The 56,803-nt window shown below is 57.3% G+C and carries 52 protein-coding genes (2 of these 52 cut by a window edge); 26 read left to right on the forward strand and 26 right to left on the reverse strand.

Translation table 11 applies throughout. The annotated features are described in order from the left end of the window. A protein-coding gene (locus tag C3Z11_RS02755; protein WP_158700903.1) for a TolC family protein crosses the window boundary here: on the forward strand, positions 1 to 1,222 show its 3' portion. 368 nt of this gene lie to the left of the window's left edge; only the last 1,222 of its 1,590 coding nucleotides appear in the window; the start codon falls outside the window, past its left edge; it ends in the stop codon at positions 1,220 to 1,222. A gap of 245 nt (positions 1,223 to 1,467) precedes the next feature. Beyond that, entirely contained in the window at positions 1,468 to 3,771 is a 2,304-nt protein-coding gene (locus C3Z11_RS02765) for a bifunctional metallophosphatase/5'-nucleotidase (RefSeq protein ID WP_106476063.1), read from the forward strand. 359 nt (positions 3,772 to 4,130) lie between these two features. On the opposite strand, the gene C3Z11_RS02770 is transcribed toward C3Z11_RS02765, so the two are convergent. Then, the gene (locus tag C3Z11_RS02770) at positions 4,131 to 6,773 is read right to left on the reverse strand and encodes an ExeM/NucH family extracellular endonuclease (RefSeq protein ID WP_158700904.1); all 2,643 of its coding nucleotides are present in this window, start codon (positions 6,771 to 6,773) and stop codon (positions 4,131 to 4,133) included. Between the two features lie 268 nt (positions 6,774 to 7,041). Between C3Z11_RS02770 and C3Z11_RS02775 the strand changes: the two genes are divergently transcribed. Both C3Z11_RS02775 and C3Z11_RS02780 read left to right on the forward strand, forming a co-directional pair. After that, entirely contained in the window at positions 7,042 to 7,857 is an 816-nt protein-coding gene (locus tag C3Z11_RS02775; protein ID WP_106476066.1) for an amidohydrolase family protein, read from the forward strand. A gap of 157 nt (positions 7,858 to 8,014) precedes the next feature. After that, a complete protein-coding gene (locus C3Z11_RS02780; protein WP_262927196.1) occupies positions 8,015 to 9,091 on the forward strand; it encodes an AbrB family transcriptional regulator in 1,077 nt (358 codons plus the stop codon). 12 nt (positions 9,092 to 9,103) lie between these two features. On the opposite strand, the gene C3Z11_RS02785 is transcribed toward C3Z11_RS02780, so the two are convergent. Both C3Z11_RS02785 and C3Z11_RS02790 read right to left on the reverse strand, forming a co-directional pair. Beyond that, complete coding sequence (locus C3Z11_RS02785) at positions 9,104 to 10,006, reverse strand: PhzF family phenazine biosynthesis protein (protein ID WP_106476070.1); 903 nt, start codon at positions 10,004 to 10,006, stop codon at positions 9,104 to 9,106. 200 nt (positions 10,007 to 10,206) lie between these two features. Then, complete coding sequence (locus tag C3Z11_RS02790) at positions 10,207 to 10,422, reverse strand: YegP family protein (RefSeq protein WP_106476072.1); 216 nt, start codon at positions 10,420 to 10,422, stop codon at positions 10,207 to 10,209. Positions 10,423 to 10,609: 187 nt separating this feature from the next. Between C3Z11_RS02790 and C3Z11_RS02795 the strand changes: the two genes are divergently transcribed. Beyond that, on the forward strand, positions 10,610 to 11,017 hold the full coding sequence (locus C3Z11_RS02795; protein ID WP_106476074.1) for an NUDIX hydrolase: 408 nt from the start codon (positions 10,610 to 10,612) through the stop codon (positions 11,015 to 11,017). Between the two features lie 37 nt (positions 11,018 to 11,054). Here C3Z11_RS02795 and C3Z11_RS02800 read toward each other — a convergent pair whose 3' ends face one another. Further along, positions 11,055 to 11,666 (reverse strand): NAD(P)-dependent oxidoreductase, encoded by a 612-nt coding sequence (locus C3Z11_RS02800; RefSeq protein ID WP_106476076.1) that lies wholly within the window; start codon positions 11,664 to 11,666, stop codon positions 11,055 to 11,057. A gap of 149 nt (positions 11,667 to 11,815) precedes the next feature. Beyond that, positions 11,816 to 12,190: a diacylglycerol kinase gene (locus C3Z11_RS02805; protein WP_106476078.1), complete on the reverse strand. Its 375-nt coding sequence runs from the start codon at positions 12,188 to 12,190 to the stop codon at positions 11,816 to 11,818. 192 nt (positions 12,191 to 12,382) lie between these two features. Between C3Z11_RS02805 and C3Z11_RS02810 the strand changes: the two genes are divergently transcribed. Next, positions 12,383 to 13,360: an MDR family oxidoreductase gene (locus tag C3Z11_RS02810; RefSeq protein WP_106476080.1), complete on the forward strand. Its 978-nt coding sequence runs from the start codon at positions 12,383 to 12,385 to the stop codon at positions 13,358 to 13,360. 84 nt (positions 13,361 to 13,444) lie between these two features. Here C3Z11_RS02810 and C3Z11_RS02815 read toward each other — a convergent pair whose 3' ends face one another. The 4 genes from C3Z11_RS02815 to C3Z11_RS02830 all read right to left on the reverse strand — a co-directional run bounded on the left by C3Z11_RS02815 (position 13,445) and on the right by C3Z11_RS02830 (position 19,062). Then, positions 13,445 to 14,257: an undecaprenyl-diphosphate phosphatase gene (locus C3Z11_RS02815; protein WP_106476081.1), complete on the reverse strand. Its 813-nt coding sequence runs from the start codon at positions 14,255 to 14,257 to the stop codon at positions 13,445 to 13,447. A 230-nt stretch (positions 14,258 to 14,487) separates the two neighbouring features. After that, the gene (locus C3Z11_RS02820; RefSeq protein ID WP_106476083.1) at positions 14,488 to 15,399 is read right to left on the reverse strand and encodes a LysR substrate-binding domain-containing protein; all 912 of its coding nucleotides are present in this window, start codon (positions 15,397 to 15,399) and stop codon (positions 14,488 to 14,490) included. 58 nt (positions 15,400 to 15,457) lie between these two features. Then, positions 15,458 to 17,488 (reverse strand): CocE/NonD family hydrolase, encoded by a 2,031-nt coding sequence (locus C3Z11_RS02825; protein WP_262927197.1) that lies wholly within the window; start codon positions 17,486 to 17,488, stop codon positions 15,458 to 15,460. Then, positions 17,485 to 19,062 carry a BCCT family transporter gene (locus C3Z11_RS02830; RefSeq protein ID WP_106476085.1) on the reverse strand — a complete coding sequence of 526 codons (1,578 nt, stop codon included), beginning with the start codon at positions 19,060 to 19,062 and terminating at the stop codon, positions 17,485 to 17,487. Before C3Z11_RS02830 ends, C3Z11_RS02825 begins: the two co-directional genes overlap by 4 nt. A 241-nt stretch (positions 19,063 to 19,303) precedes the next feature. On the opposite strand from C3Z11_RS02830, the gene C3Z11_RS02835 reads away from it, so the two are divergent. Beyond that, complete coding sequence (locus C3Z11_RS02835) at positions 19,304 to 20,146, forward strand: MBL fold metallo-hydrolase (RefSeq protein ID WP_106476087.1); 843 nt, start codon at positions 19,304 to 19,306, stop codon at positions 20,144 to 20,146. Positions 20,147 to 20,232: 86 nt separating this feature from the next. After that, on the forward strand, positions 20,233 to 20,862 hold the full coding sequence (locus C3Z11_RS02840; RefSeq protein WP_106476089.1) for an SH3 domain-containing protein: 630 nt from the start codon (positions 20,233 to 20,235) through the stop codon (positions 20,860 to 20,862). 128 nt (positions 20,863 to 20,990) lie between these two features. Here C3Z11_RS02840 and C3Z11_RS02845 read toward each other — a convergent pair whose 3' ends face one another. Further along, positions 20,991 to 21,611, reverse strand: a complete 621-nt coding sequence (locus C3Z11_RS02845) for a hypothetical protein (RefSeq protein ID WP_158700905.1) — start codon at positions 21,609 to 21,611, stop codon at positions 20,991 to 20,993. Between the two features lie 391 nt (positions 21,612 to 22,002). Between C3Z11_RS02845 and C3Z11_RS02850 the strand changes: the two genes are divergently transcribed. After that, complete coding sequence (locus tag C3Z11_RS02850) at positions 22,003 to 23,607, forward strand: BCCT family transporter (RefSeq protein WP_106476093.1); 1,605 nt, start codon at positions 22,003 to 22,005, stop codon at positions 23,605 to 23,607. A gap of 150 nt (positions 23,608 to 23,757) precedes the next feature. Here the strand turns inward: C3Z11_RS02850 and dacB are convergent, their stop codons facing one another. The 3 genes from dacB to trmB all read right to left on the reverse strand — a co-directional run bounded on the left by dacB (position 23,758) and on the right by trmB (position 26,411). After that, positions 23,758 to 25,251: a D-alanyl-D-alanine carboxypeptidase/D-alanyl-D-alanine endopeptidase gene (dacB, locus tag C3Z11_RS02855; RefSeq protein WP_262927198.1), complete on the reverse strand. Its 1,494-nt coding sequence runs from the start codon at positions 25,249 to 25,251 to the stop codon at positions 23,758 to 23,760. A 43-nt stretch (positions 25,252 to 25,294) separates the two neighbouring features. Next, positions 25,295 to 25,633 (reverse strand): DMT family transporter, encoded by a 339-nt coding sequence (locus C3Z11_RS02860; RefSeq protein ID WP_106476097.1) that lies wholly within the window; start codon positions 25,631 to 25,633, stop codon positions 25,295 to 25,297. Between the two features lie 82 nt (positions 25,634 to 25,715). After that, positions 25,716 to 26,411, reverse strand: a complete 696-nt coding sequence (gene trmB / locus C3Z11_RS02865; protein ID WP_106476099.1) for a tRNA (guanine(46)-N(7))-methyltransferase TrmB — start codon at positions 26,409 to 26,411, stop codon at positions 25,716 to 25,718. A 61-nt stretch (positions 26,412 to 26,472) separates the two neighbouring features. Here trmB and C3Z11_RS02870 point away from each other — a divergent pair, with 61 nt between their 5' ends. From C3Z11_RS02870 to C3Z11_RS02885, 4 genes are all read left to right on the forward strand, one after another. Further along, a complete protein-coding gene (locus tag C3Z11_RS02870) occupies positions 26,473 to 27,078 on the forward strand; it encodes a DedA family protein (protein ID WP_106476101.1) in 606 nt (201 codons plus the stop codon). A gap of 258 nt (positions 27,079 to 27,336) precedes the next feature. After that, complete coding sequence (locus tag C3Z11_RS02875) at positions 27,337 to 29,214, forward strand: beta-ketoacyl synthase (protein ID WP_106476927.1); 1,878 nt, start codon at positions 27,337 to 27,339, stop codon at positions 29,212 to 29,214. 226 nt (positions 29,215 to 29,440) lie between these two features. After that, positions 29,441 to 29,920, forward strand: a complete 480-nt coding sequence (coaD, locus tag C3Z11_RS02880; protein WP_106476103.1) for a pantetheine-phosphate adenylyltransferase — start codon at positions 29,441 to 29,443, stop codon at positions 29,918 to 29,920. 54 nt (positions 29,921 to 29,974) lie between these two features. Further along, positions 29,975 to 30,223 carry a YfhL family 4Fe-4S dicluster ferredoxin gene (locus C3Z11_RS02885; protein ID WP_106476105.1) on the forward strand — a complete coding sequence of 83 codons (249 nt, stop codon included), beginning with the start codon at positions 29,975 to 29,977 and terminating at the stop codon, positions 30,221 to 30,223. A gap of 80 nt (positions 30,224 to 30,303) precedes the next feature. Here C3Z11_RS02885 and C3Z11_RS02890 read toward each other — a convergent pair whose 3' ends face one another. Continuing rightward, positions 30,304 to 31,695, reverse strand: a complete 1,392-nt coding sequence (locus tag C3Z11_RS02890) for an alginate export family protein (RefSeq protein WP_158700906.1) — start codon at positions 31,693 to 31,695, stop codon at positions 30,304 to 30,306. 326 nt (positions 31,696 to 32,021) lie between these two features. Between C3Z11_RS02890 and C3Z11_RS02895 the strand changes: the two genes are divergently transcribed. The 3 genes from C3Z11_RS02895 to C3Z11_RS02905 all read left to right on the forward strand — a co-directional run bounded on the left by C3Z11_RS02895 (position 32,022) and on the right by C3Z11_RS02905 (position 36,341). Continuing rightward, the gene (locus C3Z11_RS02895; protein WP_106476928.1) at positions 32,022 to 33,338 is read left to right on the forward strand and encodes an MATE family efflux transporter; all 1,317 of its coding nucleotides are present in this window, start codon (positions 32,022 to 32,024) and stop codon (positions 33,336 to 33,338) included. A 115-nt stretch (positions 33,339 to 33,453) separates the two neighbouring features. Beyond that, positions 33,454 to 33,831 carry an MASE3 domain-containing protein gene (locus C3Z11_RS02900; RefSeq protein WP_106476109.1) on the forward strand — a complete coding sequence of 126 codons (378 nt, stop codon included), beginning with the start codon at positions 33,454 to 33,456 and terminating at the stop codon, positions 33,829 to 33,831. Beyond that, a complete protein-coding gene (locus C3Z11_RS02905) occupies positions 33,822 to 36,341 on the forward strand; it encodes a diguanylate cyclase (RefSeq protein WP_158700907.1) in 2,520 nt (839 codons plus the stop codon). The genes C3Z11_RS02900 and C3Z11_RS02905 overlap by 10 nt, the downstream gene beginning before the upstream one ends. A gap of 97 nt (positions 36,342 to 36,438) precedes the next feature. Here the strand turns inward: C3Z11_RS02905 and C3Z11_RS02910 are convergent, their stop codons facing one another. Continuing rightward, complete coding sequence (locus tag C3Z11_RS02910; protein WP_106476113.1) at positions 36,439 to 36,756, reverse strand: hypothetical protein; 318 nt, start codon at positions 36,754 to 36,756, stop codon at positions 36,439 to 36,441. Positions 36,757 to 37,076: 320 nt separating this feature from the next. Between C3Z11_RS02910 and C3Z11_RS02915 the strand changes: the two genes are divergently transcribed. From C3Z11_RS02915 to C3Z11_RS02925, 3 genes are all read left to right on the forward strand, one after another. After that, positions 37,077 to 37,589, forward strand: a complete 513-nt coding sequence (locus tag C3Z11_RS02915) for a CinA family protein (RefSeq protein WP_106476115.1) — start codon at positions 37,077 to 37,079, stop codon at positions 37,587 to 37,589. A gap of 260 nt (positions 37,590 to 37,849) precedes the next feature. Continuing rightward, on the forward strand, positions 37,850 to 38,947 hold the full coding sequence (locus C3Z11_RS02920) for an ion transporter (RefSeq protein WP_262927199.1): 1,098 nt from the start codon (positions 37,850 to 37,852) through the stop codon (positions 38,945 to 38,947). Between the two features lie 145 nt (positions 38,948 to 39,092). After that, positions 39,093 to 40,199, forward strand: coding sequence for a 5-methyltetrahydropteroyltriglutamate--homocysteine S-methyltransferase (locus C3Z11_RS02925; RefSeq protein WP_106476117.1), 1,107 nt, complete (start codon positions 39,093 to 39,095; stop codon positions 40,197 to 40,199). A gap of 64 nt (positions 40,200 to 40,263) precedes the next feature. On the opposite strand, the gene C3Z11_RS02930 is transcribed toward C3Z11_RS02925, so the two are convergent. The 3 genes from C3Z11_RS02930 to C3Z11_RS02940 are packed head-to-tail and all read right to left on the reverse strand — an operon-like array spanning position 40,264 to position 43,584. Beyond that, the gene (locus tag C3Z11_RS02930) at positions 40,264 to 41,286 is read right to left on the reverse strand and encodes a hypothetical protein (protein WP_106476118.1); all 1,023 of its coding nucleotides are present in this window, start codon (positions 41,284 to 41,286) and stop codon (positions 40,264 to 40,266) included. 50 nt (positions 41,287 to 41,336) lie between these two features. Beyond that, entirely contained in the window at positions 41,337 to 42,161 is an 825-nt protein-coding gene (locus tag C3Z11_RS02935) for an SDR family oxidoreductase (protein ID WP_106476120.1), read from the reverse strand. Positions 42,162 to 42,189: 28 nt separating this feature from the next. Further along, complete coding sequence (locus C3Z11_RS02940; RefSeq protein ID WP_106476122.1) at positions 42,190 to 43,584, reverse strand: aminotransferase-like domain-containing protein; 1,395 nt, start codon at positions 43,582 to 43,584, stop codon at positions 42,190 to 42,192. 117 nt (positions 43,585 to 43,701) lie between these two features. On the opposite strand from C3Z11_RS02940, the gene C3Z11_RS02945 reads away from it, so the two are divergent. The 3 genes from C3Z11_RS02945 to C3Z11_RS02955 all read left to right on the forward strand — a co-directional run bounded on the left by C3Z11_RS02945 (position 43,702) and on the right by C3Z11_RS02955 (position 46,132). Beyond that, positions 43,702 to 44,418 (forward strand): alanyl-tRNA editing protein, encoded by a 717-nt coding sequence (locus tag C3Z11_RS02945; protein ID WP_106476124.1) that lies wholly within the window; start codon positions 43,702 to 43,704, stop codon positions 44,416 to 44,418. Further along, positions 44,415 to 45,020 (forward strand): LysE family translocator, encoded by a 606-nt coding sequence (locus C3Z11_RS02950; protein ID WP_106476126.1) that lies wholly within the window; start codon positions 44,415 to 44,417, stop codon positions 45,018 to 45,020. Before C3Z11_RS02945 ends, C3Z11_RS02950 begins: the two co-directional genes overlap by 4 nt. 122 nt (positions 45,021 to 45,142) lie before the next feature. Further along, positions 45,143 to 46,132, forward strand: coding sequence for a threo-3-hydroxy-L-aspartate ammonia-lyase (locus C3Z11_RS02955; RefSeq protein ID WP_106476128.1), 990 nt, complete (start codon positions 45,143 to 45,145; stop codon positions 46,130 to 46,132). Positions 46,133 to 46,339: 207 nt separating this feature from the next. Here the strand turns inward: C3Z11_RS02955 and C3Z11_RS02960 are convergent, their stop codons facing one another. Continuing rightward, positions 46,340 to 46,684, reverse strand: coding sequence for a con-10 family general stress protein (locus C3Z11_RS02960; RefSeq protein ID WP_106476130.1), 345 nt, complete (start codon positions 46,682 to 46,684; stop codon positions 46,340 to 46,342). Positions 46,685 to 46,856: 172 nt separating this feature from the next. Then, entirely contained in the window at positions 46,857 to 47,228 is a 372-nt protein-coding gene (locus tag C3Z11_RS17240) for a con-10 family general stress protein (protein WP_106476132.1), read from the reverse strand. 523 nt (positions 47,229 to 47,751) lie between these two features. Between C3Z11_RS17240 and C3Z11_RS02970 the strand changes: the two genes are divergently transcribed. Continuing rightward, complete coding sequence (locus C3Z11_RS02970; RefSeq protein ID WP_106476134.1) at positions 47,752 to 48,360, forward strand: glutathione S-transferase family protein; 609 nt, start codon at positions 47,752 to 47,754, stop codon at positions 48,358 to 48,360. Between the two features lie 167 nt (positions 48,361 to 48,527). Further along, on the forward strand, positions 48,528 to 49,754 hold the full coding sequence (locus C3Z11_RS02975) for an EAL and HDOD domain-containing protein (protein WP_106476136.1): 1,227 nt from the start codon (positions 48,528 to 48,530) through the stop codon (positions 49,752 to 49,754). A 298-nt stretch (positions 49,755 to 50,052) separates the two neighbouring features. Here C3Z11_RS02975 and C3Z11_RS02980 read toward each other — a convergent pair whose 3' ends face one another. Genes C3Z11_RS02980 through trpB form a run of 3 tightly spaced genes read right to left on the reverse strand, consistent with a single transcriptional unit; the run spans position 50,053 to position 52,486 of the window. Continuing rightward, on the reverse strand, positions 50,053 to 50,397 hold the full coding sequence (locus C3Z11_RS02980; RefSeq protein WP_106476138.1) for an I78 family peptidase inhibitor: 345 nt from the start codon (positions 50,395 to 50,397) through the stop codon (positions 50,053 to 50,055). A gap of 47 nt (positions 50,398 to 50,444) precedes the next feature. After that, positions 50,445 to 51,260: a tryptophan synthase subunit alpha gene (trpA, locus tag C3Z11_RS02985; RefSeq protein WP_106476140.1), complete on the reverse strand. Its 816-nt coding sequence runs from the start codon at positions 51,258 to 51,260 to the stop codon at positions 50,445 to 50,447. A 20-nt stretch (positions 51,261 to 51,280) separates the two neighbouring features. Next, complete coding sequence (gene trpB, locus C3Z11_RS02990; protein ID WP_106476142.1) at positions 51,281 to 52,486, reverse strand: tryptophan synthase subunit beta; 1,206 nt, start codon at positions 52,484 to 52,486, stop codon at positions 51,281 to 51,283. 111 nt (positions 52,487 to 52,597) lie between these two features. Between trpB and C3Z11_RS02995 the strand changes: the two genes are divergently transcribed. Next, positions 52,598 to 53,500, forward strand: a complete 903-nt coding sequence (locus C3Z11_RS02995) for a LysR family transcriptional regulator (RefSeq protein ID WP_106476144.1) — start codon at positions 52,598 to 52,600, stop codon at positions 53,498 to 53,500. Positions 53,501 to 53,515: 15 nt separating this feature from the next. Here the strand turns inward: C3Z11_RS02995 and C3Z11_RS03000 are convergent, their stop codons facing one another. Further along, positions 53,516 to 55,150, reverse strand: a complete 1,635-nt coding sequence (locus C3Z11_RS03000) for an amidase (RefSeq protein ID WP_106476146.1) — start codon at positions 55,148 to 55,150, stop codon at positions 53,516 to 53,518. A 147-nt stretch (positions 55,151 to 55,297) separates the two neighbouring features. On the opposite strand from C3Z11_RS03000, the gene C3Z11_RS03005 reads away from it, so the two are divergent. Further along, positions 55,298 to 56,194 (forward strand): NAD(P)-dependent oxidoreductase, encoded by an 897-nt coding sequence (locus C3Z11_RS03005; RefSeq protein WP_106476148.1) that lies wholly within the window; start codon positions 55,298 to 55,300, stop codon positions 56,192 to 56,194. Positions 56,195 to 56,218: 24 nt separating this feature from the next. On the opposite strand, the gene C3Z11_RS03010 is transcribed toward C3Z11_RS03005, so the two are convergent. Both C3Z11_RS03010 and C3Z11_RS03015 read right to left on the reverse strand, forming a co-directional pair. After that, on the reverse strand, positions 56,219 to 56,485 hold the full coding sequence (locus tag C3Z11_RS03010) for a hypothetical protein (RefSeq protein ID WP_106476150.1): 267 nt from the start codon (positions 56,483 to 56,485) through the stop codon (positions 56,219 to 56,221). 4 nt (positions 56,486 to 56,489) lie between these two features. Then, positions 56,490 to 56,803, reverse strand: partial view of a formate dehydrogenase accessory sulfurtransferase FdhD gene (locus C3Z11_RS03015; protein WP_106476930.1) — the final stretch only. It continues 472 nt past the right edge of the window; only the last 314 of its 786 coding nucleotides appear in the window; its start codon lies off the right edge, out of view — the gene reads right to left on this strand; it ends in the stop codon at positions 56,490 to 56,492.

A 56,803-nucleotide genomic window follows, 5' to 3' on the forward strand; every position in this document is an offset into this window, starting at 1 on the left:
GTTAAAGCCAAGCCTGGATGTCAGCTACGCCTATTCCTATACGGAAACGGATAACTACTACTCGGACAATGCGGCCTACGACCCGAGCCAGACCAGCCTGGACCCGTTGACCGGCGAAACTATAACGCCCTATGACGAATATGACGCCCGTTACCGAGGGCGGACCCAGGACAGCTATTGGCAGGCGCGTCTCAGCCAGCCGCTATTCAGCGTCGAACGCTGGCGCAACGTCGGCAAGGCAAACGCCCAGCGTGACGCCGCTCAATTGCAGGTCGACGTCGCCGAGCATGAACTTGCCCTCCAGACGGCTGAAGCCTACATGAACGCCTTTTTTGCCACTCAGCAGACGCGCTTGCTCGATGCCAAGCGTGAATCGCTTGAACTACAGATCAAGCAGGCCTCGCGTGCCTATGAACTTGGCATCGGCGACCGTATCGACATGTTGGCGGCACAGTCGCGACTCGATCAGGCTGCGGCTGATCGCGCCGTCGCCGATAACCAGCGTGCGGACGCCCTTTCGGTACTGGAGCGCCTGACGGGCATGCGCCTCGACTTCAACGGTTTCACACTGCATGAACTGGCCAAGGCCGAACTGCCCGAGCCGGTAGCGTTCAGCACGCTTGAGTCCCATATCAACGATAACCGGCAGGTCATTCTCGCTCAGCAACAACTGGAAGTTGCCCGCGCTGAGCACGGCGTACGCCAAGGTGAATATTATCCTGAGGTCAACATGAGCCTGACCTACGGTAACCGTCACAGCAATGATGTCTTTCGAGAAAGCGAGGATGTCGTAGCGGCCGTACAGGCCAGCATGAATCTCTATCAGGGTGGCTATACCAGTGCCAACGTACGCCAGGCCGAACTTCTAGAAGATGCGCAGACGTTCGCAGTCAGCCATCAACGCAAGATGGCGTGGCAGGAGCTACGTCGGCGCCATCGCAACATCACGGGTGATCTAGCGCAGTTACAGGCCTTGAAACAGTCGATTCGTTCCAGTGAGCTTTATCTTGAAGCAGCGGATAAAGGTGCCGCACTCGGCTTGCGCGACCTGGTTGATGTGCTTGATGCACGCGCCGACCTGTTCGATCAGCGCATCCAGTATGTCGATGCCTTCCGCCGTTTGATTATTGATCGCCTCGCCATGCAAGTGGCCATTGGCGCACTTTCAACCGCTGATCTCGACCTCACCATGACGCTGATCCAAGCGATTACTACACATTGATAGCCATGACCCAAGCCGAGTAACGCCTTCCGAGGCGCGTCATCCCGACCGGATGGCGCAGCAGCGCAAGGCATAAACTCAACGTTACATAGCGCTGCATTTTTAAACGTAACGAGACGGTTGCGTCACACCATCGCCACGCCGCCGTCATTATCCTTGGCCTAGAGTAGTTAAGCAGCCTTTCATATAGGGCAAGTGCCCCACGCTGCAGCAATAACGCCAACAACACTACCCAGGAATCGTTCATGGCCTATCGTCTCCAGCTTCTGCACGCCTCCGACATGGAAGGCGGCGGCACCGACCTGCTCAATGCCCCCGACTTTGTTGCCGTCACCGACTATCTGGAGGATCAGGAAGCCAACTCGATCTTTCTCTCATCAGGTGACCTGCTGCTCTCTGGTCCTTATCAGTCAGCTGCGGGCACCGATGAGATGCAACCGGCATTGCAGCGCGCCAACGAGCAACTTTACGGTTTAGAGGAAGGCAGCCTCTCCGGCCTGGAAGCCGGCACGGGACGCGTCGATATCACCCTGGCCAACCTGCTCGACACCGAGGCAGTGACGTTTGGCAATCATGAGTTCGACCAGGGCACCAGCTTCCTCGAAAGCCTGCTCGCCCCGGATGTCTCTGGCACTGATCTGGCCGACATCGCCTGGACCGGTACTCAATTCCCCTATCTGTCCAGCAACCTCGACTTCTCGACCGACAGTGCGCTCGGCCCGCTGGCGACCGAACAGACGACGCTCTCCCCCGATGCGTTTCAGGCCGACCCTGAAGCGCTGGTCAGCGACTATGCCGATGATGGCGACATTGACGTCAGCAAGATCGCACCTTCCACAGTGATTGAGGAAGGCGGCGAGCGCATCGGCGTGATCGGCGTGACGACACAGGTGCTCGAAAGCATCTCCAGCCCCGGCGACGTCACGGTCGAAGGCAACGGCGAGGACGACATGGCAGCGTTGGCCGCAATCATCCAGCCGCAGATCGATGCGATGGAAAGTGATGGCATCAACAAGATCATCATTTCCTCGCATCTTCAGCAAATTCAGCTGGAAGAAGAACTGGCGACGCTGCTTGACGGTGCCGACATCATCATCGCCGGTGGTTCCCATAATCTTCTGGCCGATCAAGAGGATCTCGATCGCGACCTGCTCCAATCCGGTGAGAGTGCCCCCTACGCCAGCTACCCGATCCTGACCGAGGACGCCGCCGGCGATGACGTGGCGATCATCAATACCCCTAGCGGGTGGAATTACGTAGGCCAGCTGACCGTCGAGTTCGACGACGAAGGCCGTCTCGACCCCGCCTCGATCGATCCGACCACGTCCGGCGTCTACGCCGCGAACGATGAACAGGTCGAGGCGCTGTGGGGCGATCTCGACAGCGCCTTCGCCGAAGGCACCAAAGGCGCCATCGCCCAGGAGCTGGTCGACGCGGTCCAGACCGTGGTCGAGGCGCAGGACAGCAATGTGCTGGGGCTGACCGATGTCTACCTTGAAGGCCGGCGGGAAGAGGTGCGCACCGAGGAGACCAACCTCGGCGACCTGAGCGCCGACGCCAACCTGTGGTATGCCCAGCAGGTCGATGACAGCGTGCAGGTGTCGTTCAAAAATGGCGGCGGGATTCGCGAGGCTATCGGCGAGGTCAATGCCGTCGGCAGCGAGACCAGCCTGGAGCCGCCCGCAGATGGCGAAGTATCACAGCTCGATGCCGGCTCCGCGCTGCGCTTCAATAACGACCTGTCCCTATTGACCTTGACGCGCGCCGAGCTGGTCGAGGTACTCGAACACGCCGTGGCCGCCTCGGAAGAAGATCAGACGCCCGGTCAGTTCGCTCAAGTCGCTGGCATCAGCTACAGCTTCGACTGGGATCAGGAGGCTGGCAACCGCATCCAGAGCGCGGCGATTGTCGATGAGGCCGGCGAAGTTACTGACGTGCTGGTACGCGACGGCGAACTGGTCGGCAACGCCTCTGACGAAGTGCGCGTCGTCACCTTGGGCTTCATGGCCGACGGCGGTGACGGCTATCCGCTCGCCGATGTGGTCGCGGACAATGCCGAACGCGTTGATCGTGTCGATCTCGTTGATGCCGGCATCGAGGATGGCGCGTTCATCTTCGCGGATACCGGCACCGAACAGGACGCCTTCGCCGAATATCTTGGCGCTTTTTATAGCGACGATCCCTACAGCGAGGCGGACACGCCGGTTGAAGAAGACGAGCGTATCCAGAACCTGGCCTATCGCGACGATACGGTACTGGCAAGCGTTGATGATCAGAACGAACAGCCCGACGACAGCGGCTGGACGTTCGATGTCGATTTAAGCATCGATATCGACATCAACGGTGAGAGCATCGACACCGCTTCGCTGGTCCAGACGTTTGAACAGCAGTTCGAGCAGCTGTTCACCGCCTGGGCGCCAGATAGCGATCCCACGGCCACGCTCGATCAGGCCTTCGACCAGGTCTTCGATAACGCCTTCTCGTTTCTGAATCTGGATACGGAGCTTTTGGGCATCACCCCGACGACAACGCTCGATACATTCGCCTGAGCCAGGCGTGCATTGAGCACTGACCCAGCGCCTGCCGGCTCGACCGGCAGGCGCTTTTTTTTGCGGATTGCCTGCCATTTCATTTAACTACTCAAAGAAGAAAATGGTTACAAACCTGTCGTCAAACCGTCATCACCACAGCGCTAATGTAGCACTACGGCAGGACGCAACAGGGAGTGCCTCCTGACCGTTCAGACTGAATATGCAGAGAATAATGAAGGATAGCGAACGCAAGGAAGCGAAAACATAAAAGCGACAGGATGCCGCTCAAAATAACGACCCAAGGACGGGCCGGAGAATAATGATCCAGGGAAGGACAGCGCCCGCCGGGGAACCGGCGGGCGTTTTTATGTTACCTGCTAGAAGGTGGCGAGTTCGCTTGTCATTTCGCTGGTCGGGTTCAAACCGACGATCACCGGATCGTGATCAGAGCTGCGGTACGGCGTCGGCGCATAGAGCGTGTCCTGTGCCTCGGTATCGTCGCTCCACACGTTATAGTCGAGCGCTGTCGCTTCGTCGGCATTGATGTGCCAAGTGGTGGTGCCGGTCACCTGATCGGCAAGCGTTTCACTGGCCAGCGCGTGGTCGAGCGAGCCCCACTGACCATCATATGCATAGGAATAGTCGTCATCGAGCAGCGTAAAGCCTTCATCTTGCAGCGTGGTGACGGGATCTTCCATCGCATAGCTATTGAGATCGCCAAGGATCAGCACGTCGCTATCGCCGCTGCCGGTCGGGTCTGAAGCGATCCAGTCGCTAAGCTGCTCGGCCGCCTCGACACGGGTGGGCGTATTATTGCCCTGGCCATCTCCTGTAGCCTCCTCGCCTTCGATCACACTGCCTTTGGACTTGAAGTGGTTGACCACTACCGAGAAGGTGCCTCCCGTGTCTTTATCAAGGAAAGTTTGCATCATCGGGGCGCGGTTGGCGTAGGAGAACGCGCCTTCGGCGGTGGTCGCTGCGGCCACCACCAGGTCGACTGCCTCGCTGTTGTAGATAATGCCGACGGTGATGGCATCACTACCGGGCACGGCAATGGCGCTCTGTTCATCTTGAGGATCGACGCGCGGTACGGCATAGGCCCAAGTCACGCCGTCGTCGGCTTCGGCGTTGAGCGCATCGACCAGGCTGGCGATCGCGCTATCACTGTCATAGCCGTTGTTCTGCAGCTCCATCAGCCCGACGACTTCAGCACCGGTGCCGTTGATCGCACTGACGATTTTGTCCTGCTGGCGAATGAATTCAGCCTCCGACTCGGCGCCGCGCGGCGCCTGCTCGACACCGCCGGGGGTGAGGAAGGTGTTACCGTCCTGGTCAAGGGTGGTGAAATAGTTGAGGACGTTGAAGGAGGCTACCTCCAGCGACGGCGTGCCGTTTGCGCTCAGCTCCTCCTGGTCAGGTGCGGCCTCGCGAGGATTGGTCGCTTCGAAATCGACGCCCTCAGTGGTCTGAATGCGATAATCGTCATAGCTGTAATCGAGAATGCCCTCGACTGCGTCAACGCTGTCGCCGCCGCGCAGCGGATTCTCCGCCGACAGTGGCTCGCCATCGCGTCCGAAGATGACCGGATACGGATTCGATTCGGTGCTGGCATCATCAAGAATAATCGTGCGCTCGGCCATTTCTTCCTGCTGGGCCGCGTAGCCCTCTTCGCTGGGCGCGTTGTTTTCCGTGTACTGCTCAATGCGCCCACCCGAGGAGAGCGTCACCTGACCGTACTGGCCGAGTTGATAGAGTTCAGTCACGCTCAGGCCGTTGCCGTCCGCGGCATCGACGACAACGCGCATGCCCTCGAAAGGTTCGAGCTGATTATCCGCGTAAGGCAGCGAAATGCGCTGGCTACTGGGCAGCGCCACGCCACTTTCTACAATGTCGATCTGCGCCCCCGCAGTGCTGAGCTGCGTTTTGCCGTTGTACTCGCTGACCTCGCCGCTCAGTTCGACCCGATCGCCCGCACTCAATGCGGCAAGCTGCGCCTCACTGTCACTCCCGGTATAGACGAAGATGCCTTCAGAGGTCAGCGAATTGTCGTCGATTCCATCGTCGGCCTGCTGGAGAAAGAAGCCATCCATACCTGGCGCAACCATCGTGACGATGGCGTTGACCTTGACCGTCTCGCCCGCCAGCGGGCTGCTGTCGCCGCTGCCTTGGATGGTGTGTATGGCTGTGAGCTCGGCCGGTACCTCATTGCCTCCCTCATCGCCTTCTTCGCCACTGCCGTCATCAATGTCGCCATTGGCATCGCCGGTCTGCGCGCCAGAATAGCCGAGCCCATCGATCGTCCCTTGTGAAAAGCTCTGCCACTGGCTGGGCTCAAAACTGTCGCTGCCCTGTGTAACACCTTCATCACGGCGCAGCGTGACGTTTTCACCGAAGCTTTCGGCACTACCTACCTCACCCAGCGTATCGACCGTTTCACCGTTCGGCCCGGTCAGCACCAGCGCATCGTCACCGTTGAAGTTGGTCACGCCGGAGACGAGATCGGCCCGTGCCAGTAGCGCGTCACTGGCCTGGCTGTGCGCAATCACCAGCGTTTCGCCAGCGCCCAGCGTGCCGTACTCGCTCAGGTCGAGCGTAGTGTTGGCTGAGGTATTGGCGTTACTGTAAAGCGCCACCTGATAGCCCGCGAGAGATAATGCCTCGCTACCGGTATTGGTCAGCTCAAGAGCCTTGTCGTAGCTCGCGCCTTCCACATACTCGGAGAAGATCAGCCCCCCCTCTATCTCGGGCGCCTCCGGTACTTCGGGTTCTTCCGGCATCTCAGGCTCCGCAGGAGACTGAGGACTGCCATCAAACAGTTCATCAAGTCGCGCGCTGATACGTTCAAACAGCTCAGATACGCCGGCGGGTTCATTGCCGTGCAGCACCTGCACGACTGCCTGGTAAAGCGTATTGAGCTTGAAGTGCAGCGCTTCATCGATAGCGCTGATGAAGCCATTTTTGTCTGTCAGTGCCTCAAGGTCGCCTTGCTTGAATTCCTTGCTTACTGTCGTTGTTCTCATTTTCCTTCTCCATGGTGAACCGTGACAATCGCCGTGCATGACGTCATGTCATGTCGGTGCAATGACCACAACATGCGGTTCAAGCGTCACCGGAAAACGTGTCAGGAAAATTAAAATTAGTAGAAATTAATGGAAGAAGGCACTTTTATTGGTGCAGGTCATGATTCACACGTAATGATGCCGCTATCCCTTCGTCTATACGCCAGCCTAGCGCCAAACGACTGAGTGCTTTACCGTATAGTGAAGTCTTCTCAATGAGATGCTCGTCATGTCAAATACCGCCACGCAATCGATTCCCGCAGCCGCCTCATCGACCAGCGACACGCTTTTCGACGCGCATTTCCATATCATCGATCCTCGCTTTCCCCTCGCCTCTGGCCAGGATTACTCGCCGCCGACATTTACGGCCCACGACTATCATCGCCGGGTCGCGCCGCTGGGCATCGCTGGCGGCGCGGTCGTCTCCGGCTCGTTTCAAGGTTTTGATCAGCGCTATCTATGCGATGCCCTCGACCGGCTCGGTGCAGGCTACGTGGGCGTAACGCAACTGCCTCCGGAGGTCAGCGATGAGGAGATTCGTGCATTGAACCAACGCGGCGTACGCGCCGTACGTTTCAATCTGCGGCGTGGAGGCTCGGCAGGACTCGAGGTGCTTGAAGAGATGGCGTTACGCGTGCATGCACTGGCCGGCTGGCATGTTGAACTTTACGCCGATGCGCGTGAGTTGAGTGCTCATCTCCCTGTGCTCAAACGCCTGCCTCAACTCGTGATCGATCATCTGGGCCTGTCACGCGAAGGGCTACCCACGCTGTGCACGCTGGTCGAGCATGGCGCCAAGGTCAAGGCCAGCGGCTTCGGGCGTGTATCTCTCGACGTACCGCAGGCGCTGGCAACTATTGCCGACATTGCGCCCAGCGCACTGATGTTTGGCTCCGATCTGCCTTCGACGCGTGCCCCGCGCCCGTTCAACACTCAGGACATTACGCTGATCCATAACACGCTGGGTGAGCGTAACGCGCGGCTGGCGCTGCATGATAATGCCGTTGCACTCTATCGTCCCCACCGGCTGCCACCGGTCGCCTAAGCCCTCTGGGCCTGAGCCTTGGCGCTTACGTCTGGACTGCCGTGACGCCCAGCCCTGAGCCAAACGGGGTCAATGCCAATTTCATTGTCTGATGCCATCGTCACCCGGCGATGCGTTTCAGACCGTTATTTTATCGCTTCGCTGGAGAGCACCTGCCGTGCCTGTTGCCCGACCTTCGCCTGTATTTTTTGACAACCTGCCTCGCTGGCTAGCGCTGATTGTGAGTTGCGCTGTCATGAGCCAGTTACTGAAGTGGTTACATATGCCAGCAGGGGCATTCATCGGGCCGATGGCAGTGGCGATCGTGTTCGGGGTACGTGTTGGTGGGCTGCGCCTGCCTAAGCGGCTGTTCAAGCTCGGCCAGGGTGTGGTCGGCTGTTTGATTGCGCAAACGATGACCGTGGCAGTCATGCTCAAGATTCTCGATGGCTGGCCTGTCATGCTGCTCGCCACTGCTATCACCCTGTTGCTGAGCTTGATCGTCGGCATCATTTTAGTGCGCTATGGCGGGCTACCCGGCACGACGGCCGCCTGGGGCACCACGCCAGGCGCGGCGGCAGCGATGGTCGCCATGGCAGAGGAAGCCGATGCTGACCCGAGAATCGTCGCGGCGATGCAGTATGTCCGTGTCGTCTGCGTCGTGCTGGTCGGGGCGCTGGTCAGTCACTGGCTGGGTAGCGGCGCGTCCGGTACCGAGCAGCAAAGTGAAGCATTAACATTCGATCTCACGACATTAGGATCATTTCTAGCGACGCTGGCCATCATCGCTTCCGGGGTGTGGCTGATTGATCGGCGCATGCCGGCGGGTGCCCTGCTTGGGCCGATGATCATCGGCACTCTTCTGCACGTCAGCGGGCTGGTCGAGATCGTCCTGCCGCATGTCATGCTGGAGATCGCCTACGGTGTGATCGGCTGCTATGTGGGGCTGCGTTTCGACCGGGAGACAGTGCATTACGTACTACGTGCATTGAAATGGATGCTGCTTGCATCAATGATGCTGATCGCGATGTGCGCGCTCTCCGCCTGGCTGCTTGAATCGCTGATGGATACCCATTTTCTCAGCGCTTATCTGGCAACCAGTCCGGGCGGGCTGGATTCGATGACGATCATCGCCATCGATACCCATGCCGACGTCGGACTGGTGGTGGCGCTGCAGGCGCTGCGCCTGTTTACCGTGGTACTGGTGGGGCCGGCAATGGCACGCTTTATTGCCCGCTTCGCGCGCACCACATAGGCGTATCTCCTGTCACCATTTATCGCGTAGAAGGTACCCACCGCCGACAATAACCGCCTGTCCGGCGATGTGGATCAGTTGCGTGCCGCTGTCATCGTACTCGACTTCAGCCTGGATCAGGCTAGGCCGGCCCATCTCGATCCCTTGCTCAATCGTGTACGTTGCCCGCTCGGCGGTCTTCTTCGCCCGGGAGAGATAGCCCGCCAGCGGCGCCGCGGCACTGCCTGTCGCCGGGTCTTCGGCAATGCCGAATTCCGGGGCGAACATTCGCGCACGCACGTTGCCGCCGCCCAACTGCACATAGCAGTACAGATACCCATCATCGCGTCCAGCGAACAGTGCCTTCCAGAGCGCCATATCCACGGCGACACGCGCCAGCATGTCCAACGACGTCAATTCAATCAGTTGATAGGGCACACCGCAGGAGGCCAGCACAGGTGTTGGCGTGATGCCGTAAGACGGCAGACTTAGTAAACCGGCGGCCTCATCGCAGCTAAGCACACTGCCCGTCAGCTCGAGCGGGCAAGCCGTGGTCAAGCGCGCCCAGTTATCGTGACAGGCAACAACCACGTCGCCCACGCCCTCTTCCAGCACCAGTTTGGCAGCATCGCTTGCCATGCCGCGCTCAACCAACAACCTTGCTGTACCTACCGTAGGATGTCCGGCAAACGGCAGCTCGCATCCCGGCGTGAAGATGCGCACCGGAAAGCGATTAGGTTCACTTGGTGGGCCAACAAATACCGTTTCGGACAGGTTCAGCTCACGCGCGATGCGCTGCATCTGATCAGTCTCAAGATGGCCAGCCTCCAAAAATACGGCCAACGGATTGCCCGAGAAGGCGCGATCGGTAAACACATCGAGCAGCACGTAAGGCAGCGTCGAGGAGGCTGTAGACGACGGATCAGATGAAGTCATGACAGATGTTCCAGATTAGAGAGGGCTTTAGAACAAGCATAAGCCGCATGATGCCGACGTTACAGACGCCATAGTGACTTTCGTACCCTTTTTACGCATCTCTTTTGCATGCTCTCCTTTGCATGCACCCCCGTATAAAAAAAGAGCCCATCAAGGGCTCTTTACGTAACGCTGGAAATATCATCCCCGGGCCGGGAGTATTACAGATTACCAATACTGCCTGTTCCGCCCGGGCTGCCGGAGCTCTGATCATCGCCGATCTGAGCATGATCAAAGCCGTGCGCCTTGGCATCCTCAACGCATGCCTCGCGGCTGGCAAAGCCTCGCGAGGTGGTATGTTCACTCTCCTCGGGCGCCTTCCAATACCACTGGCCGTCGTCGCCCTGATAAAACTCCCACTCGCTTCGCATCGTCATCGCTAGCTCCTCCCTGGCATTCGCGTTATTCACACCCAAGCATAGCCCTGCAACGGCTTCCCCGCGACTACGATACACCGTAGGTGTTTTTCCTATCTCACCACGACGCACATCGCGCAATGCCGCCCGTGACCGGCTATTCTGTCATGACGTATCACGCGCCTTTCATTCCCTCCTGGAGCCCATCATGGCCGATATCCTTCATGTCGTTGCCGGCTGTCTGCTCAATGCACAACAGCAGCTACTGGTCGTCAGAAAACGTAATACGCCTTGCTTCATGCTACCGGGAGGCAAGCATGAACATGGCGAGACACCAGTAGAGACGCTGGCACGTGAATGGCATGAGGAGCTGGGCTGCGAACTCAAAAAGAATGATCTGGTTCTGCTCGGCCGTTTTCGCGCGCCTGCGGCCAATGAGCCCGATACGGAAGTGGATGCCGATGTCTTTGTCGTCACCATGGACATGCCAACGCTGCCCCAGCCGGGCGGAGAAATCGAAGAAGTCCGCTGGCTCTCACTGCCCTTCAAAAAAGACGTACAGGTGGCACCGCTGCTGGAAAAAGACGTGTTGCCGGCATTGCAAAGATGGATATGAACATCCTGCCATACCGGCAAACCATTACTGAGACCGCTTAATAACCCACCGTAAAGCGCTCGCGCAAATGGGCGGGATGCTCCAGTTCATCTACCAGAGCAACGGCGTAATCCTCAAAAGAAATCAAGCTGTCGCCGTTGCTGTCGATCAGAAGATGGTTGCTATCCAATCGGAACTGGCCGGTACGCTCGCCAGCATAGAATTCAGCAGAGGGGGAAAGGCAGGTCCATTCCAGCGTTTTTTCCTTGCGCAGTAGATCGAGAAAGACGACGTCATGAGCCGCTTCAGCACGATAGGCTTCAGGAAACCCTTCTGTATCCATCAGCTGCTTGCCCGGCTTCACTTCAAGGCTACCCGTGCCACAAACGGCAAGATAGCGCGGCACATCCGCATCCTTTATCGCCCCAATTAAGGCATTAGGATTGGTTTCCACGAACTTAACGGCGGTAATGACGGCATCATGGCCGCGCAACAATTGCGCCAGCGCCTTGCGATCGTTGGGACTACCTTCTTTGATCGTAACGTTATCCCGACTCTTGAGCTTATCGGCACTACGCACAATAGCCGTCACGCGGTGGCCGCGGTCAAGGAGTTCGTCGAGAATACGCGAACCGGCATTACCGGAAGCACCCACAAGAGCAACGTTCATAATCATTTTCCTTAAACGGGCATGCTCTTGTTAACGTAGCGCTTTTTTGCGAATGACTCCTACCTTTTAATGAGTAAGACTCATAAATCCTTGAGCTTTTAACTATTTTTTATCTTCAGGGCACAACATCCGCCCTACCTTTACTCTCGCTAGATCACGCCGAGTCGCTGCAGGAGCAGGCCTCCCCACACCAGCCCGGCAAAAAAAGCAGACATCAACACCGCAGCCGACCCCATATCCTTGGCGCGCCCGGAAAGCTCATGATGCTCGCTGCCAATACGATCGACAATCGACTCGATCGCGGAGTTGACGAGCTCCACGGCCAGCACAATCAGTGCGCTGCCAACCAGCAAAAGCCACTCGACGAAGCTGCGCCCCAGCCAGAATGAAATCGGAAACAGCACGACAGCGAGGACAATCTCAAGTCGGAAAGCCGCTTCATGGCGCCAGCCGGCCAGAAAACCCTGCCAGGAGTAGCGGGTTGAATGAATAAGACGGACAAAGCCTGTATGGCCGGGTTTCATCGAAAAAGGCCTCGTTGATGAATAGCCAGATCAAAAGCGAATCACGACGTTTAAGACAAGCAAGCCTCGATCTTACCAAAGGCGATTGCATTAGAGCTACGCCATATCTGCTTTGGGATTGACGCTCTTCGACAGTACAATCACGCTTGGCAAGATAGCGTTTACCGTCCGTTCATACCAAGGAATCCTGCCATGCCTCGTGTATTGATGCTGCGTGACGACACTCCACCTGCCCGTATCGAGACGCTCGATGACAATGATCTGCCCCAGCTCGGCGTGACGCTGGATATCGACTTCTCGACATTGAACTATAAAGACGCGCTGGCGATTACCGGCGCGGGGAAAATTGTACGCAACTTCCCCATGGTAGGCGGAATCGATGCCGTTGGCACGGTCGCCCACTCAAATGATGCACGCTACGCCTCTGGACAGCGGGTTATTGTTACCGGCTGGGGCGTAGGCGAACGTTACTGGGGCGGCTTTGCCGAACGCCAGCGTTTCGATCCCGACTGGCTGGTGCCGTGTCCCGACCCGCTGTCACCGCGCCAGGCCATGCTGCTCGGCACCGCCGGCTTTACCGCAATGCTGGCACTGATTCGGCTTGAAAAAGCGGGCTTGACGCCCTCAGCAGGCCCCATTGTCGTCACCGGTGCCACCGGCGGTGTCGGCTGCTGGGCAATTCAACTACTGGCGCAGCAGGGCTTTGAAGTACACGCCGTGACCGGCAAGCCTGACAAGGCCCAATGGCTCAAGACACTTGGTGCTCATACACTAATTGATCGTCACGAGTTCATCGCGAAGGTGCGTGCACTCGACAAGGCGCAATGGGCCGGTGGCGTGGACAATGTCGGCAGCAGTACCCTCGCCGCACTGCTGTCGCGTACCCAGGACAATGGCTGCGTCGCTGCCGTCGGACTCGCAGGTGGCATGGATCTGCCCACATCGGTGGCCCCGTTCATTTTGCGCGGCGTTTCTCTGCTTGGCGTCAACAGCGTCACCGTCCCTTACGCACCGCGCCTGGAGGCGTGGGAACGTCTGGCGACGCTACCCGAGGCGATGTTCGAGGCGATTGAAACCGAAACTATCGGCCTCGACGCTCTGCCCGACAAAGCTCGGGCCATGGTCGATGGAAAAACCCACGGCAAGGTGCTGATAGACCCGCATCGTTGAAAACATCTGAAAGCTTCAGGCCGGCTAAATGCCGGCCTGAGGTCATCTCAATCAATGGAATGCCTGATAAAACGGCGCGCCACCTCACTGGAACATGGGGATCAACAGCAAAAGCGCGCCCATCGCGATGCGATACCAGCCGAAGACGGAAAGGGTGTGAGACTCAACAAAACGTACCAGCGCACGCACCACCACCAGAGCACTGAAGAAGGCAGCAACGAAACCGACGGCGATGGTCAGCGCATCATTAGCGGTAATCAGACTATGGTTTTCCCATAGATCGAGTGTCGTTGCGCCGAGCATGGTCGGAATGGCAATGAAAAACGAGAACTCGGTAGCCGTCTTGCGAGAAAGCCCTGACAACATCCCGCCGACGATCGTCGCCCCCGAGCGTGATGTTCCCGGAATCACCGCGAAACACTGTGCAATACCCACCCCGAGCGCCTGGCGCCAGGTAATATCATCGGTGCCCGACGTGACACGTGGTTTAGCGAAACGTTCGACCAGGATAATCACTACGCCACCAATAATCAGCATATAGGCCACGATGCGCGGATCGAACAGCACCGCCTTGATCTGGTGGATAAACAGCGCGCCAATGATCGCCGAGGGAATGAAGCCGATCAGCACATTACGGGCAAACTGCAGCGATACGGGATCGCGCGTGAAGACCCCACGCACTGTCGTTGTCACCCGCTGATGATAGACCCATATCACGGCGAGAATTGACCCTAGCTGGATCACCACCTCGAATACCTTGCTGGCATCTGACTCGAACCCTATCCAGCTCCCCACCAGAATCAGGTGCCCGGTACTCGATACCGGCAAGAATTCAGTAATGCCCTCGACAATGCCCAGCAATAACGCCTGCAACAGATGAACAATATCAATCGTCATGGTGCTACGCGCTCCTCGTCGTGGCCCATGAAACGATTGCAATCAACAAAATAATGCATGAATCAAGACTCTCCATAAGTAAAACGTGCCGTACTCGTCCCGATGAGTGCGGATGCAACAGCCTAGCGGCTACACATTAAGGCGTTATTATCCGGCGCTGGTGGATCGTGTCGCTAGTCAGATGTGGCGTTACGTCGTGCCCCGCGCCTTTCCTGATCATCGTCATTGCATCAGGCTTGGAACAACCAACACTTGAACGCATGCATCGGCACATTGAAGTGGCGATGCATGGGGGTAAACAGCGACAGCCTGCCGGGGCTCTCGAGTTCCAGCGGCAGCGCTTTGACCAGAAGTCCCTCACGCAGTTCAAAATCAAGCAGGCTTGTCCAGCCTAGCGTGACGCCTTGCCCAGCCAGAGCAGCATTCATCAGCAGCTGATAGCTATTGGCATAAAGGGGGCGCCGCGCCGACTGCCACGCAAGCCCCAGAGCATCGAACCAGGTGGGCCAGGTCATCCAGTCGTGATAATGATCCTCCAGCATCAGTATCACGTGCTGGTTCAAAAGGGCCATAGCGTCACCTATTGCCCCCTCTCGCGCGAGATAGGACGGCGCGCAGAGTGCCGCAATCATTTCCTGGGCGAATACCGGTTCGGCAGTCATGCCCGGCGGATCGACCTCTCCGGCTAAGTGGTAGTACAGGCCAAGATCGAACTCGGCCAGATCGAGCCGGTAAGGATCTTCCACAATCAAAATACGGATCGAAATTTCAGGATGGAGGCGTTGGAAATCGGGCAGCTGACGCGCCAACCACAGCGAGGCAATGGTTGGGCTGGATGCAATGGTGAGCTGCTGTTCGCCCTGATGGCGGCGCAGCTCGAAAGTCGCCTCGCTGAGTTCACGCAATACTCGCTGCACGACAAGAAAGTAACCTTCACCCGCAGGCGTAAGGCGCACACCGGTAGCACTACGATCGAACAGCAGGCGCCCCAGATCGTTTTCCAACCGCTTGATCTGACGACTGATTGCACTTTGGGTGAGGTGTAATTCTTCCGCCGCCCGTGTCACGCTCAGGTGACGCGCCGCTGCCTCGAAGGCGCGCAGGCAATTAAGCGGCGGCAGTGAGTGGCGATCATGGTTCATGAGGCTATCCTCGGGCGTGGACGTCCCGAGGATAGCATGAGTAATGCGTGTGACCGGACTATACCGCGTCGCGGGCGATGCGCTTCCACCAGGTTTTGGTGCTGACAATAGCCTCACGTTCCCGGGCGATCTGCTCGGCCTCGAGGTAGAAGTTCTCCTCATCACAGCTCAATCGATAACGGCTTTCGACCTCGACGGCAAACGCCGCACCATCGCCCACGTCACGTCCGGCCTTGTAGTGCCAGGTGATGTCGGCACAGGTGCGCGTGGCGTCACTGGGATGACTGGTATAGACCTCACGCGCACGCTGATCGACCCATAGACCATGATCGAGAAAACGCATCGCGCCCATGTCATCCTCGACAATCACTCTGACTTCGCCGCTGGCAACATCCTCACTGATCGTGCGCTTGGGCGCGGCCGGACGCAGCGTTTCGAGACGGCATGGCGTCGCGGCCTCCGGCGGCTCAAATGGCATGTCCACGTAAGTTGCATGTGATACCGGCAGCTCAAGGCGTGGCGCACCGGCCAAGAGCGTCAGATCCGCGCGTTTTTTCGGTGACCATACCAGCGGGAAGTTGGCACTCGATAGTGCCACGCGCAGGCGATGCCCCTTAGGCAAACGGTAGCCGATCAGATCGAGCTTGAGCGTGATATCCAGTGGCGCGCCGGGAGTCACAGGCGAAACCCGTGCCGGGTCGTCACGCAGCAATAGGTTAAGCGTACCGTAGGTAATCAGCGCGCTCTCGCCGCTGGGCGAGACATCACACAGGCGCACATTGAGCTGACCGCAATCGGCCGCGCTGGCGAGCTGGGCTACCAGCATCGGCTGACCGAGGATATCGAGGCCATCCTCAAAGGGTAAGGAATCAAAGGTCAGAGCCAAGCCATCATCACGTCGCTGATCCGGCGGGAAGTCGGCGCCATACCACAAGCCGATGTACTCCCCCTGCAGTGCTCCGGCCGTCAGCGGTGATGTGATCGGCTGCGGCGCGGTCAAGCTGGTCTCGGCCGTCAGCCCCCTATCGGACAGATTGAGATGGCGTACTTCGATCGAGTCCTCAGGCGCCGGCCAACCGGCTGTTTGTACCCACTGCCCGGGACGCACATCGTATTTGGGTGCCGGTGGCAGGCCATCCTGCAGATAGAAGGTGCACTCGGGTTCGGCCATGATGCCGGTATCGATATCCTTCAACCAGTAATCCCACCAGCGCAGCGCCTCCTGTAAAAAGCCGATCGCCGGATCAGGAATAGCAAAATGTGGATACTTGTGAATCCACGGCCCGAGCAGCGCTTTCTTGGGACACGTCAGCCGCTCCATCATGCGCGGAATCGTATTGATATAGGCATCGCCCCATCCGCTGATGCAGTACACCGCCGCCTCGATATCAGCGTAGTTCTCACAGATCGAGCCATGGCGCCAATAATCATCGCGACGCTGATGTGAAAGCCAGGTTTCGGCCAACAGCGGCATATTGTCGAGGCGCGTCTTCCACATCGCGTGCCACTCTTCACCGACCAGCGCGGGGTCGGGCACTGCTGAAGAAAAGCTGAGCATCGTTGCCGCCCAAGCCAGATTCTCCAGCAGCATGTTGCCGCCCTTGTAATGAATATCATCGGCATAGCGATCATCGGTCGAGCACAGCGTAATGATCGCCTTCAGCGGCTCAGGACGCAGCGCCGCCACCTGCAGGCTATTGAACCCGCCCCAGGAGATTCCCATCATGCCAAGCTTGCCGGTGCACCAGGGCTGCGCGGCGATCCAGTCAATCACCTCCAGCGCATCCGCCTGTTCCTGCGGCGCGTATTCATCCTCCATCAGGCTATCGGATTCGCCATTGCCACGCATGTCGACGCGTATGCATGCGTAGCCGTGGCCGGCCAGATAAGGATGGGTCAGTTCATCACGCACAGCCGTGCCATCGCGCTTGCGGTAAGGCAGATACTCCAGAATCGCCGGCACGGGATGCTGCTCGGCGTCTTCTGGGAGCCAGATTCGAGCGGCAAGCCGTGTACCATCGGCAAGCGTGATCAACGTATGTTCAATGTGGCGAACGGTACGAGGAAACTCCTGCTTTATACGCATCATGCGGCGTCCTTGTCGCGGGCAGAAGATGATATGGAAGCCTTATGGCCCATAAGCGGCGGAGCTGTCAGCGCTGTCGGGTCGGCAATCCAGCGCCATAGCGAGGCGCTGGCAATGAGCACGATGATCATCGCCGGTAGCCCGCCCAGATTGGAAAGCATCTTGACCCCGTCTATGCCGACGAAGCTGACCATGACCCATGAGACAATGCCGATGGTCAGCCCCCAGACGATCTTCATCGGTAATGCACTGTTCATATCTGAGTCAGCAGTCAGACCGCGCGTGCACAGGTTGCCGATAGCGTCGGTATTGGAATCCGCCGCCGTGACGTAGGAGATGAACGCCACGAACAGCAGCAGCGGCACAGTCACGCTGCTAAGCGGGAACTGGGCAAAAAAGGTGTAGAGCACCTGTTCGATACCGCTGTCATTGAGAACGCCATAAAGCGGGGCGTCGCCCTGGATATCGAAATAGAGTGCACTGCTTGAGAAGATCGTGATCCACACAATGGCGAACAGCGACGGAAAAATCATATTGACGTTAAGGAATTCCCGTACCGTGTAGCCGCGTGCGATGCGGCCTAGAAACAGCGCGGTTACCGGCGCCCAGGCAAACCACACCGCCCAGTAGAAAATGCTCCACGACTGCGCCCAGCTATCGTTCGCTGCCGTACCGGTATAAAGGCTTTTACTGAAGAAGTTATCGAGATAGTCGCCCAGCGACTCGGCACCCAGCCCGAGCATATAGAGCGTCGGCCCGAAGGCGACGACGAATATGCCCAGCGCCAGCAGCAGCCACGTATTGAGCGAGGACATACGCGCAATCCCGCGTCTTAACCCTGTGGCCGCCGAGATGACGAATGTGGTTACGATGACGGCAATCACAATCGCCAGCTTCCACGGCGTAGTCTCTCCGCCGATGTAGCCGTTGAGCCCGCCGGTGATGGTCAACGCCCCCGTGCCCAGCGAAGACGCCATGCCGGCTACCAGCGCATACAGGGCAATCGCATCAATCAGTCCACCGATCTTCTTGACGCGCACAGCGCCGAACAGCGGTTCGAACAGGCTGGCGATGGAGAAGCGCTGGCGACGATTGTAGAAAATCAACGCGAAGGTCAACGCCGGTACGGCGTAGATAGCGTAGGGCGTGAACGTCCAGTGCAGAAACATGGTCGACATCGCAAACCGCTCAGCAGCGGGCGACTCGGCCGCCAGTTCCAATCCTGTTGGGGGCGAGTGGTAATGGTACAGCGGCTCGGCGGTCGTCCAGAACAGAATACCCACGGCAAGCGTGGTACACAGCGTGATCATGAACCAGCGCAGCTTGGGCAACAGCGGCTCGGCATGCTCGCCGCCGATCCGTATTCGCCCCAACGGCGAAACGTAAACGATTAATCCGAGGATCAGAAGGTAAAGACTACCCAGGCTGAACAACCATGAAAAATGATTAAGCACAGCGGTATTGAGTGCGCTGGTGACGGCCAGAAACTTGTCAAGGTCGATGAAACTGGCGACTACGGCAGCCAGAAGAATCAAGAAGGTTGGCCAGAATACCAGCGGCCTGATCGAGTGTGGCATAGGGTTATCCCTGCCTTTTATCTTGTTGTAGTGCCTGAATGAGCGCTTAGTGCCATGTTCATAGAACATGGCATGATGTCATCTAAACGGCAGCAAGCCCTTCATCGCAAGCGCTCTCTACGCATGAGGTCATGACGTCAGGACATGAGCACCGCGATGCCGGAGACAACACCCACCGGCTAAAGATGCAGGGAGAGGCTAAGCTATGGTGAAGTCAGCCATTCGATGAAGGGAGAGCGATATGCCGCACAATCCGTTTCACGATACCTCGATGCCGATGACATCGGTCAAAAGTGGCTCGGGCTATGAGGTAGTCCCTGACGTTTACTGTCTGACCGTCCAGATCGTCAACGTCTATTTCGTTGGCACGCCTGATGCTCCCAAGGACTGGGTACTGATCGATGCTGGCATGCCCCGGTCTGAAGAGATGATCATTAACGCGGCAGAAAGACGCTTCGGCGCGGGCTGCCGCCCTCGGGCGATCATACTCACCCATGGGCACTTCGATCATGTCGGCGCGGTAGTTGAATTGGCTGAACATTGGGACGTGCCGGTCTATGCCCACCCACTGGAGTTGCCCTATCTGACTGGCGCGCAGGCTTACCCACCGCCCGATCCCTCGGTAGGTGGCGGCATGGTGGCTACTCTGTCACGTTTTTTCCCCAATGATCCGATCGATTTGGGGGGGTATGTCCATCCCTTGCCCGCCGACAATACCCTTCCCGACATGCCCGGCTGGCGCTGGCTGCATACTCCGGGCCATGCCTACGGCCACGTTTCCCTGTTTCGCGACCAGGACCGCGCCCTGATCGCGGGTGATGCCTTTGTGACCGTCAAGCAGGAATCGCTGTATCAGGTCATCACTCAGCACAAGGAGGTCAACGGTCCGCCGAGCTACTTTACGCCGGACTGGGACGCTGCACGGGAGTCGGTCAGGACACTTGCTGCGCTAAAACCGCAGGTAGCCATGGCCGGCCACGGTATGGCGATGGAGGGCGATGCGCTGCGCAAAGGGCTCGATGCTCTGGCCGTTAATTTCGATGTCACCGCACGACCGCAGCACGGCAGGTATGTGGACGACTAACACTGACGATCGCGCGCCACATGAGGACTGATGCCATGACGACCTTGCCTAGCCTCTCATCGTATTGTTGTGGACTGAGCCTATTAATGACGATGAGCACAACGGGTGTCTTCGCCGCTGAGCGCTTCATCTGCGAAAGTGCCGGCAGTTCGTCACTCTCCTCGACTATCGATACAGACTCGGCCGCCAACGCGATTGCCAACACCCGCAGCGGTGCGTTACGCCCATCGCTCGGCATCGGCTATGGTCGGGACAGTTACGGGCATGGCGTTGGTTTGGGCTACGGCGTTGATCGTTTCGATATCGACCACCTCGCCACCAGTTCAGCGAGTGCCAATCGCGAGCTGCTCAAATTGATCATCGATCTGCAACATCAGGTCGAGGCACTGTCGCAGCGCGTCGATGCGCCGCAGTCGCTGATCTGTCGGCCGCTCTCGGACGACGAGATACAACGCCTCGATAGTGGCTCACACGCATCAGTGGCGCCCGACGTGCAAGCGCACACAGGTCAGCCTCGTTATGCTCGTGTCGATTTCGTTGAGGTATTCAGCGCCCCGGCAGCCGGCGCACGTAAGGTCGACACGTTGCGCCAGGGCGATGCGGTACAGGTCTTTGAACAGCGCGACGACTGGCTACGCAACACGCCAGACGGCGTGTTGCCCGGCTGGGTACGCGCAGGGCTATTGAGCAATGAGCGTTCACCATCAGTACCGTGACGTTTCTCAGCGCCAGCAACAGGCGTGCTTACTGCTGCCCCCACCGCCCACTGCGCTTCATTAGGAGACCAGCGCAACGGCTGATCGCGCTACCAGCCAGCCGTTGTAATAAGCGTATAGATTGTAAATTAGTGCAGAGGAAATGAGGTAACCGTATCGGATTCTGGTTCGGCGTTGGAGAAATCGAGCCCCGAAGCATCGGGCGCGGGCGGCGGTGCAACCTTGGCACTTATCAGCCGCATGATGAGCGCATCGACGCTCTGCTTGAGTCCCTGACGCAGACCATTTTCCAGCCGCCGCGCCGGGAGCAAATGCCCGCCGATCTGGCCCGTGCCGTGAGCATCGAACGCGAGCGGCTGCATGCGCGTCTTTGTCTCCCGCGCCGTGAGCACGTAGTGCATGGCGACATCGATCATCGCTGCATCATTGTCTTTTCGCTGCGCACCGACCAGTCTGGCGTCGAGTACGTAACCAGCATCGCTGCCCCCCTTCAGTCCGGCGCTGCTCAGGGCACGCTCGAGCAACGCCTTGAGCTGATCGTTGCTGATCGAGGCCGTGTCCAAAAGCGCGACATTGCCACCACTTACAGTGCCGATGCTGATGTTGTCGACCAGCAATGGCGATGCGGGGCTTTGGCTGGCCGGCGCGAAGCTGAACTCATTCGCTTCCATGGTGCGCTGCGCGCAGCCTTGAAGCCCTACCATCGCGATAATCAAAGACGTCGCCGCTAGAAGCCTTTTCATACTCATGATCCCAATCCCAGGTTAACCGCCATCATCGGATCGCCTCTTATCGGCCGGTGGTGTGTTTCCTGTATAGCAATGGACAAGGCATGCACAGGAGCGACTCAAGGCAAGCTCAACGCGGCCAACGGGCTTCTTCAAGATCATTTTCCTGAAGGGTAGTCACAACATGACTATGCTCTATCTTATCGTTAGAAGAAAAATTAGTCGTTTAAAATGATCTACCTAGCACGCGGCTTACACATCGCCATGTTCATTTGCATCTAACCCAGGGATCAACAACAGAAGATCATCAAAAAAAGACGTCCAAGACTAAAGGAAAGAAAATGCCACCCGATATAGACGATAACGAAGAAAAAAAAATGAAGGACTTCCAAGACCAGAAGGGCCCACGGCGATAATCGATACCGATTATGTTATTGGTCAGGACAACATTTTTCCAAAAGCGCTTGGCATCAGCTTCGACCTTCACGGCAAGGTTTTTGCGATATCTTCACTTGTCATCCTGTCGTTTGTCATTGTGACCCTAGCACTTCAGGATCAAGTAGAGCCTTTGCTAAATGGGACACGTGACTGGCTCACCGGCAATCTCACCTGGTTCTTCCTCCTCGCAGGAAATATCTTTGTTCTGGTCGCTCTCGGCTTGATATTTTCACCATTGGGCAAGGTCAGGATCGGAGGTCCTCACGCCAAGCCTGACTTTTCTTATATGGGCTGGTTCGCCATGCTGTTCGCGGCAGGTATGGGGATAGGCTTGGTATTCTATGGCGTTTCAGAGCCCATGAGCCATTTCTCCAGCTCGCTTGCCGGGACTACGGCAGGAGCCGATGGCGTGCGGACTGACTGGGCACCGCTGGGAGGCGCCGAAGGCGATGAAGCCGCGGCATTATCGCTGGGCATGGCAGCCACCATTTATCACTGGGGGTTTCATCCTTGGGCAGCCTATGCGCTTGTTGCCCTCGCACTGGCTATTTTTTCCTATAACAAGGGATTGCCACTGACCATGCGCTCAGTGTTCTATCCCCTGCTTGGCGAGCGGGTATGGGGCTGGCCCGGCCACGTCATCGATATTCTGGCGGTCTTTTCCACGCTCTTTGGCCTCGCCACGTCTCTGGGCTTCGGTGCTACCCAAGCGACTACCGGGCTCTCGTACCTCTTTGGTATCCCCAATAATGACATCACCATGGTTATCCTCATTGCGGTGATCACCCTGGTGGCGCTTGGGTCTGTAATGGCCGGGCTGGACAAAGGCGTTCAACGCTTGTCGATGATCAACATGGCCCTCGCCTTTGTGCTTCTGGTTTTCATTATTCTGGTAGGCCCGACGCTACTCATCGCGAAAGAGTTCTTCAGCAATACTGTATCTTACCTGCAGTACATTCCTGCCTTGTCAGTACCTTTTGGCCGCGAGGATGCCAACTACACTCAAGGATGGACAGCAGTTTACTGGTCCTGGTGGATCTCCTGGTCACCTTTCGTGGGCATGTTCATTGCGCGCATCAGCCGTGGGCGGACGGTACGTGAATTCCTGGTCTCAGTGCTGCTTGTTCCAACCTTGGTATCAATCCTGTGGATGACAGCATTTGGTGGTACCGCCATCAATCAGCTTGTCGTTGATGGTTATCAGGGCGTGCAGGACGCGGCCCTTGAATTGAAGCTCTTTGCCATGCTAGGCGAACTGCCGCTGGCTACTATCTCGTCCCTGGTGGGTATCGTGCTGGTCATCGTATTCTTCGTGACCTCATCGGATTCCGGGTCGCTGGTCATCGACTCCATTACCGCCGGTGGCAAGACGGATGCTCCCAAGGCACAGCGTGTTTTCTGGGCCATCATCGAAGGCGCCATCGCCATTGCCTTGCTGCTTGGGGGCGGACTCGGCGGGCTCCAGGCGGCCACTGTATCGACCGGTCTACCCTTTACCGTAGTATTGCTCATCGCTTGCTACGCCGTCGTCAAGGGTCTCATATCGGAACTGCACTCGGCGCGAGCGGCACAGCGCTAGCATGACGACAAGGCGCCGGCGGTTACCGCATTACCGTCGGCGCCCCTTCCCTCTCGATCCACTCCCTTCCCGTTCCCCATCCAAGCATCGTAGGTTCCGTTTCATGGCTGGCATGCCATGAAACTACCGGCTCGGTGGAGGACGCTTGCGTCAATGCGCCTCGATCAATGCGGTCATGTCCCGCGAGACCGCATCGAGCACAGTCGGCCATTGCAGATAGTTGCTCGCACTGCGGCTGTTGACCATCACGGCAAATGCTCCCCAGCGCCCCGTTTTGGTCCGGAAATAACCGGAGATTGCCCGCACCGGCACCGGCTGGTTCAGCGTTCCGGTCTTGATCATGACATGGCTCTGGAAGGTTTCGCTGCCACGCCGGATGAACCTCATCGGGCCATTGGTCGGCACCTGCATTCCGGCAACCAGCACTGGAAAAAGTGCCGGACGGTGATACATCGCATCAAGCAAGCTAACCAAGCCATGCGCACTGGTCTTATTTTCCGGCGTTAGCCCGCTGCCGCTGTTAAGCGTGACCGGCCCGTGATCAGGCACCGAATCGGCGACAAAGCGCTCAAGCGCGGCACTGGCACTAGCCAATGTCGCAGGCGTTGTTGCGGCAAGATCGAGCGCCAGCGTATCGGCCATGAAGTTATTTGAATAGTTCATCATCCGCAGCAGCAGTTCTTGCAGCGGCTTACCTTCGACAAAAGCGTAAATATGCGCAGAAGATGGAGGCTGTAGCTGTGTAGTCGCACTGCCACCGCTGACCTTGATCCCTTCACGATCGAGCAGGTCCTCAAGCGTGGCCGCACTCTGTGCTGCAGGGTCGGCGCTGCCACGATAGACAGTACGTGGGAAAGTATCCCGCGCCACCTGCCCCGACAGAACCAGCGTATCGACACCATTCGATGTCGTTCTCTGCGCGGCAATCGTTGTCCGCTGCCCCGCGGCTACGGTCTTGACCTTGTTGCGTACCTGCGTCAGGGGCTGGTCGCCGAAGCAGCCCATCACGCGTGCTTCTTGCCCCACGTCGGCGCTCGGCATGACACGAGCGCACCAGGTGGCGAAATCTACCGCTGCCGAGGATAGCTGGGCATCGTAGGCATGGCGTGTACTCGTCAACGCCGCGCAGCGGTCCTGTGTCAGACATTTGACCGGCCCGAAGCGCCATTGACTGATCAACAGCCGGCCGTCGATGCGCTTGATACCGTACTCCTTGAGGCCTTGCACCAGCGTCCAGTAATCTTCGGACGTCAGGCCCGGGTCGCCGCTGCCATCCAGGATCAGATCCCCCTGCAGCGTGCCCTGACTATTCACCAGCGCTGACGAGACCAGGCGCGTCTCGAAACGCTTCTGCGGCCCCCAGCGATCCAGGGACGCCGCGGCAAGATAAACCTTGGAGAGTGACGCTGGTGTCAGTTGCATCGAAGGAGACAGCGACCCGATCGTTTCATCGCTATCGAGCAGCCGCGCCTCGGCCCCGACCAGAAAGCCTTTGTCGGCCAGCTTTGATGCGGCTTCAAAGCCAGCGGCCGGGGCCAGCGATGCGAAACACATCAATGCAGCGCCAAGCCCCATCCCCAACCTCAAAGAGAGATGCGCTTGTGTACGTCTCAAGCGATTGAATATCTGTCGCCGTTGCCACATGAACCCCACCTTATGCCTTTGTCATTGACTTAATACACCTAGCTTAATGGGCATTCATATTCGAAAACAATTGTATGACGATGACACCAGCAATAATCATGGCAACACCCAGCACGGCGGCCCAATCCGGACGCTCACCGTAGACCACCATTGCAGAGATCATGACCAGTACCATGCCCAGCCCCGACCAGAGCGCGTAGGCGAGCCCTACCGGTACGCTTTTGAGTAGCTGAGCGAGCATGTAGAAAGCGATCGCATAGCTGATCACCGTGATCGCACTCGGCCCCAGCCGGGTAAAGGAATAGGAGGATTTAAGCGCCGTCGTGCCGACCACTTCAGCGGTAATGGCACAGGCAAGATAAAGATAGGACAACCATGTCATGATCAATATTCCTTTTGCAGACGACTGTGTGACCGGCCAGACACGCCCTGATCAGAATGAGGGCAATGCGTATTGCGCTTGTTCAACGTGGAAGTAAAGCAGGCCGATGCGGAAGCTCACAGGTTAGTCGCCACAGCCGTTGACCGCTTTCAGCGTACTTGCGCTCAAAAGGGGTTAAATAGCCGCCCTCGGGTGAGAAATTTTCCAATGTGGGCCGTACCTTTGCTGCCTGTGTCAGAGCAAGGGCAAATTCTTCGGCATAGACCGACCAGTTCGAGCGCAACTCCAGTTGCCCACCCAGCGCCACAATGGCAGGAAAGACAGGGTGCCCTTGCCAGCGCCGCTTCAGCTGCGCTGCCTTGGGGTAGGGATTGGGATAAAGCAGGTAGTGTCGTACCGGCTGCCAACCGGCATCTAGCGCCAAGCGCCAGAAATCGACCAGGTCAGCACGTACCAGCAAAGCGTTATCGGGGAAATCACCGTACTCGCGTGACAGATCACGTGATAGCCGATCGGCGCTGCGATCGATGCCGATCACGCTGTGGTCGGGGAAGCGTTCCGCCAGGCGCCGTGTAGACAAACCAACACCACATCCGGCATCAATGATGACCGGCAAACCTCGCGCCTTGCGCCAGTGCTCGGCGTAGTCAAATGCCTCCTGAGTGTGGTCGGCGACAGGCTTGCGCCAGGGCGTATCCAATCCGCGCGCAACGCGGCGCGCCAGATCTTCATGAGGGTGAACTTGAGACGTGACGATCGGGGATGAATTGGCGTGCATAGGAAGTCTGGACAATACTTAAGCAGATGAATAGTAAACGAACAATCGTAAGGAGCCATGAATGGAAGAGTGGGCAGCCGAGGCGCTGACCGCGACGGGATACTATGGACTTACGGCCTTCATGTTGCTGATCAACCTCTTCCCGCCCCTGCCCGCCGAATCCGCCATTCCGCTTACGGGCGCGTTAATCGAGCATCATCAGCTGACACGTATCGGCGCAATTGGGGTGGCCACACTGGGCCTGGTACTGGGTACACTACCCTTTTACATCGTGGGCCGAGTGATTGGCGAAGCGCGAATAAAACAAGCCCTGTCTCGCCACGGTCACTGGCTAGCCCTCTCGCCTAGCGATATTGACCGCTCTGCAACATGGTTCAAACGCTACGGCCCGATCATGATCCTGATCGGCCGCGTCATTCCCGGCATGCGATCACTGGTCTCTATTCCGGCTGGTTTCTATCGAATGCCTATCGGCACGTTTTTGCTGTACACCGCGCTAGGGTCGGCACTATGGGCTACGTTACTGATATGTCTTGGTAACTGGCTGTTCGATCGCTTTCCGGCCATCAATGGCTATACCGTCGTTGGCACGATACTCGCCATTTTCATCGGCCTGTACGCTACAAGATTGACGCGCCACTACATGAACCGCTCAAAACGCCGATAAAACACTATCGCATCGGTACGAGCCTATAGACCAGCGCGCCACGTGCAGCTCGGGATGACGGGTTGAGCGTCTATAAGGAGTGCAATGGCGAGAAGGTATAAGACACAACCTTTACCGCCTCGCATGACGGGCCCACCGAGGCAATGCTATCATCTTTTGAATAAGCTAGGCGGAGCCATCAACCGACGGCCCACCATTTTTTAGAATGTAATGCACAACGAGGTACGCGGCTTGTCACAGTTACCGGTGATTGTCGGCATGGGCGGCGTGAATGCTGCCGGCAGAACCTCAGGCCATCAATCCTACCGTCGCACGGTAATTGATGCCCTATCGGGTCATCATGAGCAGGAAACCCTGCTTGGGCTGGCATCGCTGATGAGGTTAGCTCACCGCGACGAGAACGGCCAATGGCATGATCAGGAGGGTAAAACCTGGGAGGCGGCCGATCTCGTCAGCCATTATCGTGAGTACATTCTCAAGCACACCTTAATCCGTCGCAACGAGCTTCCTCACTTCAATGAGGCTGGTATTACGGCGAACCGTCAGGCAACGCTGGCACTTGAAGTGCCGCTGACGTTCACGCTGCGTCGACGCCATCTGCCTGAGCACCCGCCCGAACAGTGGCAGATCAGGGATATCGATACGCGTCATGTCGAAGTCACTGTGCCTGCTGGCAGTCTCGATGCGCTATTGCCCGAACGCCGTGAGCCTCTCGTACACGCTGCGGCCCAACTACCTACTGGGTTTGAGCCTAATCAGTTTTATCACAGTGTGCACCACCCGCGTGCGCTCTCGATGACTATATTTGGCGCCTCTGATTGTATCGGTCAGAGCGGTTTCGATTGGCAGACGCTAAGCGATAGGCTTGATCCGGACCAGATCGCCGTCTATGCCGGCAATTCGATCGGTCAGTTCGATCAGGAAGGCTGGGCCGGACTGATGCAGAGCTACATCAGTGGCAATCGTGCCACCTCCAAGCAGATGCCACTGGGCTACAGCCAAATGCCGGCTGACTTCCTCAATGCCTATGTGCTCGGCAGCGTGGGTAGCACCGGTGCGTTGCAGGGGGCCTGTGCGACCTTTTTGTATAATCTGCGTCTCGCTGTCGACGATATCAAAAGCGGCCGCTGCCGGCTGGCGATGGTGGGCACCAGCGATGCGCCGATAACGCCTGAAATTATCGAAGGATTTCGCGTCATGAGCGCGCTGGCCGACGATAACAGTCTCAAGGCGCTCGATGCACTTGAGTTATTGACTGACGAGCACTATCAGCGTGCCTGCCGTCCATTCGCGCATAATTGCGGATTTACCATGGCCGAAGCGACCCAGTTCGTGATGGTAATGGACGACAGCCTTGCGCTTGAAACCGGTGCCGATATTCTCGGCTCGGTACCTGAGGTGTTCGTTAATGCCGACGGCTGGAAGCGTTCCATTTCCGCGCCCGGCATTGGCAACTATTTCACGCTGGGCAAGAGCGTAAGCTTGGCCCGTGCGATCCTGGGTGATGATAGGGTGCGTCAGCGTAGCTATGTTCATGCTCATGGCACTAGCACGCCCAAGAATCGTACTACCGAATCCCATGTTCTCGATGCAGTCGCCCGTGCCAATGGCATCAAGTCGTGGCCGGTCGCCGCAATCAAGGCTTATCTTGGCCACTCCCAAGGCAGTGCAGCTGGCGATCAGATCATGAATGCGCTGGGAACCTTTCATCATGGCCTTATCCCTGGCATTTTCACACTTGATGCCGTGGCCGAGGATGTCTTCGCCGAGCGGTTGGACTTTTTCCGCGAGCATCGCGAGTTCGAGGCGGATGTCGCCTTTATCAACTCGAAAGGTTTTGGCGGTAATAATTCCAGTGCACCACTGCTTTCTCCTCAGGTGACCGAACAGCTGCTGACGCAGCGTCACGGTGAAAAGGCAATGACGGCCTGGCGCAAGCGCCGTGAAAAGACCCGTGAAAACGCAGCGCACTATGAAGCGCAGTCGCTGAGCGGCCACTTCGCGCCTGTGTACCGCTTCGGACACAACGTGCTTGAAGGCCCAGAACTTGATGTGACTGCAGACGCCATCACTATTCCGGGCTACGCCAAACCGATGTCGCTGAAAGTGACAAACCCCTTCGGCACATTGACATAAGTTCAGCCTTGCCTGACATGACGCCTGGCCAAGCGCTTCACGTGAACGCGTGACTGTCCTTAGCCGCTCATTGTCACTACGCTGTAGATACGAACGAATTGTCGGAGCATGCGGGTTTCAGGTATTCTACGCGCCGGTTAGTGCCTGCCCGGCGCGTCTGAACATGGTATGCCGAGCGCAAGGCGACCTACCACGTTCATGAGACCCTCTCAGTCAGGAACCTCACATGAATATCGTGGTCTATCCCGGGACATTCGATCCGATCACTAACGGTCACATCGATCTTATCGAACGTGCCGCACAACTGTTTGACAAGATCATTGTGGCTATCGCAGAAAGCCCACGTAAGCAGCCCACGCTTTCGCTCGAACAGCGTGTGTCACTGTCAAAAGACGTGCTTGAAGGGCTGACTAACGTTGAAGTTGTTGGCTTTAGTGGTCTACTGACCGAACTGCTTGAACAACACAGTGCGCGGATTATTCTGCGCGGGTTGAGAGCCGTTGCCGATTTCGAATATGAATTGCAGCTGGCGAATGTTAACCGTGCTCAGGCACCTGGTGTTGAAAGTGTTTTCCTGACACCCGATGTTCAGAATTCTTATATCTCTTCGACCATCGTTCGCGAAATTGCGCGACTCGGCGGCGATGTTTCGAAGCTGGTACATCCCAAGGTCGCAGCGGCGCTGAAGGCTCGTTTCTCATCCTAAGCCCCAGCCACTGTGCCCTGACGCGTTTCGCGTTTGATACGAGGTAATTGCCCCATGTCCTTGATGATTACCGATGAATGCATCAACTGTGATGTCTGTGAGCCGGAATGCCCCAATAATGCTATTTCACCCGGTGAGGAGATCTACGTCATTGATCCTCACCTTTGTACCGAATGCGTGGGTCATTATGACGAACCGCAGTGCCAGCAGGTTTGTCCGGTCGACTGTATTCCGCTCGATCCCGGCCACGAGGAAAGCCGCGATCAGTTAATGGAAAAGTATAAGCTGATCACTGCAGCCTGAAAGCCTGCCATCGTGATGTTTGTCATGCCAAAAGCCCCAGTTCAGGGGCTTTTTTACTTTTTTATTAGTGGGTACTGCGCCTAGAACGTGTAGGTGGCGAAAACCTGAAACAGCTGCGAGGTATGGTCGGTATTGAAGGTCTGCTTGGCGCCACGATCAGGAAAGGCCACACCATAGACCCCTGACAGTGCGAAGCTGTCGGTCAGATTCCAGTCAGCGTAGAGATCGACTTCCTTGGCGAAGTCACGGCTGGTCACGCTGTCTGGCGTGTCCTTGTAGCGGAAGCGATAGCCGATGACGCCGGCTTCCAGGCTTTCATTAGGTTGAATTGACGCCCGGATCATATCTACCTTGAGATTGGAGTTGAACAGCATGTACTCGCCGACGATCTCGCCCATGTACCAGTTGCCCCAACCACCGGCGAAATCGTAGAACAGGGTGTCATAGTTTTCGCTGAACTCGGCGTAGCGGTACATCAGCTGCGGGGTCCATTTCACATTGCTGAAGGTATAGGTCGCCTGGGCGTACCAGCCGTCGTCGTTGATGCCTGCCTTGCTGTTATCCTCATGAACGTACTGCCCGCCCAGTGACAGGTCAGGAATCGCTTCGAACGGCACGCCCTTGGCGCGCAAGTTGTAGACGTCCATGCCCTCACGTGAGGCAGTATCGGAATGGTAGGTATGGACGTAGGCTGCGCCAAACTTGGCTCGCCCGTCCCAGGTGTAATCGACATTGGCGCCGTTGGCGTAGGTCTGCTGATCGGAGCCGCCCTGAACATACTGATCCTGCTTGAGATGAAACAGATCACCATGCCAGCCGTGGCTATCAATCGAGGCCACCACTGAATTCTGAAAGCCTTCACTCGGCCCGATGTAATAGCCGGCGTACTTTCCGGTATCGGAGTAACCATCGCCGACCAGAAAGCCATCGCCGAACTCGAACTTCTGACGCCCGAAAGAAAGGCTAAGGGCATCCTCACCAAGCGAATCGGCGAGCAGCGTGCCGCTGTTCCAGCCGAGATAAGCCAGATCGACACGGCCATGTTCGGGATGGCCCGGCGTGGCACCGTCGATGTCACCATACTGGTTACCGCGCGTCATCGATAGCACGCCCTTGACACCGCCAAACAGCCGACTGCCACCGGGCATGTCCGCCTCACCGGTCAAAATCGGCACCAGCGACGCCTCCCACCAGGCGGGATGACGCTTGGTGGTCGCCCCGCCGATGCTCTCGCGAGCGCCGAAGTTGGCGTTGCGCGTCACCGCACCGTAACCGTAGAGCGACAGCGCGCCATTAAGGCGGATGCCGCTTTGCTCGTTGTTGTAGAGCTCAATATCGGCAGGCGGCAGCTGGATGCCGGCATTAAGATAGTCGATATCGGTTACCGTCGTCAGTGCGTGCGCCAGCGGTGCCATACCACCGAGCAGTGATATTGTCAGCGTCCCTCCTAGCCACCCTCTTGAGTGAATCATGGTTATTCTTTCCTCTTATTCCGGCACTCAGTTACTCGCCTGTGCTTAGCAGCCACCATGAACATTTCTAATCCACAAACGCTAATCCTCTGAGGCATACGGCCCCATTACAGTGCATGGCATTCATATTAGTCGCCGTCTCGCCTGGAAGCCGGATTATCTAAAACAAGGCGGGTAATGTATGCACGCCGGCCACTTATCAGATGAAAGAATGAACCTTGCAGGGCAAGTCGTTATCATGATCTGTTTTTTAGCGACTCTCGTACCTTTTTAGTTATTTACTGAGCGAGCCCGTTTTGAGCGACACCCCTACGCCCTACGCCCAGATGCCTGCTGTCTGGCGTCTCTCCTGGCCAATCATCCTGTCCAACATCACAGTCCCGCTGCTCGGTCTGGTCGATACTACCGTGATGGGACATCTCGATGACACGCGCTATCTTGCTGCTGTCACGCTGGGCGCCACGCTGTTCAGCTTTCTGCTCTGGAGCTTCGGATTCCTGCGTATGGGGACTACCGGACTGACATCACAAGCGTTCGGCCGCGATGATCATCAAGCAATACGCACCTTGCTCGGGCAGTCGCTAATTATTGCACTGAGTATCGGGGTCGCTCTGGTCATCTTCGCCTCGCCGCTGATCGAGGCAGGCATATGGTTGTTGAAGGGTGATCCACATACCCAATTGCTGGCCTCAAGTTATGCCCATATTCGCATTCTGTCTGCCCCGGCAGTGCTGGCCAACTATGCCATCATCGGCTGGTTTCTCGGTCAGCAGAACTCACGCGTCACGCTGGCGCTGATGATGCTGACCAATAGCGTCAATATAATTTTCGATTTGATCTTCGTGGTCGGTCTATCCATGACCAGTGACGGGGTCGCCTGGGGCTCGGTGATTGCTGATTACACGGCACTTATCGCCGGTCTTTTCATGCTCACTCAGCGGCTAGGCAAACTCGAAGGTCATTTCCTGCTCGAGCCGCTGAGGCGACTAAGCGCCTACACGGAGCTCTTTCGCGTTAACCGGCACCTGTTTGTGCGCACATTGTGCCTATTGTTTGCTATGGCCTTTTTCACCTCTCAGGGCGCACAGCTAGGCAACGATGTACTGGCAGCCAATGCCGTACTGATGCAGTTCGTGATGCTGGTGTCCTATGGGCTCGACGGGTTTGCCCATGCTGCCGAGGCCCTGACCGGGCGGGCAGCTGGCCGACGCGACTGGACCCTTTTTGCTGCCTCAGTGCGGGCCTGTGCGATCTTCTCGATCATCATGGCCTGTGCCGCCTCACTGTTTTTCGCCTTCGGCGGCGATTGGTTGGTCGCCTTGCTAACGGATATTCCCGAAATACGCGCAATTGCAGCCCGCTATCTCGATTGGCTGACGATCATGCCGTTGATTGCCGTATGGAGCTATCTGCTCGATGGCGTATTCATCGGCGCGACAGCCACCAAAACGATGCGCAACACGTTGCTGCTCGCAGTCGCATGCTATCTACCGACCTGGTACTTCACCCAATCACTGGGCAATCACGGTTTGTGGCTGGCATTCACCGTCTTTACCTGTGTACGTTCGCTCAGCCTGGGATTGGCGTATCGCTATCGTCGGCGTCACGTCTGGTGCACCGAGCAGACAGCCCATACGTCATGAAATAGCACTAGATTTGTCATTTGTTAAACGCTTTACCGCAGGCAGTCCTAAATAAAATAGGTCTCCTATTTTATTGAAAGATTAGAAAAACCACATATCAGGGTCGATTTCCAGCTTGCGAGCTATCATCAACGGGCGCAGCGGCAAATTGCTGCTGAGCCTGATGGTGATATTGCTTTCGCTCATGGCCTTTCCCAACTTCGCTATCTTTCAGTCGATGACGGAGTACCTCGGCCTCCACTCGCTACTTGAGCTACTCTCGATTGTCGTCGCGGTGCTCGTCGCGTTATCGGTATTTTATAGCCACGAGAAAACGATACCGAGCAGTTACGCCATCACGGGCTCGCTATTTCTGCTCTCGGCGCTCTGTGACGCCCTGCATGTGTTCAGCTATCCCGGCATGCCCGACCTTGTCTCGCCGGGCACGATGAACAAGGCGGTATTTTTCTGGCTGATCGGCCGCAGCTGCGCCATTGCGGGCTCTTGTCACTAACACTGATGCCGCGCCATGCCTGGTCAAATAATGTCTCGCTATGGTATGGCGCAGTGACTGCTCTGCTGGCCGTGGGTATCGCCTGGTTAGGGCTGTGGCAGCTTGAGTATTTTCCTGCCCTATTCGTGCCGGACAGCGGTCTGACCACATTCAAGATCAGCTACGAATGGGTACTGGCCCTCTTAAGTATCATCGCGGGCTATCGCCTACTGCATATCAAGAGCCTACCGAGCGGTATCAATACCCAGACGCTCGCCGCCGCCGCTTGGATAACCGCCCTCGCCAAGATCTGCTTTACGCTTTATAACAGTCCCTATGACGAGTTCAATGTCATCGGCCATATCTACAAGGCGATATCCTATGCACTCGTCTTCCACGCCGTGTTCATTGCTCGCCTGCGCCAGCCCTACCGTCAACTCGAGAAGGTGCAGCACCAACTGGCGCAAACCGAACAACGCTGGAAATACGCGCTCGATGGCTCCGGCACTGGCGTCTGGGATCTTGATATTGTCCACCACCACCTTTTCGTCTCCGACCAGCTGATCGATATGCTCGGCTATCGCCCTGACGAACTAGGAAAAGACTCACGCGAGTGGTGGGATCTGATCCACCCCGACGATCTTGACAGCGTCAAGGCCAGCTTAGACGCACATCTGCGGGGCGATATTCCCGAGTGGCATGTAGAGCACCGCATTTTATTGCGCAACGGTCATTGGCGCTGGGTAATGACCCACGGCAGCGTCATGGAACGTGACCAGGAAGGTAATCCACTGCGCATGTTGGGCACTCAGATCAACATCCAGAAGCGCAAGGAACAGGAACAACTTCTACTGTCCAACAAGGCACGATTGCGCGCTATCTTCGACGCCGCACCGCTGGGCATGGTATTGATGAATGATGAAGGCACCATACTCGGTCATAATGCCATGCTGCCAGCGCTGATCGGCTCCAGTGAAATAATGCTGGAAGGTAGCAACCTGTGGCAGTGGGTCATCGCGGACGATGCAGCGGCTGCCCGTGCGGATTGGCAGACCTTCCTTGACAAGGTTCGCGATGCGTCGCAGCTCACGGACTTTCATAAGGAATACCGCCTCGAATGCAGCGGCAATGGCCAGCGCTGGATGGAATGGATTGTTACACCGCTGCCCAGTGAGCGACTTTACCTTGGCTTGATTGAAGACATCGACGCCCGGAGACATTCAGCCGAACTTCTCGAAGAAAACGCTCAGCTCTATCGCAGCATTTTTGAAAGTAACAACGTCATCAAGCTGTTGGTCGATCCGCACAGTGGGGAAATTATTGATGCCAACACTGCCGCTGCGGACTATTACGGCTATTCACTCGAAGCGCTCAAGCGCCGGAATATGTCCACTCTGAGAAGCACGAGGGCAACCCCATTACAGGAGCGCCTTGCACAGATCAGGCAATCCACTGCTGTACACCACTCCGAAAGTTGTCATCGGCTGGCCGACGGCACATTGCGTGATGTTGAGGTGTTCACCGGCCCGGTCGTACTGGGTGGAAAGAACGTGCTGTACAGCATCGTTCACGATATTACCGATCGCAAGCAGGCCGAGCAGGCCGAGCAGGCACTCAATCTTGTCAACATGCGCCTGCAGCGCCAAAGCGAAAGTCGCCAGCACCTCAACCAGCTCGGCGTACTGCTTCATGAAGCAGAAGAACCTGATGACATTGTTGCTCTGCTCAAGGAACACCTGCCCTCCTGCTTCGACGGAGCCCAAGGGGAGTTGCTGCTGACGCTTGAGGAATTTTCCTATGAGCCGGTGAGCATTGCCTGGGGAGAAGACTCGTGGGACATGACGCCCTTCCGCCACGTCGAGGCGCTGCGCGTCGGCGCCGCTACGTTGGGCCAGTTGACAATCACGGCCTCACTCAATGGCGCCGAGGAGTGTGAACGCTTCGAACAGCTCGCCAGTGAATGTGCCAAGATGATCGCACTGATGCTGGTCAATCTACGCCTGCGCCGCCAACTGACCCGCCAGGCGTATCGCGACGCTCTGACAGGACTCTACAATCGTCGCCATCTCAATGTTGAGTTGCCGATCTTGCTCGCCAAAGCCAGCGCGGAGATGCCACTGTCACTGGCGCTGCTCGACCTTGATCATTTCAAGCGTCTCAACGATACCTACGGTCATGATATCGGCGACGAGGTGCTGAAAGCTCTGGCGCACATCCTTGAGAACTCACTACGTTCAAGTGACATCGCCTGCCGTTACGGCGGCGAGGAGTTCGTGGTCGTCATGCCCGGCGCCAACGCCGAGATCGCCTTGAATCGTCTCAATCACATCCTTAAATCACTGTCAGCATGGCACTTTGATGCTAACGGTGAACGCATCGAACATCTGACCTTCTCGGCCGGCCTGATTGAGGCACCCCGTCAGGGCTCACATGTATCCAGCCTGATTGAGCACGCCGACCGTGCCCTCTACGCGGCCAAGCATGCTGGACGCGGACGTGTAGTTTGCGTTAGCGAGATACCCGCCTTGTAACGCCACATCTCGCTTTGCACGTTCTAAAACATAAAAACCGCCTGCAGCGGCAGACGGTTTATGGAACTAATCGCTTTATCAATAAGCTGTCAGTAGATCATACCGGCTTATCAGGACGATAGGCGGGAGGATCACTGGCAGGAAAGCTCTCGTCGGAAGCCTCGTCAACCTTATCTTTACTGCCCAGATCAAGGCTTGGATCGACACGTTGGATACGTGACTGTTCATCCGAACCTTCTTCAGCAACCATTACACCGTCATCCTGCTCACGCACGATACTCATGGGTATCCAGCGATGCTGACCGTCGTCATTGACGACTTTCATGTAATTGGAATCAGGCGCTTCAACCACCTTACCAATGCGCGTGCCATCAGGCGTTCTGATCTCAACGCCAACCTTTGACTCGCCTGTCATAACGCTTCTCCTTGATCAGTGGTAAGACGTGATGCGCTACGGTGGCACATCCTAAACAATTGTTATCTCCTGCTACCCTAGTGTAGACCAGGAGTCGAATATTCCTGTCTTTACTCTAGTCTATTCACGACATATGCCAATCTGTTGCGCAAGATGGACACCTTGGCCCCAACGGGCGTGCGCGCTTACTCATCACGCACTATTCTCTGGGAAGCCTTGTAGCAATCCTTCTCTAACTTTAAAGATTGTCATTTAACAGAGGCATTTCAAGGCGAGGAACGCCTTTACGTCATCAAGATGCTTTTAAAGGAGCAAGCGCAATGGATATGCAAGACATCATCACGTTCATGGAAGACAATGAGATCATTCTGGCCACTGCAGAATCCTGTACCGCAGGATTGATCGTATCGGAAATTGCCAGCATTCCAGGCACCGGGCAACTGCTGGACACGGGCCTTGCGGTCTATTCACCCGAAGCCAAAAACCGCTATCTCGGCGTCAGTTTCGACACCATTGAAAAGTACAACCTGACCAGCGAAGAAGTGGCGATCGAGATGGCCCGTGGCGCGCTCAAGAACAGCGGCGCCAATCTCACGATTTCCAATACCGGCATTGCCGGCCCCGGCTCAGGCGATGGCGATATTCCCGTTGGAACGGTCTGCTTTGCCTGGGCCTTCAAGCAGGAGGGCGAACCTGAGGTGTTCAGCGAAACCAAACGTTTCGATGGTGATCGCAACGAGGTACGTCTCGCCGCAGCCCACTACAGCCTGGAGCGGATTCCCGCCTATTACGCACAGTTGACCAGCAAGCCACCGGCAGCCAAGAATCCTTGAAGCTGAAGTTGTATTAAAGCAATACATCAAACATAAACCGGCCTGATCCGGTGTCCTGTTGTCTTACTAACAGCACTAGGCGTTGCGCCTAGTGCCTAGCGTTTATATCTATTCCTGGCCTTTTCAGGTGCCCCGCTATCCGCGTTCGTTCCCATGTTAGTTGATACTATCTCTGAATATTTCATGATCATGTCACTGCTCTGCTCAAATCAGTACTGTTCCGCTACGCTTAGCAGTAACTCATCTCGCAAGGAGGCTCGATGAATAATGCCCAGGGCCGAAAACAACAGAGCCCTTCTTCAACCGACGACGCGCTACACCGTGATTCGCTAGGAGGCCAGCGCCGTCGTCGCAGTGAACGCTACGCACCACCGCCAGTGTCACCTCAGCGCGAACGTGCCCATCTGATATGGGATTTCTTTATCATCGCCCTGGTAGCCATCAACCTGGCGCTGATTGTGTTTGATGCCCTCTATGCACTGACGCCACTGCCGCGTCTGATGGAGGCGATCTCGCCGGCCATGAACGCTGCTTATAATGACTATGTTCATGCCAACTTCTTCACTATCGATCTGTGCTTCGTCGCGATCTTTGCGCTCGATGTCCTTGTCAGCTGGGCGGTAGCCATTGCTGAGAAGCGCTATCATCGCTGGTTCTTTTATCCTTTCGTGCATTGGTACGACGTGCTGGGCTGCATTCCGCTGGCTGGTTTCCGCATTCTGCGTGTTCTGCGCGTGATCGGCCTGATCGTACGCTTGCAGCGCTCCGGCCTGATCGATATCCGCCAGTGGGCGATCTACGATTTCTGCGACAAGTATTATCAGATCCTGCTCGAAGAGCTGTCTGATCGGGTCATGGTCAAGGCGCTGACTACCGCGCAGGAAGAGATTGGCGACAATGGCCAACTGACGGCACGTATTACCCAGGATGTCTTTTTGCCGCGCAAGGAGCGGCTGATTGAGGATATCTCGCAGCGTCTGCAAGGCATGATCGACCACAGCTATTACCATAACCGCCAACAGATCAATGACTATCTGGGCGATCTGGTTCATAACGCCATACACGAAAATCCGGAAATTCGACGCATCAAACGCATGCCGTTTGGAGACAGCATTGTGCAGACCATGGACAGTGCGCTTAATGATGTTATCCGCCGCACGCTGCATGAAGTGGTGGAAGGCATGCACACGCCCGGGTTCAAGCAAATGACCTCCAGCCTGGCCGACAGCGGCTTCGATGCGCTGCTCAGTAACAATGCTCACGCCAATGCTGAAATCGAGCGGGCCCTGGTGGATACGCTTGAAGCCATCAAGGCGCAGGTTCAGGTACGGCGCTGGCGGGAGCGTTACGACGAATAAGAAGGGCAGCGGTCTTCTTCATGAATAATCTGAATGTTCAGCATGAGCACGTTGCAAACAGCTCATAAGCAATAAGCGTTATAGTGACGCCACATTCCAGCGCCTAAAGGCGCTCCCCTTATTTTAATGTCCGTTGGAGTTCTCCATGGCGAAAGTTAATCCTCCGTTTCGTGCCGACCACGTTGGCAGTTTCCTGCGCCCCGCCGAGCTGCTCGAAGCGCGTAGCCGCTTCGCCAAGGGCGAAATTGATGCTCAAGCGCTGCGTGCCGTCGAAGACGAAGCAATCGCTCATATAGTCAAGCAGCAGGAAGCCGCCGGGCTCAAGAGCATCACCGACGGTGAGTTCCGTCGCGAATACTTCCACCTCGACTTCCTGCAAAAGCTCGATGGCGTGACCGTCACCGGGTACATCGGTGACAAGAAGGCCACCGACGGCTTCTCACCGCCGCAGCTCTCGGTAACCGGCAAGCTCAAGCACGCCCGCCCGATTCAGGTCGATGACTTCAATTTCCTCAAGTCACAGGTCAGCGAAGGCTCCGTGCCCAAGGTCACGATCCCGTCACCGACCATGGTTCACTTCCGCGGTGGCCGCGCCTCGATCGATATTGAGTCCTATCCTGACATGGATGAGTTCTTCGAGGATCTAGCCCAGTGCTACCGTGACGAGATTGACGCGCTCTATCAGGCCGGCTGCCGTTACCTGCAGCTTGACGACACCAACCTCGCCTACCTGTGCGACCCCAAGATGCGTGAGGCGGCCGTCGAGCGCGGAGAAGACATCAATGCACTGCCACGCCGCTACGCCGAGCTGATCAACGCTGCCATCGATGGTCGCCCGAACGATCTGACCGTTGCCATTCACCTCTGTCGTGGCAACTTCAAGAGCCAGTGGTTTGCTGAAGGCGGCTACGAGCCGGTCGCCGAGGTGCTATTCAACGAGCTGAACGTTGACGCCTACTTCCTTGAATATGATGACGAACGCTCTGGCGACTTCGCGCCACTGCGCTTCGTGCCGAAGAACAAGACCATCGTCCTCGGCGTGATCTCCTCAAAGATCGCCGAGCTCGAAAGCAAGGAAGCGATCAAGACGCGCATTGACGAAGCAGCCCAGTACATGCCGCGCGAGCAAATGTGCCTGAGCCCGCAGTGCGGCTTCTCCAGTACCGTACACGGCAATGACATCACCCCTGATGACCAGTGGGCCAAGCTCGGCCTCGCTGTCGATATTGCCCGCGAAGTATGGGGTGACTAAGCGTCCGTTAAGTCACTGACGTATAAGGCCACGCCATCATGGCGTGGCCTTTTTCTTGCACTGCTTATTCTTCGAACGTCAGCACCGTATAAAGCGCTTCATTAGCGTAGCGTTCGTCACGCTCGAGTATCTTGCCCAGGCGCATTTCCCGATCGTTGTCATAGACGACAAACAGCTGCCGGGCATCAAGCACGGCTAGACCCTCGGCCTTATGTTCGAACTCCAGTGCACCGCCCTGCTCATCTTCTATCAGGCTGGGCGCTCGGCCAGCAGCAAAATCGTCAAGCGACACTACCCACAGATAGCCACCGATAACCTCGTCACTCTCGAAACTGGTCAACAAGTAGAGCTGCTGGTTATAGGCATCGTATTCCAGACTCGACAGCCCACACTCGTAACGTACCGCCGGGAATGCGCCGGGATCGAAAGAATAATAGTGACGAAATTCGTCGAGAAAGGTCAGCTCACCGTGTTCATCAATGCGGTAATGCGCGCCGACAACGTCACAGACGTAATTGAAATCCGCATACGTCTGCCCCGCTTCACGTACGCCGAACAGCAGCAGACCATCACCTTGCTCGGCGGGAATCGCGGCCAACCCCTCGATCTTGTAGTACGGCGTACCGAGAACAGCGTTTAGACGCGCTCTCAGCCCGATCGAGCCCTGCTCGTGGCCACCCGACTCGGCCACACGCGCCCGTTCGGGCTGATCGACCGGCCAGACCAGCAGGTTGTTGTAATGGTTCATCTCGCTGGTGGCGTGATGGATACGGTCAAACCCCGTAGTCGCCAGTATGTAACGCTCATCAACGGTAAGTGCAAAATCTTCATACTTGGTCGCCTGCCGGATCACGTCGGCGGTAAAGTACTCGGCCTTCGACTCGTCGGGCCCCTCCGGCGTATAGGGCAATGCAAACACCGCCGAACGATGTGCACCGGGGATCGGCTTGTCGCTGGCAAGTATCAGCCGCCCACCGACATAGACCACCGCTGAAATTTCGGCGTTGACCAGCTCACCAGCCGAATCGGTCAAACCGTGAGGAAAGCAGCAGATGGCGCCCTGTGAGACGATATGTGCACGCGACATTATGGCTCCTTACGGTAAAGAAAAAGACAAAGGTGCAGGACGGTTCGTCCCTATCGGCGCAGCCCGAAATGGCGCTTGAGCAGTGCCTCCCGTAACGCCATCGGTAGTAGCCGCTCCAGCAGCGGAATCAGCTGTCCACCTCGACCAACCTTGACCACCCGCCGGCGCGGCGTCTGCTCGACGGCGTTCAAGACCGTATGCGCCATCGCGCTGGCCGGCGTCGAGGAAAACGCATTGGAGGAATTTGCGCGCTGCTCGATACGCTCACGCCAGGCCCGCCACGGCGAATCGTCATGCAACCGTGTGCCGAGCCCCGCCCGCGCACTCTGCCCAAAGCGCGTCGCCACCGCGCCGGGCTGGACAACGATGACATCAACACCGAACGGCGCCAGTTCCATGCGCATCGCTTCTGAAAGCCGATGCAGCGCCGCCTTGGAGGCGCAGTAGACACCACCAAACGGCGATGCCATTAACCCGGCAACGCTGCCCAGATTGACGATCACGCCGCGGCGTTTACGCAGTAGCGGCAGGCAGGCGCGAGCCAGCATCAGCGGTGCAAACACGTTAGTTTCGAACTGCGCGCGCAGCGTATCGCGATCGAAGTCGAGCGCTGGGCCCATTGCGCCGAAACCGGCGTTGTTGATCAATACATCAAGTCCGCCCGCCTCGGCCGTGAGCCGTTCAGCCAGTTGTGTAATAGCATCATCATCAGTGACATCGAGCGCGCAGACATCGAAGCCGGCCGCCGCGAGTTCAGCAAGATCTTCGTTGCGACGCGCCGTGGCGAAGACGCGATAGCCTGCGCCGTAAAATGCGTCAGCCAAGGCGCGGCCGATGCCGCTGGAACAGCCAGTGATCAGTACAGTCCGGGACATCTCATCTCCTTGGGCTATTTCACAGCATTCATAGCGTGTGTAGCGTGGTCAACGGCGGCGACTCTAGCCCCTCACGCAGGCATTGTAACGCCCGTTCGAGTGCAGCGCGGTCGTGTGCAGCGCTGATACACAGCCGGATCGCCTGTGGCGCGGGCTCGCTGCCCACACAGAACGGCTCGCTGCTGGTAACAACGACGCTCTGGCGGCCGAGCTGCTCGATCAGCGACGCGGCACGCCCCCCCGGCGGCATCGGCAGCCACAAGTGAAACCCGCCGCGACGGCCGCTCCAGGCGAAACCGTCAAGCCAACGCTGGGCCAGATCAAAGCGTGCATTCATCTCCTCGCTCTGCCACGCCAGCAGCCGGTCGGCGTCACCCGAGACGATCCACTGACAGACCAGACTCGCCATCAGCGTCGGAGGCATCCAGCTCTGAGCGCGGATTGCCGCTGCCAGCCGTGTGCGCAGCGCCTCGGGCACACGCATCACGCCCGAGCGTAGCCCGCCGCCGAGTATCTTCGAGGTTGAGAACAGGTAGATCGTACGCTCCGGGGCGAGCCGGTAGAGCGGCGTGCCACGACGCGCCTCGGGCAGATGGAGCACACCGTCTTCAAGCAGCCAGAAATCACGAGCGCGGGCCAGCTCAACCAGCGCGTGGCGGCGCGCCTCACTGAGCTGAGCGCCGCTTGGATTGTGCTGCTCAGGCATAAGGTAGACCAACCGGAACGGCTGCTGTGCGTGCAGACGCGCCAGCGCGGCGACGTCGATGCCCTCTTCGTCGAACGGCACTGCCGTCATCTTGAGCCCGAGCTGCTGGGCGGCGCTGATCGCGCCGGGATAGGTCAACGCCTCGGCAGCGAAGCGCTCGCCCGGTGCCAGCAGCGCCGCCAGGCTCAGGTAGATGCCATGCATCCCCCCTTGATTGATGATCAGCTCATCGGCCTCGACCGACAGGCCGAGCCGGGTCATCCAGCCAGCCAGTACCTCGCGATGCGGCGCTAGGCCGCATTCGGGCTGGTAATCAATTGCCGCCTTAAGCAGTACGGTATCGCTGCGCACAGCATCCATCGCCCGCCCCAGTCCCGCCGCGCGTTCGGGACTGGGCGGCGGCAGTGACAGGCTGAGGTCGATAGTGTCGTCGCTTGCCCTGTCACTCAACTGCGAAAAGCGCGCCGCGTCTTGCCTGGCACCGCGTACATAAGTGCCGCTGCCGACCCGCGCCTCGAGCAGCCCGCGCCGTTCCGCCTCGGCGTAGGCACGAGTGACAGTGCCCACCGTTACGCCGAGCGCATCAGCCAGCCGGCGCTGTGGCGGCAGCCGGTCACCTGCGCTCAGTCTACCGCTGCTGATCGCAGTGTCGATTGCATCGGCCAGCGCACGGTAGCGCGGCCCCTCGTCACTCAATGTCGGCACCCAAATTGTCATGGTGACAATAAATCCGTTGACGCTTATTTAAACGTCATTATGCTGACAATAGCGAAACAATCAATGTGAAAGTCGAAGCAATAACCATAATTGCATCCATACAAAAGGATGATATACATGACCACGCTGGCCTTTCTCGACGATGCCTACCTGCAGCAGCTTGCTACCGTCATCACCGTCGTGGACGGCGCATGGGTCGAGACCGAAGCCACCGTGTTCTACGCCATGGGCGGCGGCCAGCCTGGCGACAGCGGCAGCTTCACCGGCGCGGCAGGCCGTCAGCATCGCGTCCTCGATACGCGCAAGGGCGAGGCTGGTCGGGTATGCCATCAGCTCGAGGACGACCACGGCCTGCGGCCCGGCGATACGGTCATCCAGGCCCTCGACTGGCCGCGCCGCTACGCTCACATGCGCATGCATACTGCGCTGCATCTACTCTCGGTGGCGGTGCCGTTCGGTGTCACCGGCGGCCAGATTGGCGCCGACAAGGGCCGGCTCGATTTCGACCTGGGCGAGACGAGCCTCGACAAGGAGCAACTGAGTTCTCAGCTTAATGCCTTGATCGCTGCTAACCACGCGGTCAGTGCCGGGTGGATCGGCGAGGCCGAACTCGACGCCAACCCCGAACTGGTCAAGACCATGGCAGTCAAACCGCCGCGCGGCGCAGGACGTATCCGCATGGTCACGATCGGCGACATCGACTATCAGCCGTGCGGCGGCACCCATGTGGCGCGCACCGCCGAAATCGGCCCAATTCGGGTGCTCAGCATCAAGAATCGCGGCGCGCGCAACCGCCGCATCACGCTGGGCTGGGATGAGGAGACAACATCATGACGGAGACGCTCGCCTGGCTGGTTTCACTCGCCCTGTTCGCGGTGCCGATGACCGGCACTCCCGGTCCCAACAATGTCATGCTCACTGCATCAGGCGCGCTATACGGCTACCGGCGCACACTGCCGCATATCTTTGGCATCCTGTGCGGCGGCATCGTGCTGTTCACGGCACTGGCGCTCGGGCTGGGACTTGTCTTTCAACGTTTCCCCATGCTCCAACTTGGCCTCAAACTGGTCGGTTCACTCTATCTGCTCTATCTGGCCTGGAAGATCGCCCGCGCCGCACCGCCCGACTTTGCAGCCAGGAACGACAGTAAGCCTTTAACCTTTGGCCAGGCGGCGCTGTTTCAGTTCATCAATCCCAAGGTATGGGTAATGGGGATGGCACTGGTCGCCGGCTTTATGCCCAGTGACGGCAATATCGTGATCAATGCCTTTCTGCTGGCGCTGCTGGTTGAGGTGATCGCTTTCCCATGTATCTCGGTCTGGGCCGGCTTCGGTATGGCGATTGGACGCACGCTCAGAACACCGCGCGCCTGGCGCATCTTCAATATTACGATGGGCGTCATGACGGCAGGCTGCGTCGTCTTTATTCTTCGCTAACGCATTGCCCCTGCGCCAGCGCTGCGTCGTTGCGCCGAACATGACTGCGTGGCATAGATGACGGCAAGGCCTTCAACACTGCCAAACGAATAGCTACAGCACCAAGCGGAGCATAGAAAACAATGAAACAGCCCTCCCTCATCCCGCCGACTTATGACGACATTGCCGCTGCCGCGCGCCGTCTCGACGGCGCCGCCCACCGCACACCGGTGCTGACCTCGCGCCAGGCCGATGCCATCGCCGGTGCGCACCTTTTCTTTAAAGCGGAAAACTTTCAGCGCATCGGTGCCTTCAAGTTCCGTGGCGCCTTCAATGCCATTGCCCAGCTCGACGCGTCACAGCGCCGCGCCGGCGTGCTTGCCTACTCGTCCGGCAACCATGCCCAGGCGATCGCTTTGGCCGCCAGCCTTGAGGGCATTCCAGCGACAATAGTGATGCCGGAAGACGCCCCAACCTCCAAGATGGAAGCGACGCGCGGCTACTGCGCCGAAATCGTCACCTATGACCGCTACCGCGAGGACCGCATGGCGGTCGCGGATAAACTGGCGCACGAGCGCGGCCTGACATTAATCCCACCCTATGATCATCCCGACGTGATTGCCGGCCAAGGCACAGCGGCCAAGGAGCTGTTCGAGGAGATCGGCGAGCTCGACACGTTATTGGTCTGTCTCGGTGGCGGCGGGCTAACCGCCGGCTGTGCGCTGGCCGCCCAAGCACTATCACCGCACTGTCGCGTCATCGCAGTCGAGCCCGAGGCGGGTAATGATGGGCAGCGTTCATTGTCCGAAGGGCGCATCGTTCATATCGAGGCGCCACGCACTCTGGCTGACGGTGCCGCCACCACTCATCTGGGTGACTACACCTTTCCCATCATTCAGCGCCTGGTCAGTGAAATCGTCACCGTCAGTGATCAGGCGCTGGTAGAAACGATGCGCTTTTTTGCCAGTCGGATGAAGATCACCGTCGAACCAACCGGATGTCTGGCAGCAGCGGCAGTGCTGCAGGGAGTAGTACCAGTCAAGGGTCAGCGGGTCGGTATTCTCATCAGCGGTGGCAACGTCGACATGCCGCGCTTCGCCGCACTACTTGCCGGCAATTCAGTTGAGCTGTGAGCAGGCTAAAAGAGGCCTGCTGGCACGAACAAACAACATTGATACCCAAGAAGTGAGAACACAAAAAAAGCGAGAGGCCAATGCCTCCCGCTTTCGTATATACATCTTGGCAAACTGACTGCTGCACCGTCCATGGTACTGGGAACATCAACATCCTCAAACCTTGCTGTCAATATATCCCGCTGTAAGCCTACCTAAAATGCTATCTTATTTACGACCGCCGCTATGGCTATGCTCGCCACCTTTCTTACCGGCTTCTGACGCCTTTTCACGATCGTTGGCGAAATTACCGCCACTATTTTCACCACCTTTCTGGCCGGCTTCGGAAGCACGTTCCGGATCATTGGCGAAGTTGCCGCCACTATTCTGGCCGCCTTTATGGCCAGCTTCGGCAGCACGTTCCGGATCGTTCTTGAAATTACCGCCGCTGTTTTGGCCGCCTTTATGGCCGATGTCCTCGTAGAACTCCTTGCCATGAGTTTCGGAAGTGGCTTCACCACCTTTTTTGCCAGCTTCGCTTACAGACATCTTGTCATCACGCTTATCAGCCATGAGAAAACCTCCTGGTTCTTTAGTGACAATCCCTATCGGCTTATACCGACTTGAAACTGCCAAAGAGTAAAAAATCCCTTCATCTACTCTTTCAGGCCGTCCAACCTTCAACCATCAATATCATGTTATCGGGCGGTCCTAATAAAGTACTCACTTACCACAGCACTGATTATTAGGAGCTGCGGCCACCGTGACTATGTTCGCCACCTTTTTTCCCGGCTTCAGACGCTTTTTCGCGATCATTAGCGAAATTGCCGCCACTGTTCTGCCCACCTTTATGGCCAGCTTCAGCTGCACGCTCCGGATCATTCTTGAAGTTGCCACCGCTGTTCTGACCGCCTTTATGGCCAGCTTCGGCAGCACGTTCGGGATCATTGGCGAAATTACCGCCACTATTCTGGCCACCTTTATGACCAGCTTCAGCTGCACGTTCTGGATCATTGGCGAAGTTACCGCCGCTATGCTCGCCGCCTTTCTTGCCAGCTTCAGATGCGCGCTGAGGATCTTCCTTGAAGTTTCCGGATCCACCACGATGTTCTGCCATCATCAACCTCCGGTAAGTCTCTGGAATAAATCTAGTCAAGGCAATAGAGACTATAAATCAAAGCCTTGCAACTAACAGATCAAGCGACCTCCTTGGTCGTCATCAATCTTGCCTTATTCAAATTAGTCATGATTTTCGGTGCTGCAAAGGTAGATTTTTTTGCAGCTCGTTATGCTGTGTAATCTAGGTTAACAATCGCTGTTTTAATTAACGTATGTTGTTTAAATCATCATTTATAATTATTCCTGGTTACTAGCAATTCCGCCTAAATAGCTAAATATTTTAAGGATTGGTGTAGCGTAAACGTTTGCTTTGCACTTATGACCTTACGCCATCAGGCGTAAGGAACTTGTCCTCACGCCTGCAGCACAGCAGATAAGGTGAAATTTCGGTAACGTTGAGAGGTTTGTATACTTGCTCTTGAGTTGAATAGGCGTTGCCTTAGAACGCTATCGAGACTTCAACGCCAAGCGCCATGTCATCAACACAGCCGTTCGCAGCGTACAAACAGCAGGAGAAAGACATGATTTCCATTTACGGCGATTACCGCTCAGGTAACTGCTACAAGGTTCAGCTTCTATTATCTCTGCTGGACATCCATCATCGCTGGTTTGATATCGATCTTTTTGCTGGTGAAACGCGTAGCGACGCCTTCATTGCCCGCAATCCCAACAGCAAGATCCCGCTTCTGGAGCTTCATGACGGGCGTATGCTGGCAGAGTCCAACGCCATTCTTAACTACCTGGGTTGCGATAGTGAATTCATACCACAAGGCCCTTTTGAACATGCTCGCATGCTGCAATGGCAGTTCTTTGAGCAGTACAGCCATGGCCCCAACATCGGCGTTGCGTGCTTCATTGCCAGATATCTCAACCGCCCTGCCGAGCGGGAGGAAGAATTTCAGCTCAAGCTCGAAGACGGCTACAAAGCACTCGCCGTAATGGAAAAAGTATTGGCCGAGCAGGATTTCCTTGTTGGAGAACACTACACCTTGGCCGATATTTCGCTCTACGCCTATACCCATATGGCACGAGAATGCAGTTTTGACTTTGATGATTTTCCGCATATTCAAGCGTGGCTTGGCCGGATCGAATCTCATCCGCGTCATATACCGATGGGGATACCAAACTGATTGCTCAGAGTAACCATAAATAAAAGTATTAAAAGAAAATCACTTTTTAATGAATTTTTTGGGCTGAATGCCGATTAGACTCAAGTTAGTTATCAGGTGGTCCAACGCAATGGAGAGAGGGTGCTGCATCATGACCATGATGTCCTGCACACCCGGAACCAAGATCAATGACAACGCCACGCTCTCATACCGTGCTTTATGCACGTCAGCCTATCTACGACAGACAGCGCGAGCTGGCCGGTTTCGAATTGCTATTTCGTGATCGCAGCGGCCAGAACAGCGTGCCTGCCGTATTTGATGGTGATCTTGCCACCAGTCAGGTGTTGGTCAGTGCCTTTACGGAAACCGATATTGAAGAGGTATGCGAAAAAAAGCCTGTTTTCGTCAACTTTACTGCCAACACCTTGAAAGGAGATATTCCCTTTTCACCAGACACTCTGGTGGTTGAAGTTCTTGAATCGGTAGAGCCCACAGCCGGCGTGGTCGCTTCACTAGTGGCACTGCGCAACGAAGGCTACCGCATTGCACTTGATGATTACGATCTCAAGGATGCCAGTCATCCATTGTTGCCTTTGGCCGATATCGTCAAGCTCGAATATCCGGCATTTACCCCCGATGAACTGATCCAGGTGGTGACCCGGCTCAAGCTTTACAACCGTAAATTGCTGGTTCTGGCTGAGAAAATAGAGACCTACGAGGACTTCAAGCACTGTCGAGTGGCCGGTTGCGATCTTTTTCAGGGCTATTTTCTTGCTCGGCCACAGCCCGTACATGGCCGACAGATTCCGACCAACCGCCTCATCGTGCTACAGCTGATTTCGGTGCTGAATGACCCTTACTGTGGTGCGCGTGAAACGACCAAAATTGTACGTAACGACCCGTTTTTGAGCGTCCGGCTTCTACAGCTTGCCAACTCGGCATTCTATCGGCGTGAATCGGAGGTCACTTCGCTGCATGCCGCAGTACTAGTGCTTGGAGCCCGCCGCATTCGCAGCCTTGCCAGTTTGATCGCACTGGCGAAATTCGACGATAAACCCCATGCTCTGCGAAAACTGGCGCTGACACGCGGCTACTTCTGTCAGGAGCTGGCTGCCAAGCGTCTGCCTGATGGCTATGAGATGGGCTTTCTGGTCGGCATGTTTTCGTGCCTGGATGCGTTTTTCGACCAGCCCCTTGAAGAAATCCTCAAGACCATGCCGCTGCACATTCATATCCGCAGCGCCCTGCTTTCTTATCAGGGCGACCTGGGATTGATCTTGCATACTGTTCTGCAGCATGAGCACAACCGATGGGATGATATACGCTGGGAAAAACTCGCGGAACTGGGCTTCGGGCCGGAGCAGATCATCGAGTCATTCGAGCGCGGACTTGCCATTGCCAATGATCAGCTTTAATAACTGACATTATGGGCACGGCTATACACGTGTCCTCGTGGTTGGCAGCATTGAATGCGTTAACATTGTTCCGTGAGTCCTCGCGCCATCCTGTCGTTCATCATGTAAAGATCCGTCATGCTTTTGCTTCTGTTGCGTCCCTCGCAGCTACCTTTTCCGATGTCCTGTGCGCCGTAGAGAGAACAGCCGGTGAGCGCTGTTTACTAGCATTCATTACGCCGATTACTTTAGAAAGGCCCGTAGGATGCAAACGACAGCGTCCGACACATGCCGGGCGCTGTTTCACTGAGCCAAGTCGTCAGCCACAAGCGAACTTCGTGATCGTGCCGCGTTCATCAAGCGTGATATTGAGCCGTTGCGCGTTGTGGTCCATCGTCTGCATCATGCCCGGGCGCAGCATGCGATACTGCTGGGCCTGGCTTTCATCGACAATGCGCTGCTTGACGCTCTGTGTCAGGGCTTGGCCTACCAGATTATCGAGCCGGCGTGCGCCACAGCTATCCTGCGCCGCATTGTCACCGTCCTGCTGAACAGCCAACTGCGTTTTATCCCCAGCACTATCATCGCTGCTATTGCTGCCCCATAGCGAACATCCGCCGAGCAGCCCGGTCACCGCCAGTACCCCTATCAGTGAACGTCTCATTCCCACCTCGTCATTCACTCAATAATGAAGCGTTCACGATAGCGTATTCAGCGCGCGCGACGCACACCCGCAGCCAGCTCGCGGGTCAGGTCGTGCACCGCCTCGATCGCATCACGCGGTGTCGCGGCACGCTCGATGCATTCAACTAGCGCGGTGCCGACCACTATGGCATCACTGAAACGCCCGATTGTCGCCGCTTGCTCGGCGCTACGAATACCGAAGCCGACCGCAATCGGCAACTGGGTATGCTCACGCAGTTGCCCCACCGCCTGCTCGACACGCTGCGGCGTCGGGGCCTGGCCGCCGGTGACACCGGCCACCGAGACGTAATAGATGAATCCCGAAGCGTTTTCGATGACTTTAGGCAGTCGCTTGGCATCGGTAGTCGGCGTGGCGAGACGGATAAAATTAATGCCGTGTCTCGCCGCTGGCAGACACAGCTCCTCGTCGTGCTCGGGCGGCAAATCGACCACAATCAGCCCGTCGATGCCGGCGCTGGCAGCATCACTCAAAAAGCGCTCGACGCCATAGCGATGAATCGGGTTGTAATAGCCCATCAATACCAGCGGCGTGTCCTGATCGTGCTGACGGAAGGCACGCACCATCTCAAGCGTTTTGGCCTGGGTCTGGCCAGCTTCGAGGGCACGCAATGCCGCCTTCTGGATCGCCGGGCCGTCGGCCATCGGGTCGGTGAAAGGCATGCCAAGCTCGATCACGTCGGCGCCGGCAGCTGGCAACCCCTTGAGAATCTCAAGCGAGCTTTCGAAGCTGGTATCGCCAGCGGTAATGTAGGTCACTAACGCCGGGCGGTTTTCTGACTTGAGCGCGGCAAAGCGCTGATCGAGACGAGAGACAGTATTCATGCGGTTCTCCTGGGCAGCGCTCATTTGAATTTGTCACCAAGATAGTGGGCAACACTCAACATATCCTTGTCGCCGCGCCCGCTAAGATTGACCACCATCAGGTGATCGTGCGGCAGATTCGGGGCCAGCTTGGCCACTTGCGCCAGAGCGTGGGCCGATTCGAGTGCGGGGATAATGCCCTCTTGGCGGCAACACAGCTCAAACGCCTCAAGCGCCTCGTCATCGGTGATAGAGACGTAGTCGACCCGGCCCTGTTCATGCAACCAGGCGTGTTCCGGGCCGATGCCCGGGTAATCAAGCCCCGCCGAGATCGAATGGGCATCAATGATCTGACCGTCCTCGTCCTGAAGCAGATAGGTACGGTTGCCGTGCAGAACACCGGGAACACCGCCATTCAAACTTGCCGCATGTTTGCCCGTCGCGACGCCCTTACCCCCCGCCTCGACGCCTATCATCTTGACCGACTCATCACCCAGAAATGGATGGAACAACCCCATCGCGTTCGAGCCGCCGCCGATGCAGGCGACCAGCGAATCGGGCAGTCGCCCTTCCTTTTCCATGATCTGGTCGCGCGTCTCACGACCGATAACCGCCTGGAAATCGCGCACCATTGCCGGATAGGGGTGCGGCCCGGCCACGGTACCGATGATGTAGAAAGTATTGTCGACGTTGGTGACCCAGTCGCGCAGCGCCTCGTTCATCGCATCCTTGAGCGTGCCGGTGCCGGCCGTGACCGGAATCACCTCGGCACCCAGCAGCTTCATGCGGAAGACATTGGGCTGCTGGCGCTCGATATCGGTCGAGCCCATGTAGATCACACATGACATACCGAAACGCGCCGCCACGGTAGCGGTTGCCACGCCGTGCATGCCGGCGCCGGTCTCGGCGATGATGCGCGTCTTGCCCATCCGCTTGGCGAGCAGAATCTGGCCAATGCAGTTGTTGATCTTGTGCGCGCCGGTATGGTTGAGCTCCTCGCGCTTAAGATAAATCTTCGCACCGCCGAAGTGCTCAGCCAGCCGCTCGGCGAAATAGAGCGGGCTGGGCCGGCCGACATAGTCGCGCTGAAAGTAGGCGAGCTGATGCTGAAATTCAGCGTCCTGCTTGGCGGCGTCATATTCGGCCTGAAGCTCAAGAATCAGGGGCATCAGCGTCTCGGCGACGAAACGCCCGCCGAAGCTGCCAAAGAAACCGTTGTGGTCAGGCTGCATCGTGTTCTGAGTCATGTGCTACCTCGAAGGCGCCATAGGAAAAGAGGATGATTGAAAGATTAACGAAGACACGCCGGACAAAAAATCGATAAGATTGCAGCAACCTGTGAGTAAAAGTCACTTATCATGAATTACGATACGCTTCCGCTTAATGCGCTGCGGGCATTCGAGGCAACAGCCCGGCTAGGCAGCGTTACCGCCGCAGCGCAAGAGCTCAACGTCACCCACGGTGCGGTCAGCCGCCAGCTGCGCACGCTTGACGAACACTTCGGCGTGGCCCTGTTCGTCAAGGTCGGACGCGGCCTTAAACTCACCGATCACGGTGCGCAACTACACTCTGGCGTCGGCGAAGCTTTTACCCGCCTGCGTGACAGCTGCTTGAGCCTCAAGCGCGAGGTTGAGGGTGCACCGTTTACGTTGGCCTGCCCGGGCAGCTTTCTGGCGCGCTGGTTCATTCCCCGCCTTGACCGCCTGCATCGCGAGCTGCCGGAACTCAGACTGCACGTTTTCTCAAGCGAGGCTGAACTCGATCCTAGGCGTGACGATGTCAGCGCAACACTTACCTTCGCTGCACCGCCGTGGCCAACCGATATGACGGTAATCGAGCTCGCGCCCGAGCGTATTGGCGCTGTCATCAGTCCCCACCTCGCCTCGCAGTTGGACGCCACGCGTGCGGATACGCTTTTTGCCTGTAAATTGTTGCATACCGCCTCTCGCCCCCAGGCGTGGCCGCAGTGGGGACACGCACAAGGCCTCGACCCAACGCGTCTTGCCCACGCGCAAGCGCAAAGTCAGGGCTTTGAGCATCTTTATTACTTGCTGGAAGCGGCCGTGGCCGGGCTTGGCGTGGCGATCGCACCTCAACTACTGGTTGCAGATGATCTACATAATGGTCGGCTTATCGCGCCGTGGGGGTTTATCGAAACCGATGCCCGGATTTGCCTGTGGCTTCCACGTCATGTCAGTGACCGACGCGGTCAGCGTCTTGCCGATTGGCTGGTGGCAGAGCTGGGCGGCGATAATGGCTAAATCGTCATCCTCATCTCAACCATGGCTTGATGACAACTGTTGCGGCGCTTCCCGCGGCGGATGGCGCACGAGAGCTGCTTGCTCCAGCGCATAGGCGAGACTCAACAGCCGGCGTTCGCTGAAGGGCCTTCCCAGCAGTGAAACGCCAATAGGTAAGCCATTGACGGTATAGCCTGCTGGTAGCGTCAGTTCAGGGAAGCCCGTCACCGACGCCAGATTAGCACTGGCATTGGGATTTTCCGTCGTGCAGCGATAGTTCGGCGCGTTATCGCGTTCAAGCGGTGGCGGCGGGCACTTTGATGAGGGAAAGAACAGCGCATCGAAGTGGCCCGTATCCATGACGTTTGCAATCTTTGCACGCATCGCCGGCATCTTGTAGGTCACCGCATCCAGATAAGCTGGTGAAGCAATGGAGTGATCAGCGAGTGCGCTTTTCATACCTCGGATACGGCTGGGGTTGACCGGATGTTTGCCGCCGGTGCGATTATTGGCCTCGCAACGGGCAATCAGCGCCTCAAGCGTGCGAGGTGCGTCGTCATTTTTAAGCTTCGCCAGATAGCGTTCGATCCCGGGCTTGAATTCGGCGTTCTGCACCGGCGCGATGATCGAATCCCATAGGGTGCCACAATACTGGGGCAGCGTGACGCGTTCGACATCAGCGCCCTGATCGCGCAGGCGTTTAACCGCTTGGCGCATTACCCTCTTCACGTCAGCATTTGCCGCACTGAAGTTGGTGACTACGCCGATACGGGCCTTATCCAATGCGTGAGCATCTAGTGCATCGGCATAGTGTCCGATCGGTTTGCTGGCGCTGAGCAGCGTTGCGTCATCCTGCTTATCGACGGCCTGAAGCGCATCAAGCACGCGGGCAATATCTTCTACCGTTTTCGCCAAGGGACCCGGCGTATCAAAGGATGTCGCCAGCGGGAAAATACCGCTGCGGCTGAGCAGACCAAGCGTTGGGCGAAGTCCGACAAGACCGTTGACGTTAGCCGGTCCACGGATCGAGCCCTCGGTATCTGTGCCCAGCGAGAATGCCGCCATGTTGGCCGCTACCGCTACTGCCGGGCCGCTGCTTGAGCCTGACGCGGTATAGCGAAGGTCGTAAGGGTTGCGCGCGGCGCCATCCAGCGAGCCATAGCCTGGCCGACCGAAAGAGGTCGCGAATTCGGTCATGTTGGCCTTGCCGAGCAAAATTGCGCCGGCATCGAGCAGACGCTGAACGACGAACGCGTTGCGCTGGGGATAGACCTGCTTCAACGCGACCGAGCCTGCCGTGGTTGCAAAGCCCACCACGTCCATGTTGTCCTTCACCACGAACGGAATGCCGTGCAGCGGTCCACGCGGGCCCTTGGTACGCCGCTCCTCGTCGAGCGCCTGCGCCTGTCGCCGGGCATCCGGGTTAAGCGCTACAAAAGCATTGAGATCAGGGCCTTGATTGTCGAGTGCTTCAATGCGTTCAAGGTAGTAATCGACCAGTTGTTCGGAACTCACGTCCCCATTATTGAGCGCTTTTTCGAGCTTGCCGAGCGTCTTGTCAAAGGGATCAAAGGTCGCGTTGCTGGCGGCCGCGCTGGGGACCATGATGAATATCAGCGCGAGCGAGGCGATCCATTGCACCAGTCGCGCGGGAATGTTGTCTCTGTGCATGGCTGTCTCATCGTTCGCTTAGCACAAGTCATGTCGCGTTAGCGTACCGGGCAACAAGAGGAAGAAGAAAGCGCATGATTCAACAGCTTTCAACGCAATAAGCATCCAGACACAACATCACATACACAAACACAAGGAGCGTGCACGATGGAACGCATCGGATTTGCCGGATTGGGACTGATGGGTGCCGGTATGGCGAGCAATATTCTTGCCAAGGGCTACCCGCTGACGGTCATCGCTCACCGCCAACGCGAGGCAGTGGACAGGCTGGTACAAGCGGGTGCCACAGAAGTGAAGACGCCGCGCGAACTGGCCGAGCGCAGCGACGTGGTCTTTCTCTGCGTTACCGGCGCGCCGCAGGTCGAGGCGCTGGCAGAAGGCGATGATGGCCTGTTGGCCGGTGCGCATCCGGGGCTGGTAATCGTCGATTGCTCGACATCACTGCCGGAGACGACACGTCGCCTCGCCGCCCAGCTCGCAAACGTGGGGGCCGAGCTGGTCGATGCACCGCTGGGCGGCACGCCAACCCAGGCTCAGGCTGGCGAACTGCAGGCAATAATAGGCGGTGATGAAGCGACTATCGAACGGCTGCGCCCGGTGCTTGCCACCTGGACCAGCAAGGTGGTGCACGTCGGCCCGACCGGCGCAGGTCACACCATGAAACTATTAAATAACTTTCTGGCGATGGGCTACGGCGCGATTTTTGCCGAGGCATTGACGATCGGCGCGCGGGCAGGCATTACCCCGCAGACTTTCGACTCAGTGATTCGCGGCAGCCGCATGGACAGCGGCTACTATCGCACCTTCTTTCAGTACGTGCTGGAGCGGGACCGCGATGCGCACCGCTTCACGCTGAGCAATGCGCAGAAAGACATGGACTATTTAAACCAACTTGCCGAAGGCGTTGAGGTCGATGCTCCTGTCGGACGCGCCATTCGCGACCGCTACCAGGAAGCCGTAGACGGTGGCTTCGCCGAACATTTCGTGCCGGAGCTCTCCGACTTTATCGCTCAACGTTACGGTATCGATCTGAGTCAGCCGTAAAGTGTCTACCAGCGAGGGGAGGTTTCAAACCTCAACGGGTCTGGAAAGGGTCAATGTAAGCCCCGGGCTCTTGCCAGAACGCGCCTCGGTTGCCAGCCAGCCCTTGATTTCCAAAGCGACCGCGGCGCGGCGCACCAGGGCATGCTCAACCTCGAACTCACGCGCCAGCTTGCCGGTATCGAGCGGCTTTTTTGACTTCTCCTGCGCAATTGAAAGGGCAACGAGAATCGCCGCCTCAAGCGGGGCAAGGTTGGGATGACGACACAACAAAGACTCGATGTGTTCAAGCATGGTGCTACCCCTGGCTCAGCAGGGTCAGCCGCCGCCCACGGTGGCAGCAGATTAAATTAAGACCACACAGCCGCGCGATATCAACGGCTAGATTGGAGGGGTGAGACAGCGTTGCCAACGCCGGGATATCTGCGCGCACTGTCTTTTGTACCAGTTCGAGACTACAGCGGCTCGACAGCAGCACAAAAGCCGGACGCTCGCCTTTGCCATCGTGCTTCATCAGGCTCGCACCAATCAGCTTGTCGAGGGCATTGTGACGGCCAATATCGACGCCTACACCGAGCCGTTCACCGTGCATGCCAAGCCCCAATGCGACGT

The organism is Phytohalomonas tamaricis (genome assembly GCF_003012345.1).
Classification (GTDB): Bacteria; Pseudomonadota; Gammaproteobacteria; order Pseudomonadales; family Halomonadaceae; genus Phytohalomonas; species Phytohalomonas tamaricis.

Excerpts from the sequence above, each read along its gene's own strand:
- C3Z11_RS02765 (WP_106476063.1), top strand. The coding sequence starts at position 1,468 with ATGGCCTATCGTCTCCAGCTTCTGCACGCCTCCGACATGGAAGGCGGC.
- C3Z11_RS02770 (WP_158700904.1), bottom strand. The coding sequence starts at position 6,773 with ATGAGAACAACGACAGTAAGCAAGGAATTCAAGCAAGGCGACCTTGAG.
- C3Z11_RS02775 (WP_106476066.1), top strand. The coding sequence starts at position 7,042 with ATGTCAAATACCGCCACGCAATCGATTCCCGCAGCCGCCTCATCGACC.
- C3Z11_RS02785 (WP_106476070.1), bottom strand. The coding sequence starts at position 10,006 with ATGACTTCATCTGATCCGTCGTCTACAGCCTCCTCGACGCTGCCTTAC.
- C3Z11_RS02790 (WP_106476072.1), bottom strand. The coding sequence starts at position 10,422 with ATGACGATGCGAAGCGAGTGGGAGTTTTATCAGGGCGACGACGGCCAG.
- C3Z11_RS02795 (WP_106476074.1), top strand. The coding sequence starts at position 10,610 with ATGGCCGATATCCTTCATGTCGTTGCCGGCTGTCTGCTCAATGCACAA.
- C3Z11_RS02800 (WP_106476076.1), bottom strand. The coding sequence starts at position 11,666 with ATGAACGTTGCTCTTGTGGGTGCTTCCGGTAATGCCGGTTCGCGTATT.
- C3Z11_RS02805 (WP_106476078.1), bottom strand. The coding sequence starts at position 12,190 with ATGAAACCCGGCCATACAGGCTTTGTCCGTCTTATTCATTCAACCCGC.
- C3Z11_RS02810 (WP_106476080.1), top strand. The coding sequence starts at position 12,383 with ATGCCTCGTGTATTGATGCTGCGTGACGACACTCCACCTGCCCGTATC.
- C3Z11_RS02815 (WP_106476081.1), bottom strand. The coding sequence starts at position 14,257 with ATGACGATTGATATTGTTCATCTGTTGCAGGCGTTATTGCTGGGCATT.
- C3Z11_RS02820 (WP_106476083.1), bottom strand. The coding sequence starts at position 15,399 with ATGAACCATGATCGCCACTCACTGCCGCCGCTTAATTGCCTGCGCGCC.
- C3Z11_RS02825 (WP_262927197.1), bottom strand. The coding sequence starts at position 17,488 with ATGATGCGTATAAAGCAGGAGTTTCCTCGTACCGTTCGCCACATTGAA.
- C3Z11_RS02830 (WP_106476085.1), bottom strand. The coding sequence starts at position 19,062 with ATGCCACACTCGATCAGGCCGCTGGTATTCTGGCCAACCTTCTTGATT.
- C3Z11_RS02835 (WP_106476087.1), top strand. The coding sequence starts at position 19,304 with ATGCCGCACAATCCGTTTCACGATACCTCGATGCCGATGACATCGGTC.
- C3Z11_RS02840 (WP_106476089.1), top strand. The coding sequence starts at position 20,233 with ATGACGATGAGCACAACGGGTGTCTTCGCCGCTGAGCGCTTCATCTGC.
- C3Z11_RS02845 (WP_158700905.1), bottom strand. The coding sequence starts at position 21,611 with ATGAGTATGAAAAGGCTTCTAGCGGCGACGTCTTTGATTATCGCGATG.
- dacB (WP_262927198.1), bottom strand. The coding sequence starts at position 25,251 with ATGTGGCAACGGCGACAGATATTCAATCGCTTGAGACGTACACAAGCG.
- C3Z11_RS02860 (WP_106476097.1), bottom strand. The coding sequence starts at position 25,633 with ATGACATGGTTGTCCTATCTTTATCTTGCCTGTGCCATTACCGCTGAA.
- trmB (WP_106476099.1), bottom strand. The coding sequence starts at position 26,411 with ATGCACGCCAATTCATCCCCGATCGTCACGTCTCAAGTTCACCCTCAT.
- C3Z11_RS02870 (WP_106476101.1), top strand. The coding sequence starts at position 26,473 with ATGGAAGAGTGGGCAGCCGAGGCGCTGACCGCGACGGGATACTATGGA.
- C3Z11_RS02875 (WP_106476927.1), top strand. The coding sequence starts at position 27,337 with ATGGGCGGCGTGAATGCTGCCGGCAGAACCTCAGGCCATCAATCCTAC.
- coaD (WP_106476103.1), top strand. The coding sequence starts at position 29,441 with ATGAATATCGTGGTCTATCCCGGGACATTCGATCCGATCACTAACGGT.
- C3Z11_RS02885 (WP_106476105.1), top strand. The coding sequence starts at position 29,975 with ATGTCCTTGATGATTACCGATGAATGCATCAACTGTGATGTCTGTGAG.
- C3Z11_RS02890 (WP_158700906.1), bottom strand. The coding sequence starts at position 31,695 with ATGATTCACTCAAGAGGGTGGCTAGGAGGGACGCTGACAATATCACTG.
- C3Z11_RS02895 (WP_106476928.1), top strand. The coding sequence starts at position 32,022 with ATGCCTGCTGTCTGGCGTCTCTCCTGGCCAATCATCCTGTCCAACATC.
- C3Z11_RS02910 (WP_106476113.1), bottom strand. The coding sequence starts at position 36,756 with ATGACAGGCGAGTCAAAGGTTGGCGTTGAGATCAGAACGCCTGATGGC.
- C3Z11_RS02915 (WP_106476115.1), top strand. The coding sequence starts at position 37,077 with ATGGATATGCAAGACATCATCACGTTCATGGAAGACAATGAGATCATT.
- C3Z11_RS02920 (WP_262927199.1), top strand. The coding sequence starts at position 37,850 with ATGAATAATGCCCAGGGCCGAAAACAACAGAGCCCTTCTTCAACCGAC.
- C3Z11_RS02925 (WP_106476117.1), top strand. The coding sequence starts at position 39,093 with ATGGCGAAAGTTAATCCTCCGTTTCGTGCCGACCACGTTGGCAGTTTC.
- C3Z11_RS02930 (WP_106476118.1), bottom strand. The coding sequence starts at position 41,286 with ATGTCGCGTGCACATATCGTCTCACAGGGCGCCATCTGCTGCTTTCCT.
- C3Z11_RS02935 (WP_106476120.1), bottom strand. The coding sequence starts at position 42,161 with ATGTCCCGGACTGTACTGATCACTGGCTGTTCCAGCGGCATCGGCCGC.
- C3Z11_RS02940 (WP_106476122.1), bottom strand. The coding sequence starts at position 43,584 with ATGACAATTTGGGTGCCGACATTGAGTGACGAGGGGCCGCGCTACCGT.
- C3Z11_RS02945 (WP_106476124.1), top strand. The coding sequence starts at position 43,702 with ATGACCACGCTGGCCTTTCTCGACGATGCCTACCTGCAGCAGCTTGCT.
- C3Z11_RS02950 (WP_106476126.1), top strand. The coding sequence starts at position 44,415 with ATGACGGAGACGCTCGCCTGGCTGGTTTCACTCGCCCTGTTCGCGGTG.
- C3Z11_RS02955 (WP_106476128.1), top strand. The coding sequence starts at position 45,143 with ATGAAACAGCCCTCCCTCATCCCGCCGACTTATGACGACATTGCCGCT.
- C3Z11_RS02960 (WP_106476130.1), bottom strand. The coding sequence starts at position 46,684 with ATGGCTGATAAGCGTGATGACAAGATGTCTGTAAGCGAAGCTGGCAAA.
- C3Z11_RS17240 (WP_106476132.1), bottom strand. The coding sequence starts at position 47,228 with ATGGCAGAACATCGTGGTGGATCCGGAAACTTCAAGGAAGATCCTCAG.
- C3Z11_RS02970 (WP_106476134.1), top strand. The coding sequence starts at position 47,752 with ATGATTTCCATTTACGGCGATTACCGCTCAGGTAACTGCTACAAGGTT.
- C3Z11_RS02975 (WP_106476136.1), top strand. The coding sequence starts at position 48,528 with ATGACAACGCCACGCTCTCATACCGTGCTTTATGCACGTCAGCCTATC.
- C3Z11_RS02980 (WP_106476138.1), bottom strand. The coding sequence starts at position 50,397 with ATGAGACGTTCACTGATAGGGGTACTGGCGGTGACCGGGCTGCTCGGC.
- trpA (WP_106476140.1), bottom strand. The coding sequence starts at position 51,260 with ATGAATACTGTCTCTCGTCTCGATCAGCGCTTTGCCGCGCTCAAGTCA.
- trpB (WP_106476142.1), bottom strand. The coding sequence starts at position 52,486 with ATGACTCAGAACACGATGCAGCCTGACCACAACGGTTTCTTTGGCAGC.
- C3Z11_RS02995 (WP_106476144.1), top strand. The coding sequence starts at position 52,598 with ATGAATTACGATACGCTTCCGCTTAATGCGCTGCGGGCATTCGAGGCA.
- C3Z11_RS03000 (WP_106476146.1), bottom strand. The coding sequence starts at position 55,150 with ATGCACAGAGACAACATTCCCGCGCGACTGGTGCAATGGATCGCCTCG.
- C3Z11_RS03005 (WP_106476148.1), top strand. The coding sequence starts at position 55,298 with ATGGAACGCATCGGATTTGCCGGATTGGGACTGATGGGTGCCGGTATG.
- C3Z11_RS03010 (WP_106476150.1), bottom strand. The coding sequence starts at position 56,485 with ATGCTTGAACACATCGAGTCTTTGTTGTGTCGTCATCCCAACCTTGCC.